The following is a 57227-nucleotide window of genomic DNA, read 5'->3' on the forward strand; positions in this document are numbered from 1 at the left end:
AGCCCGATCCGGTGATGTTCGGCTTCCCGATCCCGATCACGATCGGGGGTTACTGGTTCGGCGGCGAACATCCACCAGTGTGTTCGGCGAAGAACCCGCGCGCGATCTGCCATCCCGGCCAGGGCGGCTCCATCGGCTGGGCCGATCCTGATGCGCAGCTCGCCGTGGCGATCTGCCACAACCGTCTGTTCAACCCGGCAACACGCGACGAAGACGCGATCCTGACGATCGCCGAGGCCGTGCGTGGCGCATTGAAACTCTGAAGAGATCGCGCAGCGCGTGCCGCGACCTTCGTCAATCGCCTGTCGATGAATCGCCAGAGTCGGTAGGGGGGTGCCCCGGTAAAATGGCGATTCAGCATCCCTGAATGGGCGAAGGATTCGAATGACAAGACAGGCGAGATCGGCGCCGCTGCCCGCGGAAGACCCTGAACGCGACACCACCGGCCCGCGTTCCCTGACGCGCCTGTTGGGATTGTTCGACGTGTTGTCGCTGACGCAGAACGGGATGTCGCTCGCCGAGTTGAGCGCAACGCTGGCAGCGCCGAAAAGCAGCCTGCTGAATCTGCTGCGCCCCCTCGTGGCCGAAGGCTACCTGATCCACAGTGAGGGCAGCTATCGCATCGGCCCCTCGATCATCCGCCTCTCGGCGAGCGTGATGTCCGCATGGAACTTCCCGAAGATGATCCGGCCTTTCATGGAAGAACTCGTTGAACGCACCGGCGAGACCGTTTTGCTCGGCGTGCTCAACCGTGAGGCCGAGGCCGTGGCGTTTGTCGAACTTGTCAATAGCCCGCATCCGGTTCGCCTGCAAGTACCCGTCGGTACGGTTCGGCCGCTGTATGCGAGCCCGACCGGCTGGTTGCTGCTCGCATTTGCCGACAAGGGGTTCCGGGACGCGTACATGGCCTCGGTGCAGTTCAAGATCAAGATGCCGGCCGGGATCGCGAGGGCCTCGATCACGCGCGAGATGGCAAAGATCCGGACTGAAGGTGTGTGCAGTTCCATCGATACCCCTATCGCTGGGGTCGGGTCCGTGATTGCGCCCGTATTCGACGGCAATGGAGAGTGCATCGCATCGCTCACTGTCGCTGGCCCGGCAGATCGATTCCGGAAGGACATGGATCTGCTCAGAGCGACAGTCAAGGAATTGGCGGCGAGGGCTTCGGGCGTCGTCGGGGCTGTCCAGCCGAGCATGCCACCCATCTCAAGCCGAACAGGATGACGCCAGACGGGTGAAAGAGGCGCTGGATGCGGGAAAGACACTTGAGGGAGATAACTGCCTGAGACGCGGCTGACGCTGCGAGCAGGATGGCCGCAACGCAGTCTGAAGCAGTCCATACTCATACGCGCCGCTGCGCGCCCACCACGGCGGGGATAACCGGTCAGCCGTCCCGCTTCGGCATCACGATATAAGCCGATGCGCTCATGGTTCAGGTTGAGGTCTGCCCTCCTCTACTCTCAACATGTGACACGCAATGCCGGAAAACTGCGAAGTAACGACAAGAGATGCCAGAACTTGAGGCTAGCGTGCTCGAATTGCCGTCGAAGCCGTGACATCCTTTGCCGGAATCACCGCCAAGCATTATCGAAATTCACAATCAGTGTCGATTCCGGCATATCTTGTCGAGCAAGCGACCATGGAGGTCATCGCAAGCGGGGGAGAGGGCAGCGTGCGGATCGTCGCGAGTTTGGCCGCACTTTCCAGTTCACTTCCAGCTGATATGGTCAAGGTGCTGGAGAAACATCGCTCCATCAAGGTCAGCTTGAAAGAAGCCTCTTCGGCAGAGATGGTGAAACATATCGTGTCGCTGTTCAATTCCGGCATAGCATGTCGTTCGCATCCGCTCCAGGCTTGCCAGCACCTCCCTCGCTTGGCGTGCCAACGCCAAGCCAGCATCAGTCGGTTCCATTCCTCATGCACCACGCCGCAACAACGGCATGCCGGCGCGCTCCTCAAGCGCGGCCATCCGTTTGCTGACGGCGGACGGAACAGTCGATTCGCGTTCGGCGCAGCGAACGCGACTTCCAGGTGACAGACTGGATGCGCAGCGACGAAGGATTGGACTACGACTCGGAGATCGAGGTCGATTGCTCGGCCTTGGAACCGATGGTCGCGCGGCCGGGCGACCCTGGAAGAGGCGTAGCCGTATCTGATTTGTCGTCCGAGAGAGTGGCGATCGACATCGCCTATGGCGGGTCTTGCACCGGCGGCAAGCTCGAGGACATCGAGGCCTACCATGAAGTCATGAAATGGGGCGCCGATCGTGGCTTGCGACTGGCGCCAGGGGTGGAATTCTTTCTTCAGTTCGGCAGCCAGGACGTACGGGAACGCAGCGATCGCGCAGGGATGACAGCGGTCTTTCTGCAGATGGGCGTACAGCTCGTCGAACCTGGCTGCGGTGCTTGTATCAACGCCGGGCCTGGCGCATCGAGCCGCGCTGAACAGGTCACTGTCAGTGCCATCAACCGCAATTTCCCAGGCCGGTCGGGCCCAGGGTCGTTGTGGCTGGGCAGTCCTTCCACGGTGGCAGCAAGCGCCCTGGCTGGCTACATCGTTTCCTTTGCGAGTCTTAAAGACAAGGTGACTGTTGGCTCACTATGAGCCGATCCTCATCCGAACGCCTGCGCAGGCTTGAGCCGGCTCGCCAAAAAGTCCAGGAACGCACGCTGCACCGCCGTGCTGTGCCGACGTTGCAGATAGACAGCTGACAGCCACATGTCGCTGCGAACGAACTCCGAGAGGACGGGGACCAGCCTCCCGCTTTCCACGTAGGGCTCGAGCATCGCCGACGGCAGATAAACGACGCCTGCGCCGATCAGTGCCACCTGGAGTAGCGGGCCAGCTTCCGTTGCGTCCAGCCTCCCACGGACCTCCACCTCGATGGGCTGACTGTCGGCTTCGAAGCGCCACTTCGCCAGCGCATTCAATGGGGTGCTGATCAATGCGACGTGATGCGCAAGCTCGTTCGGATGGGTAGGTATACCGTGCTTGCGCCAGTACATGGGCGCGGCGCAGACGCTGAGTTCCATGGGCACCAGTTTTCGAACGATCAGGTTCTCGTTGGCCGAAGGGCCGAAGCGCAGCGCGATGTCGACGCCCTCCTCCGTCAGATCGATCCGGCGGTTCGAGAGCACGAGGCTGATGCTGACCTCGGGGTAGTGGCCGAGGAAGTCGTTGATCAGCGCCGGCAATTCCGTCAGTTCCATGCCGTGCGGTGCCGAAACGCGCAGGCGCCCGCTCGGGACCCGCGCGCGGTCCTGGAGCTCGGCGCGTGTCGCGTCGGCCAGTTCCAGGATCGGCCTGCTCCTGTCGAGCAGCAAGAGGCCCGCGTCCGTGAGGCTGACGGCGCGGCTGGTCCGGTTCAGCAGCCGGACGCCGAAGCGGCGCTCGAGGGCTGCGATGTACTTGCTGACAGTCCCCCTCGACAGCGCCAGATGTTTGGCGGTGCGGGAGAAGCTTCCGGAAGAGGCAACCTCGCTGAAGGCGCGCAGGAGATCCAGGCTGTCCACGGCGCCCGCCTTCGTTTGTGCGGCAGGGCAACTGCTCAGGAAGAGACGAGTCCGAGTTTTTTTCTCAGGCTCGCATCCACCGGTCCCGCTGGCAAGAAGCGGCGCAATTTCGTCAGGAGAGACGCCTCCCCTGGCGGCGTGCAACGCATGCGCCATGGGCCGAGCGCCGCCTCGACGATGGTGCCCGCCACGCCGTGCGGCTCGGGCGCACTGCTCACGCTGTCGGCCACGGAGAGCGCCACCAGGTCGCGTTCGCGGTCATAGCCCGATATCCGAGCCTTGACACGAGGCGCGCTGGTATCGAGGTTGGTCCGGGTGAAGGCTGGCTGCACCAGCGTTGCGCGAATGCCGAACTGGCGCACCTCGTGATCCAGCGACTCCGACAGCCCTTCCACCGCGTGCTTGGTGGCCGAATACAGGCCCATGTACGGGGCCGGAAGCACACCAAGCACAGAGCTGACGTTGACGATTCGCCCGCGGCGTTGCGCACGCATGTACGGGAGCACGGCGCGCGTGGTGCGAAGCATGCCGAAAACGTTGGTGTCGAACAGGGCCGCGGCCTCGGCCGTCGCGGTTTCCTCGACCGCGCCGATCATCATCATTCCCGCATTGTTGACCAGCACGTCGATGCGCGTGGCACGGTCGATGACGGATTCGATGCCCGTCTGAACCGAGCCTTCATCCCGGACGTCCATCTCGACGATCTCGACACCGGGCAGCTTGGGCGCGTTGCGCAGGTCGCGCACGGTGCCGAACACCCGGCAGCATCGCGCCACGAACATTTCCGCAACGACGCGTCCGATGCCCGAGGACACGCCCGTCACGACAACAACTGATGAAGACATGGCAGTTCCTTCGATCTCAATGAATGGTAGTGAGGCGCATCAGTGCGCGGGCTGGGTAGCATTGCCGGGTTTGATCCTGAACCAGATCGAATACATCGCCGGCAGGAACACCAGCGTCAGGATCGTCCCAGCAAACGTACCGCCGATCAGCGTGTACGCCAATGCGCCCCAGAACACCGAATGGGTCAGTGGAATGAACGCGAGGATCGCCGCAAGCGCGGTCAGGATCACAGGCCGGGCACGCTGCACGGTCGCCTCGACGACCGCATGAAACGGGTCGAGCCCCTCCTGCTGGTTGTGGTGGATCTGCCCGAGCAGGATCAGCGTGTTGCGCATCAGGATGCCCGATAGCGCGATGAGTCCCACAAGCGCGTTGATGCCGAAGGGCTGCTGGAACAGCAGCAAGGTCGGCACCACGCCGATCAGCCCGAGCGGGCTCGTGAGGAACACCATGACCATCGCGGAGATCGAGCGCACCTGGAAGATGATGATGAGGAGCGTGATCGCCAGCATGATCGGGAACAGCGGCAGCATCGCCTGCGTCGCCTTCTCCGATTCCTCGATGGAGCCGGCCTGAACGATGTGGTAGCCGGCGGGCAGCTTCTGCATCAGGGGCTGCAGCTTCGCGGTGATCGCGGTCGACACGTCGGGGGGCTGCAGCCCCTCGGCGATGTCGCCCTGCACCGTGATCGTGGGCATGCGGTCGCGCCGCCGAATGACCGGTTCTTCCATGCGCACCTCGACCTCGCCGACCTGCGACAGCGGAATGCGCTGGCCTCCGGCACCGGCGAGCGTGAAGTCCACGAGCTTCGCGGGATCGAGCCGGGTGCTGCCGGCCGAACGGGCCACCACCTGCACGGTGCGGATGTCCTCGCGCACGGTAGTCACCGGCACGCCGCTCAAGAGGAATTGCAGTTGCTGCGCCACGGCGCTGGAGGTCAGCCCGACGGCCTGCAGGCGGTCCTGTTTCAGGGTGAAGTGCAGCGTGGGCGTGCGGGTGCCCCAGTCGGTGTTGACGGTGCGCATCATCGGACTGGCATCCATCACCTGTCGCACCTCGGCCGCGATCTTGCGCAGCTCGTTCGCATCGGGTCCGGTGACACGGTAGGCAACAGGGAACGGCGAGTACGGCCCGAACACGAGCTGGGTCACGCGCACCCGCGCCTCGGGCGCGAGGCCATCGGCAATGGCATGGCGCAACCGGTGCTTCAGGGCCTCGCGCTCCTCCTGGCTGGCCGTGCGCACCACGATCTTGGCGAATGACGGATCGGGCAGTTCGGGCCCCATCGCGAAGTAGAAGCGGGGCGCGCCCTGTCCGATGTAGGACGTGACGATCTGGGCCTCCGACTGCGTGGAGAGCCAGGCCTCGACCTTCGCCGTAGCGTCGCTGGTCTGCGTGATCGAGGTGCCGTAGGGCATCTGCACTTCGACCAGGACTTCAGGGCGGTCGGAGATCGGAAAGAACTGCTTCTTGACCACGCCCATGCCGAGGATCGACACCACAAAGAGGCCAACGACCGCCCCCGCCACCAGCCACTTGCGCGCGATGACGCGCGCCAGCACGCCACGCAGCCGGTTGTAGCGCGGCGTGTCGTAGATCGCGGCATGGCCGCCTTCGATCTTCTTGAAGTTCGGCAGCAGCTTGACGCCCAGGTAGGGCGTGAACACCACGGCGACCACCCACGATGCGATCAGCGCGATGCCGACGATCCAGAACATGTTGCTGGTGTACTCGCCCGCTGTCGATGGCGCGAAGCCATTGGGCATGAAGCCCACCGCGGTGACCAGCGTGCCCGAGAGCATCGGCGCTGCCGTGTGGCTCCAGGCATAGGCGGATGCGGCCACATGGCTATAGCCTTCCTCGATCTTCACGACCATCATCTCGATGGCGATGATGGCGTCGTCCACCAGCAAGCCGAGCGCGAGGATCAGCGAGCCGAGCGTGATGCGGTCGAAGTTCTTGCCAGTCGCGGCCATCACCACGAAGACCACCGCCAGCGTCAGCGGTACTGCGGCTGCAACCACAAGCCCCGCGCGCCAGCCCATGCTCAGGAAGCTCACCAGCATGACGACCAGCAAGGCCGCAAAGAACTTGACCATGAACTCGTCGACCGACGCGCTGATGTTCACCGACTGGTCCGTGACCTTGGTCAGGCTCAGGCCCAGGGGCAGCTCGGCATTGATGGCACGGGCTTCCACGTCCAGGGCCTTGCCCAGGTCGAGCCCGTTCCAGCCTTCCCGCATGACCACGCCGATCAGCAAGGCAGGCTCGCCGCCGTTGCGGATCATGAAGGTGGCCGGATCTTCGTAGCCGCGCTTGACCGTGGCCACATCCGACAGCTTCAACGTGCGGCCCTGCGCAACCAAGGGCGTGTCGCGGATCTTCTGCAGGGTGTCGAATGCGCCGTCCAGCCGAATGAACACCTGCGGGCCCCTGGTTTCCACGGACCCGGCAGGACTCAGCGCGTTCTGGCTGTTGAGCGCGGCGAACACGTCTTGCGGCCCGATGCCCAAGGTTGCCAGCCGGTCGTGCGCGAACTCGACGTAGATGCGCTCCGACTGCTCGCCGGCGATGTTCACCTTCTTCACCCCCGGCACGTGCAGCAGCCGCTGGCGCAGCGTCTCGGCGTCGCGCACCAGCACGCGCTGCGGTTCTCCCTTGGCCTTCAGCGCGAACAAGGCGAAGGTGACGTCCGCGTACTCGTCGTTGATCATCGGCCCGATCACGCCGGCCGGCAGGTTGCCCGCTTCGTCGCCGAGCTTCTTGCGCGCCTGATAGAACTGTTCCTGCACCTGTGCCGGCGGCGTGCTGTCGAGCAGCGTCAGGGTCGTGAACGCCAGCCCGGGCCGCGTGTAGGTCTCCGTGCGGTCGTAGTAGCGCAATTCCTGCAGGCGCTTCTCGAGCTTTTCTGCGACCTGGTCCTGCATCTCCTGCGCCGTGGCGCCGGGCCAGGCGGTGATGACCGTCATCACCTTGACGGTGAAGGCGGGATCTTCCGCGCGGCCGAGCTTGAAGAACGCGACCAGCCCCGCCAGCGAGATCAGGCCAATGAGGAACAGCGTGATAGATCGCTCGCGTACGGCCAGCGCCGACAGATTGAAGCGGCCTTCGCTCATGGGCGGGCTCCACCCGCCGCGGGTGTCGCGGCCGAGGTCGCGACACGCACCTTCTCGCCTTCGCGCAGCAGGTGCGCGCCGAGCGCGACAACCTGGTCCCCCTGCTTGAGTTGACCGGCCACCAGGGCACGCTCGCCGTCCAGGCGCTCGACGGCCACCGGCTGCCAGCGCACGGTTGATGGGTCGCCACCGATGACCCAGACGCCCGTCGCCTTTCCTGTATCGAACAGGGCGCTGATGGGCACCTGGACGCCACCTGCCTGCGCTGGTTTGCCGTCCGCGATGTCAACTGTCACCGTCGCACCCAAGGGTGCGTTGGCGAGCGCGCCGTCAAGCACGTAGCGCGCCTCGAAGGTGCGCGTGAGCTTGTCGGCCGCATCGGAGAGTTGCCTGAGCTCGACGGGCACGGCAACACCTTCCCTGCCGAACAGCGTGGCCTGCCCGCCGGAGCCGACGACCGGGCGCAGCGTTTCGGGCAACTGGACCACGGCCTCCCTGCGCCCGGCCTGCGCCACGCGGACCACCGGCTGCCCGGCGTTGACGACCTGGCCAGGCTCGGCCAGCGTCTCGAGAACGGTGCCGTCCGCATCGGCAGTGAGTTCCGAATAGCGATTCGAATTGCGCGCGACCTCCGATTGCGCTTCGGCCGCACCGAGTTGGGCCTGGGCGGCATCCGCCGCCGCCTTGGCCTGGTCGTACGCCGAAGCGGAAATGGCGCCGGTGCCGCGCAGATCGCGGTAGCGCGCTTCTTCGTCGCCGGCCTGCTTCGCACGCGCCCGTGCGGCGCTGACGGCCTCCTGCTGCGCACGTGCCGCCAGCCTCAGGTCGACCGGGTCGATACGCATGAGCAATTGCCCGCGCTTGACCGTCTGGCCTGCGTCGACCAAGCGCTCCAGAACCTTTCCGGGGACGCGGAAGCCCAGGTCGCTCTGAACCCGCGCGGCGACGGTGCCGGTGAACGAGCGCGATGCCGCCGCGGCTGTCTGGACGGTGGCGGCGCGCACCAGCGGCGTCTGGGTGCGCGGATCGGGCGGCGTCTTGTCGTCGCAGGCGACCAGCGCGAACGGCAAGGCGCAGACGAAGGCGGAGGTGAGGAAGCGGCGCGAGTGCATGAGGGGCCCATTGACGAATCGATCAGGGCCCCGATTCTGATAATAGTGACCATTTTAGTCAATAGTCACATAGAAATTATTTGCCTATGGCGACAAACTGCGAAGCACCAGACCCGACAACTGGGCCGGCGCCTGCTCCGTGTGATCGGCGCTGAGCCGCAGGATCAGGGGGTTGATGTAGGGGTGCATGACCAGGTAGATTGCCGCCGCCGTCTCGTCGATCGGTGTTTTGCGCTCGAAGTCGCCGGACTCCCGCCCTTGCTTCAGCAGTTCGAGAAGCAGCTGCCGGATGCACTCTTCGTGAGCAATGGCCGACGGCCAGCGCTCGCTGGCCGCCGAGATGGCGATCTCATAGAGCTTGCGGTCCTGGAAGAACAGCCGAAGACCCGAATCGACGATGGCCTTGAACATGCGGCGCAGCTTCTCCGGCGGGCGGTCGACCCCGTCGACCGCCGCACGGATGCCCAACTGGATCTCGCGCAGGCAGTTCGAGCAGATCATTTCGCCGATCGCCTGCTTGGACTCGAAGAACTTGTAGATGTATGCCTTGGAGAAGCCGATGGCCTTGGCAAGGTCGGAAACCGTGGTCTTCTCGTACCCGTACTGGCTGAAGTGCTCGGTGGCTGCGACGACGATCTGCGCGCGCACGTCGTGATCGGCCGGCCCCCGCGCGACAGGCGGAGAAGAAGTTGCGTTGTTCATTGGTAGACGTTGGCTCTTATGGATGTTGAATCGAAGAGCCAACGCCCCCGTTCAAACCGTGCATGCGGATTTCCCGCACACGGCTTACCGGTGGACTGTCGGCTCGCAGCATTACGCGACCCCCTTGTTGTGCAAGAGGGAATGCGCCGGGTAGCGGATGGTTCCGCGCAGGCGATACAGACCGAGTGCTTCGAAGTATTCACGCGAGTAGCCGGGAGCTTCGCCAGGACGCAGGTTGCGCCCTTTGCGCGCGACGCGCAGCTTGCGCAGCCGGCGCACCACGAAGGAGTCCAGCGCGCCGAACTGCCGCGCGGCGTTGCCGCTTTGGAAGTACTGACCCCAACCGCGCAGCACCGGGTTGAGCTCAGCGATGACGCTTCGCACATCCTGATGACAGCGCCCCCGAGGCGTTATCTGCCGCACGCGTTCGCGGATGCGGTTCATGGCTCGCCCGCTGGGCCCGCGATGCAGGTAGTACCTGCGCAGGCCCTGGTTCTGCCAGATTCGCCCGCTCATGCGCTTGTGCAGATGGCAGCCCAGGAAGTCGAAGCCTTCCTTGCCCTGCGTCAGCTCCACCACGCGCGTCTTGCCCGGATGCAGTTCAAGCCCCAGCCGCTGCATGATGTGGCCAATGCGCTCGCGGGCTTCTTCGCAGTCCGCGCCATTGCGGCACATGATCACGAAGTCATCCGCATAGCGCACCAGCGTGCCCAGATGGGCACACCGTTTCGTCCACACCTGGTCCAGTACGTGCAGGTAGATGTTGGCCAGCAACGGCGAGATCACCCCGCCTTGCGGCGTTCCGGCCGCCGCGCTGCGCACGGCGCCTTCTTCCAACACCCCCGCCTGCAACCACTGGCGCAGCAGCTTGAGCATGCGCCCATCCGACACGCGCCGCTCCACCAGCTTCATCAGCTTGCCGTGATCGATGCTGCCGAAGTAGTCGCGGATGTCGGCCTCCAGCACCCACTGGCCGCCTCGGGCTCCGAGTTTCCTCAGCTCCTCCAGGGCCTGCGTGGCACTGCGCCTGGGCCTGAACCCGTATGAGCAGGACAGGAAGTCCGCCTCGTACACGGGTTCGAGCACCAGCTTGGCCGCCATTTGCACTACCCGATCTCGCACCGTGGGGATTCCCAACGGCCTCGCGCTTCCATCGGCTTTCGGTATGTATGTGCGCCGCACGGCTTGCGCACGATAGTCGCCCGCCCTCAGCGTCGCCGCAATTTCGCCCAGGAAGCGATCAACCCCGTACTGCTGGATTTGATCGATGCTCTGGCGGTCCACTCCGGCTGCGCCTCGGTTGGCCTTCACTCGCCTCCACGCCTCCTGCAGGATGTCATCCCTGCAAATCTGGCCGTACAACGCGTGGAAACGCCTACCCGGTGCCCGCTTGGCTGCGGCCCAGAGCTGTCTTTGCAGTTGTCGCACTTTGGCGTGGGGCTCTCGCCCCACGGGGTCTTTAGGTCCGGTCAGGCCGGCCATTCCCTCGCGCTTACCCGCATCCCCAGCATGTCCACCGCAGGGACCCTTCCCTCCAGCCGCGTTATGCCGCGCGGCCTTCGTCGGTGCAGCTTGCGCCCCACCGTGCAGTACTACGATCCCCTCGGACTGCCGCTGCGCACGTCTCGATTTCGCCTTGGGCTTATACGAGCGCGCTTGCCCCGACCCGGGCCGCGCAGACGGCTCTCTCGTGTTCCGCTCCTGTCCTTGCACACGTGCTGCTCCCCATACCCCGCCGCAGTCTTGCGCACCGTTCGGTTCAAGCGCGCCCGATGTTGCCTTCGCCGCGACATGATCGGCTCGGCCTGCGGGTTGTAACTCTGTCGAGGCTGCAGGCTTCACTTCATGTTGCGGCCCGCGTGCTTGCTCCCCGCTGAACAGCTCAAGCTGCTTCACGGGCTTTTGACACCCCGCTCGGGCGGCCGGGTCTCCCCGCTCCACCTGGGGTCTGCTACCCGGCGCACCGACGCTTACCGGGACGGGACTTGCACCCGTTGGACAGGCGCAGCAAGCAAAGTCGGTCCCTTCCCCCTTCGGAGTCAGTTCGTTCTTCGCGTCACGACGCACCATGCCGAGAGCTTACCGCCCGGACAAACAAACGACAACAAGTGACCAACTTGAATTATAGTCACACGCTTCTTTCTGCTTTTCCTGTCCGTCGTCCTGGAGCAATCCCATGTCCCAACGTACTCTTGCCTTGCCCCTGCTGTTCAGCCTTCTTGCAGGCTGCGCTGTCGGGCCTGACTATGTCCGGCCTGCCCCGACCTTGCCGGACCGATTTATCGGCGAGGCAGCCCTCGACCGGCGATCCGCCACCGCCAACGCCGAGCTGGTGGCGTGGTGGACCGGCTTCGGCGATGCGCAACTGGCCCGCTATGTCGAACACGCGCTGAAACAGAATCTTGATCTTGCGCAGGCATCCGCCCGCATGGCACAGGCACGGGCCGGACTCGGTGCAGCGAACGCTGCGTTGCTGCCCTCGGGCAATCTCGGCGGACAAGCCGCCAGGGCCTACCAGTCGGTGGAGACGCCGCTGGGCCAGGTCCTGAACTCGCAGCCAGGTTTCGATCGCTACGGCAACGCTTACGAAGCGAACCTCGGTGCAAGCTGGGAGCTGGACATCTTCGGCGGGCTGCGCCGGGGACGCGAGGCTGCTCTGGCCGACTACCAGGCATCGGAGGCTGGTGCGGCCGCCACGCGCCTGGCCGTGGCCGCGCAAACCGCCGACATCTACATCGCCCTGCGCGGCCTGCAAACCCGCCTCGACATTGCACGCCGGCAAGTCGGCACGCAGCAGGACCTGCTGTCGAAGATCGGCCTGCTCTACGGCAAGGGGCTGGCCACCGAGCTCCAGCTGCACCAGGCCGAGGGCACGCTGGCGCAGGTTCGTGCGTCCGTGCCGGCGCTCGAGGCGGGCGAGGCTGCGGCCATGAACGCGCTCGACGTGATGCTGGGTGCGGCGCCGGGCGCGCACCGCGCCGAACTGGCGACGGCCGTGGCCATTCCCGCCGCCCCGCGCATCAGCGCCGCCGGTTCGCCCGCCGAATTGCTGCGGCGTCGGCCCGACCTGATCGCCGCCGAGCGGCGCCTTGCGGCATCGAACGCCCGCATTGGCGTGGCTGTGGCCGAGTACTACCCGAAGCTGTCGCTTGGAGGAACGATCGGTAGCGCCACGTCGGTGGCCAGCGGCAACTTGTTCACGGGGGGCGCGAACCAGGCCGCGGCGCTGCTCGGCCTGCGCTGGCGGCTGTTCGACTTCGGGCGCATCGATGCGCAGATCGAACTGGCCAAGGGGCAGGACGCGGAGTTGCTCGCGGCCTACCGGCTTGCCGCGCTACGCGCGACTGAAGACGTGGAGAACGCGTTCTCCGCCCTGGTCAAGCGTGAAGAACAAGCCGCCCTGCTCGCGCAGGGAGAGGCCTCTCTCGGCCGTGCACGAGGGGCATCGTTTGCGGCTTATCAGCGAGGTGTCGTCAGCCTGATCGAAGTCCTGCAGGCCGACGAGAGCATGCTGCGCGTGGCCGATGCAAGAGCGCAAGCGCAAACGGAATCGGCGCGCGCGGCGGTCAGTGCATTCAAGGCACTGGGCGGCGGCTGGCAGGCCGAGGCCGTCAGAGCGGCGGCAATCGGGTCGCATTGAGATTCCGGATACGACCCAGCGCAGTTCTTCCCACCACGCGATCTATCGACTTCCCACTTCACGCGGGCGAAAGTCCACACCGTCAATGCGGCGCCGGCAATGGTGCGGCCAGCCACGACCAGGAAGGCAGACTCAAGACTGAGCCTCCCAGCGAACACGAGGGCCACCGCGGACAGCGCGCATACGCAACGGAAGCCACCCACAGCGAGCGGCCAGCCGACACGCCGCGCCCCCTGCCCCACGAAATAAAGCGACTACGCGATGGCAGTGAAGCCAAACGCCGCTCCCATCACCCTCAGGTAATGGCCGCCAACGGCCGATACGTTTTGACGTCATTCATTCCGCTGCTGACATGCTTATCAAGCATTCCCCTATGAGCGCATGCAATGCGCTGACATTTCGGCTCCCAATCAATTGATGCACTTTGGCCTGGGCAACGCTCCAGTGAGGCATGCCCTCGGCACACTTGCTACGGCCTGCAGTGGTGATGCGCACGCTGCGAGTGCGTCCGTCAACGCCCGGTCCAAGATCCACCCAACCTGTCGAGATGAGAGGCTTGAGAGTGCGTGTCAGCGTTGATGGAGAGAGCGACATTGTCTCGGCCAAGTCACAGGGGCGCACGGGCCCATGTGCCAGGACCTCCATCAACAGCCGGTACTGCGTAATTCTGAGGCCGACCTTGCTTAGTTCCGCGTCATAGTGCTGCCTGACCAGGCGAGCGAGCTGATGCGCCTTGGTGTCGGTGCAGGATGACCGCTGGAGCCTAGCGGCAGCAACCGCGCGTGCCTGCGGTGCAGAGAACGTTTGCATCAGCGCACGTGCAGGAGTGACGCGCCGGGGCAACATCAGCTTCGGCTGTCAGGATACCTTGGAGGGCTTCGCGGGAAGCTGGTCCAGTGCATGAGTCTGGTCGATGAAGCGGCGGCTGGAGGCTAGGATTTCCTTGCGGGTGCGCTCCGATTCAACCGCGCGAGACAGTACCAGTGCGCCCACGCACTGGGCAATCAGCGCCCATGCCGCATCCGGGTCGCCGATGCGCGAGCTCCAGCTCTTCTGCAAGCGCTTCAGCCCCTCCTCGACGGCCGCACGCACTTCGGGCCCCGCCCTTGCGATTTCCGGTCCCAGTGCCGGCAAGACGCACCCGGTTTCCGGGTGCAGGGCGTGATACGAACTCAGGTAGCTGCGCAACCGCTTCGCGACGTGGTCGGGCGGCGAGTCCCGGTCCCCGGCCAGCATCTCGGCGCTGTTCGAGATTTCGTGTTCGACGAGTTCGGCAAACAGCGCTTCCTTGGACGCGAAATGGCCGTAGAAAGCGCCGCCGGTCAGGCCGATTCCCGCCATCAGGTCATCGATTCCAGTGGTCTCGAAACCGCCCTTTTTGGCAATGGCACGGGCATTCGCGAGCAGCTTCTTGCGAGTTTCCTCTTTGTGGGTTGACGGATAGCGCATGCATGCACCTCGGCAGTTCGTAGAACCCGATCATAGCATTTCGACCGTTTGTTAAACGGATTCATTTTCATAAACAAAGTCTGGCGATACCCGAGGGTTTCCCCCTGCTGAGAACCCCAGCCGCCATGTTGACGCTGCCCTCGTTGCAAACCTATAGTTCACCACCGTTTAACAAACGATCGTTATTTAAAGCCAAGCGGATGATCCGATGACCCAACTGAACCAGCTGATCGTGCAAGGCATCTCCAGCGGTGCAATCTACGGACTCGTCGCACTCGGCCTCGTCCTCAGCTACAAAGCGACCGAGGTCCTCAACTTCGCGCAAGGCGACGTGGTGATGCTCTCCGCCTTCCTCGGTTGGGGTCTCGTCGTCGCGGCGGGCCTGCCGTTCTGGCTCAGCTTCGTCGCCGTGCTGTGCATCTCGGCCGCGCTTTGCTTCCTGCTGGAGGCGAAGATCATGCGCAGGATCGTCGGGCGCCCCCAGTTCTCGGGCGTCATGCTCACCATCGGGATCGGCTTTATGATCCGCGGCGGCGTCAGCATGTTCTTCGGGCCGCAGTCGCGCAGCTATCCCACGCCGTGGACAGGGCAATCCATGCAGATCGGCGGCAGCGTGGTGGCCGAGCTCAACCTGGTGATCGTCGGCGCCGCAATGGGCGTCACGGCGCTCCTCTATTACTTTCTGCGCCGCACCACGCTCGGCATTGCGATCCACGCGACTTCGCAGAACCAGCTGGCCGCATATCTCTGCGGGGTGCGCGTGAAGCGCCTGAATTCGCTGGTCTGGGCGATCTCCGGCGCGATCGCCGCGCTGTGCGGGCTGCTGCTCGCTCCCATCACGCTGGTCGACCTGGGCTTGTGGTTCGTCATGCTCAAGGCACTGGCGGCCTTGGTTCTCGGCGGCTTCGGCAGCGCGCCGGGCGCCATCATCGGCGGCCTCCTCATCGGCCTCATCGAACAGTTCGCCGGCGTCTACCTGCCCGACGGCGTCAAGGACGTGGCGCCTTACCTGGTGCTCATCGCGGTTCTCATCCTGTATCCGCGCGGGATCCTGGGCGAAAGCCACGGCCGGAGGGTCTGACACCATGGCACGCTACGAAACGGGATTCGACGAGGGGCGGCGGCTGCTGCGCGGCAAGCCCGAGCGGTTTGCGTACGGCCTGCTCGTGTTGGGCCTGGTCGCCGCACCATGGGTGCTGCCGGCCTATCACATCGGCGAGGCGACGTTTATCCTCATCATGTGCGTGGCCAGCCTCGGCCTCATGATGCTCACGGGCTTCACCGGGCAGGTTTCGCTCGGCCAGTCCGCGTTCGTCGGCATCGGCGCGTACATCCACACCATCCTGCTGACCCAGGGTGTGCCGTTGCCCCTGTCGCTCCTCCTGACCACCGCGGGCGCGGCGCTTGGCGGCTTGCTCGTCGGCATGCCGGCCATTCGCGTGTCGGGGCTGCACCTGGCCATGGTCACCATGGCGTTTGCCATCGTGTCCGAGCATGTCCTCGGCAGGTGGAAGAGCGTCACCGGGGGCCACAGCGGGATGGCGGTGCCGGACCCGACCCTTTTCGGGCTCAGCCTCGGCGGTCCGCGCGCCTTCTACTTCCTTTGCCTGGTGGTGCTGGCGGTGGTCTTGCTCCTGCTGGTCAACCTGATGCGGTCCGCCACCGGTCGCGCCTTCATCGGCATCCGCGACTCCGAGGCTGCGGCGCAGGGCCTGGGCATCGACGTCGCCCGCACCAAGGTGCTTGCCTTCAGCCTTTCGGCGGCGTGCTCGGGACTCGCCGGTTCATTGCTCGCGCACCAGATGCAACACATCACGCCAGAAGCGTTCGGCCTGGCGCTGTCGCTGCAGCTCGTGTTGATGGTGTTCATCGGCGGATTGGGCAGCCTGCGGGGGGCCATCCTCGGCGCGATCCTGATCGGCCTCTTGCCCTCGTTCATCTCCTCGCTGAAGGAGGCGCTGCCCGCCAGGCTGGGCGCGCAGTTCGGGCTGGAGCTTTTCGTCTACGGCGCCGTGCTGACCTTCTTCGTCCTGCTCGAGCCGGGCGGCCTCAACGCCCGCTGGGTTCGCATCCGCAAGGTCCTGGGCGAATTCCCGTGGGTGCGCAAGAGCCGCGTTCACCAGACCAAGGTCTACATGAAATCGGAGCGCTACCGATGAGCGCCGCATTCTTCGAGGTCGAGCGATTGAGCCTGTCCTTCGGCGGCGTCAAGGCCGTGCGCGACGTGAGCTTCTCGGTGCGCCCGGGAGAGATCCTCGCAGTGATCGGTCCGAACGGCGCGGGCAAGACATCGCTGCTGAACCTCATCACGCGCGTATTCGACGCCAGCAGCGGCAGGATCCGCTTCAACGGGAACGATATCGCGCGTCTGGCACGGCACGACGTGGTCCGGCAAGGCATCGCGCGCACCTTCCAGAACATCGAGCTGTTCGAGGGCGCGACGGTGCTGGAGAACCTGCTGCTCGGCCGCCATCGTGCGAACCACGGCAGCTTCTTTTCGCAGATGTTCAACCTGCCGTCCGTGCAGCGCGCAGAAGCCCTCTCGCGCGAACGCGTCGAAGACGTCGTGCGGCTGCTCGATCTCGCCGCGTTCCGGCATCGGCCGGTGGCGGAACTGCCCTACGGCGTGCGCAAGGTCGTCGAGCTCGGTCGCGCCCTTGCAGCGGAGCCTCGATTGCTGCTGCTCGACGAGCCGGCGTCCGGGTTGAACCCAGAGGAGACGCGAAGGCTCGCTTACTGGCTGGAAGACATCCAGGCCGAACTGGGCGTCACGGTGGTCATGGTGGAGCACGACATGTCGCTGGTCGCAGCGGTCGCCAATCGGGTGGTGGTGATGGACCAGGGACAGGTCCTGACCGATGGCACGCCTGCGCAGGTGCAAGCCGACCCGCGTGTGATCGCGGCCTACCTGGGGACTTGAATGAGCACGCTGCTGTCCGTCCGCAATCTCGAGACATGGTATGGCCCGGTGCGTGCGCTGCACGGCGTGAGCCTCGAAGTGCATGCCGCGCAGATCGTCACCGTCCTGGGCGCCAACGGCGCCGGCAAGACGACGCTGCTCAACACCATTGCCGGCGTGCTCGCGCCTTCCAACGGAACCGTCGAGTTCGAGGGCCGGCCCATCGACGGCAAGGATGCCGATGAAGTCGCTCGCGGCGGCGTGGTGCTGGTGCCCGAAGGCCGCCAGATATTCCCGTTCCTCACCATTGCGGAAAACCTGCGCATGGGTGCGTTCGCAAGACGGGATGCGGAGATCGCGCGCGACATGGAGCAGATGTACGACTGGTTTCCGCGCCTGCGCGAGCGCCAGCGCCAGCATGCGGGCCTGCTTTCCGGTGGCGAGCAGCAGATGCTGGCGATCAGCCGCGCGCTGATGGGACGGCCGCGCCTGCTCCTGCTCGACGAGCCTTCGCTGGGCCTCTCGCCGCTGTTCACCAAGGACATCTTCGCCATCATCAAGCGCATCCGCGAGAAGACCCGGACCGCCGTGCTGGTGGTCGAGCAGAACGCGGCAATCGCGCTGGCCACGGCCGACCACGGCTATGTCGTCGAACTGGGGCGCGTGGCTGCAGCTGGCAGTTGCGAGGCCCTCTCCCAGCGCGAAGACATCAAGGAGTTTTACCTGGGTGGCGCATCGCACCACCTGCCGCAAGGTGTCGCTGGCGGGATCCGGCCGGCGCGGCGACGCCCTTCCTGGAACTGAGAAAAGGACTGTCATGACACTCAATCGCCGAACCCTCCTGAAGACAAGCCTTGCAGCCGCGGCGCCGGGCGCCCTGTGGACCACATCCGCGCGCGCAGCAGGTGTCGGCGACAAGGAACTGGTCCTGGGCACCCATCTCGACCTTTCCGGACCGGTGGCAATCGGCATGCCCGTGATCCGCAACGGCATCCAGATGCGCATCGACGAGGCCAACGAGGCCGGCGGCATCAACGGCCGCAAGCTCCGGCTGGTCATCGAGGACAACGCAAGTCAGCCGTCGCAAGCGGTGCGGGCCGTGGACAAACTGATCCGCAAGGACGAGGTCTTCGCCCTGCTCTGCCCCTTCGGCTCCGGGCCGAACGTTGCCACGGTCAAAAAGGCGGTGGATGCCGGTGTGATCTGTTTCGCGCCGTATGCAGCTTCAGGCCTCGTGCGCCAGGCGGCCGGCCAGACGCCTCTGCTTTTCACGACCAACCTGAACTACGACAGCACGACTTCGTCCGCTGTGAAGTGGGCCACCGGCAACCTGGGCAGCAAGAAGGTCGGTTTCATCTACCAGGAAGGCCCCTTCGGCGACCTGGTTGGCAAGGGTGTGAAGGCGGCGCTTGCAGCCAAGGGCATGCCGCTCGCCGCCGAGGCCAGCTACAAGGTCGGCGATCTCGACTTCTCCTCGCACGTCGCGCGCATGCAGGCCGCGGGTGTGGACCTCATCGTCTGCGCAACCACCACGCGCGAAACCATCGCCGTGGCGGCCGAAGTGAAGAAGCTCGGCTTGACCGGCGTCAACGTGCTGACCGCCAGCCCGGGCCGCGCCGGCCTCACCGTCGCCCTCGGCAAGGACGCGATGGAAGGCGTGTACGGCGTCGGCACCTGGCGCATCGCGACACCCGACCAGGCCACCTCCGCAGAGAAGTCGTGGGCCGAGGCTTACCGGAAGCGTTTCAAGGCCGAGCCGGACGACGTGGCCGCTGCCTTCTACGACTACACCAGCTGGTTCCTGCAGGAAGTGCGCAATGCGGGCCGCGACTTGACGACCGACAAGCTGGTGAAGGCGCTGCAGGCGTCCAGCTTCAAGGGCGTGGCGTCGTACGACACGCAGCGCTTCGCCAACAACCACATCGACCCGGAATGGACCCGGGTCGAGCAGGTCGTGCAGGGCCGCTGGACGGCGCGGTCCAGCGTGGTCGACCCGGCCAAGAGCGCCCTGTGATCCACGTGTCGGCATCCCTGGCCGCGGACGAGACGCGCATCGCGACCCTGCCCCAGTTGTGGCGGCGCCGATGCGCCGAATGGGGCGATCGCCCCGCGCTGCGGCACAAGGAGCGCGGCATCTGGCAGGGCTTGAACTGGGCCGGCTATTTCAGCGAGGCGCGGGCCATCGGGCTCGCGATGGCCGATGCCGGGCTGCAGGCCGGCGAGGTGGTCTCGGTCCTCTCGGACAATCGGCCCCGGTGGTTCATCGTGGATATGGCGTCGCAGGCCATGGGCTACGTGTCCCACGGCATGTACCCTTGCAGCACGGCCGCGCAAGTCGGGCATGCGCTCGTCGAAGCCGGGTCGCGGGTGGTCTTCGTCGAGAACGCCGACCAGCTGGTGAAGGTGCTAGCGGTACGCGACACCTGTCCCGATCTGCGCCACATCGTGGTCCTCGATACACGCGGGCTCTCGCGCTTCACGGACCCCCAAGTCAGTTCCTACGACGAATGGCTTGCGCGCGGCGCGCAAGCCGCGGCCAGAGAACCGGCGCTGTTCGACAACCGCATCGACGCCGGCACCGGGGAACAGATTGCATTCCTCGCGGCCACGGCGGGCAGCACCGGCCCGGCGCGGCTGGTGGCGCGGCGACAGCACGACTTCCTGCGGGAAGTGCGCGCCATGAGTCATTGGCTGCAGCTGCGTCCGGGCGATCGGGCACTGTCGATCATGTCGCTGGCGCACTACGGCGAACGCATGCTGGCCCAGAAGGCCATGCTCATGCACGAAACCTTGCTCCACTTGCCGGAGAACGGGTCCACGGTGTTCAACGACATGGGCGAGGTCGAGCCGCACCTCCTGTTCGCAGCCCCGCGCTTCTTCGAGAAGCTGCAAGGAACGACCGAGCTGTTCATGCAGGAAGCCGTGCCTGTTGCCCGGACCGCATACGCCTCGTGCCTCGCGGCGCGCCGGCCCGGCTGGCTGCAGCGCAGGACGCGGGAGCGCATACGGTCCGCCCTGGGTTTGCGGAACGTGCGGGTCGCCCTGGCGAGCGGAGCCTCCAGTCCCGCGCATGTCGCCGACTGGTTCGACGCCATCGGCGTTCCCATGCTCGACTGCTACGGCATGGCCGAGGCCGGCTTCTGCAGGATAGTTCCTGCCGGCCGCTCGATGGAGACTGCATCCGCGCCATTCGAGACAGGCACCCAGCTGAAGCTGGCGCCCGATGGAGAAGTGCTGGTGCGCGGTGCGATCCCGCGCCCGGGCTACTGGGTACGCGGAACGCTGAGCGCGGCCGCGACTTTTGCGAACGGCTGGCTGCGCACCGGCGACCTCGGGCGTGTCGACGAACACGGCCGCGTTCACCTGCTCGGCCGCGTGCGCGCGCGGGCCATCGGAACACGGGGCGAAACCATCAGCCCGGAGATAGCGGAAGACGCATTCCGGCTCAGTGCCTACATCGCCGATGCGATCGTCGTCCCGGCGGAAGGCGGGCATTCGGCGGCGCTGCTCTCCCTCGACGAGGACCGGATCAGGAAGTATGCGCAGCAGCAGCGGCTGCCCTTCACCGACTACGCCAGCCTGCTCGGCCTGCCGGAAATCACCGCACTCATCGCGGCGCAAGTGGAGATCGCGAACGGCCGCCTGCCCGAGAACCATCGCGTGCGCACCATTCGCGTCATCCCGCGTTCGCTGCATCAAGGCGATGAAGAACTCACACCCGCGCTGCGCCTGAACCGCGGGGTGGTGGCGAGCCGCTACGCCAACCTTTTTACCGAACCACTTGGAGTCTGAACCATGAGAGAAGCCGTCATCGTTTCCACTGCACGCACCGGCATCGGCCGCGCATTCCGCGGCGCGTTGAACAACATCAAGTCGCCCACCCTGATGGGCCACGCGATTCATCACGCCGTCCAGCGGGCGGGCATCAATCCCGGAGAAGTGGAGGATGTCGCCATCGGCAGCGCGATGGCCGCCGGCACCGCGGGCATGAACATCGGGCGTCTCGCGGCGCTTGCGGCGGGATTGCCGCAGTCGGTGCCGGGACAGACCATGGACCGGCAATGCGCCTCCGGACTGATGGCCATCGCGACGGCGGCCAAGCAGATCATCGTCGACGGCATGGACGTGACCGTGGGCGGGGGCCAGGAGAACATTTCCGCAGTCCAAAACCCGTTCGTCAAGTGGGTGGGTGAAGATGCCGACCCCCAGCTCGTTGCGCGCGTGCAGCACGCCTACATCCCGATGCTGAACACGGCCGAGATCGTGGCGAAGAAGTACGGCATCTCGCGCGAGGCGCAGGATGCGTATTCGGCCGAAGCGCAACGCCGCACTGCCCTGGCGCAGGAGCGCCACCTGTTCGATGACGAGATCGTGCCGATCACGGCGAGCATGGCCGTGGCCGACAAGCAGACGGGCGCGATCAGCTACCGTGACGTCACCCTCGACCGCGACGAGGGCAACCGTCCCGATACCACGCTCGAGGGCCTTTCCCAGCTCAAGCCAGTCATCGAAGGCGGCGTCATCACCGCGGGCAATTCCAGCCAGCTGTCGGATGGCGCATCGGCCTGCGTGCTGGTGGAGCGGGCGGTCGCCGAGCGTCGCGGGCTCAAGGCGCTGGGCACGTACCGCGGCATCGCGGTCGCCGGCCTCGCGCCCGAGGAAATGGGCATCGGCCCGGTCCTGGCGGTGCCCAAGCTGCTGAAGACCCACGGGCTCAAGGTGAGCGACATCGGCCTGTGGGAATTGAACGAGGCCTTCGCCTGCCAGGTGCTGTACTCGCGCGACCGCCTGGGCATCGATCCCGAAAAGCTGAACGTCAACGGCGGCGGCATCACGATCGGACACCCCTACGGCATGACCGGCTCGCGGCTGGTGGGGCATGCGCTCATCGAGGGCAAGCGGCGCGGCGCGCGCTTCGTCGTCGTGACGATGTGCATCGGCGGCGGAATGGGTGCCGCGGGCCTTTTCGAAGTGGCCTGACGCAAGGAGCAGCACCATGACCTACCAGATCCCGCTGCGTGACATTCAATTCGTCTTGCACGAGCTGCTCCAGGTGCCTGCCATGCTGGAGGCCTGCGGCCAGCCGGAGCTCGATGGCGAGACCATCGACCAGGTGCTCACCGCCGCCGGCCAGTTCGCATCCGAGGTGATTGCGCCGCTCAACGCGCCGGGAGACGAGCACGGTTGCAGCATGCCTTCGGCCGGCGTGGTGCAGACGCCGCCGGGCTTCAAGAAAGCCTACGACGAGTTCACGAAGAACGGCTGGGCCGGACTGGCGTGCAGCCCCGAGTTCGGGGGCCAGGGCTTTCCTTCGGTCGTGGCCAACGCGGTCTATGAAGTCTTCGGCGGCGCGAACATGGCGTGGTCGTCCTATCCCGGCATGTCGCACGCGACGTACGTGAACGTGGCGGCCAATGGATCGGAGGAACAGAAGGCACTCTATCTGCCGAAGATCGCGTCGGGCGAGTGGGCCGGAACGATGTGCCTGACGGAGCCAAACGCGGGCACAGACCTGGGCCTGATGCGAACCCGCGCCGTGGCGCAGGCCGACGGCAGCTACAGCATCACCGGCAGCAAGATCTTCATCTCGGGCGGCGAGCAGGACCTGACCGACAACATCATGCACCTGGTGCTCGCGCGCATGCCGGACGCGCCGTCGGGCGTGAAGGGCATTTCTCTTTTCATCGTTCCGAAATTCATCCCCGATGCAAGCGGCGCGGCCGGAGCACGTAATGCGGTGGTCTGCGGCTCCATCGAGCACAAGCTGGGCATCCACGGCAACTCGACCTGCACCATCAATTTCGACGGTGCGACCGGCTGGCTGCTGGGCGCACCCAACAAGGGTCTGGCGGGCATGTTCGTGCAGATGAACCACATGCGCGTGCTCGTCGGCATGATCGCCATCGGCCTGATGGAAGCAGCCTATCAGAAGGCCTTGGCCTATGCGAAGGAGCGCCTGCAGGGCCGCGCCAGCGGTGCGAGATCGTCCGGCGAAGTCGCCGACCCGATCATCGGGCATGCCGACGTGCGCCGCATGCTGCTCACGCAGAAGGCGAACATCGAGGGCGCGCGCGCGCTGGCGCTGTGGACCTCGCAACTGAGCGATGTGCAGCGCCTTCATCCCGACCCCGCCAAACGCAACGAGACGGCCGAACTGCTCGGACTGCTGACCCCGCTCGTGAAGGCGCTGTCCAGTGACCTCGCCGTGGAATCCACGCTGCTGGCCATGCAGGTGTTCGGCGGGCACGGCTACATACGCGAGAACGGTGTCGAGCAGCATCTGCGAGATGTGCGCATCGTCGGGCTCTACGAGGGCACGAACGGCGTGCAGGCCATGGACTTGCTCGGGCGCAAAGTGCTGGGGGACGGAGGCCGGCAAATGGCCACCTTCCTGGACATGGCCGCCGCATTCACCGAAACCTGCGGCCCGCGCGAGGTGATGCGCGAGTTCGCGGAGCCGCTGGCGGCATTGGTCGCTGAAGTGAGGCAACTCACCAGCGAGCTCGTAGCCACGTCCGCGACTGACCCTGACGCGGCCGGGGCAGCCGCAGTGCCCTATCTGCGCCTGGTGGGGCATGTGGCCCTCGCATGGACCTGGGCACGCATGGCGGAAGTTGCGGCGAAGCAGTCCGAATCGACCGATCCTATCTACGCGTCGAAGATGGCCACTGCCCGCTTCTACTACCAGCGGCTGTTGCCGCAGACGGCGGCACTCTGCGGCGAAATCCGAGCGGGATCGTCCGCATTGATGGCGCCGACGCTCGACCTTTTCTAGTGGCGGCGCTACAGCATCGCTGCCATGACGCTGAATGCCGCAAGCCTCAAGACCGTTGCGCCCGGCGCCGCCATGCTGGGTTTTTCGGCGCTGGCAGCACAGCTGCGATGCGATGGGGTCGCCCTGTCCGACCTCTTCGCAGGCACGGGGCTGGAGCCCGACGACATCGACAACGCCTACGCCCCGATGTCGCCGGCCCAACGGATGGCGGTATTTGCCAATGCGCAAAGGCTGTCGTCCGAGTCCGACGTGGCCCTGCGTGCCGGGGCACGCCAGCGCATCGGCGACTTCGGCATCTACGGCTTCGCACTGGCCAGCAGCGCTACGTTCCGGGACGGGCTTGAATTCGGCATCGCGCACATGCAGCCTGCCATGCCGTTCCTGCAGCCCACGCTGCGCATCGTGGGTGACGTGGCCATCCTGACGTGTGCACCCGCCGAGCGTTTTGGCGCCGTCCTCCCCTTCGTGGCGGAGTTCTGGCGCAGCTCGCTCAATTCGCTGTTCCGGCGCGTGCTCGAGGTGCCCTTGCCCGCCCGGCGCCTCGTTTGCAATTACCCGGCTCCAGCGCACTGGCGGTCCTACGCGCCAATCTTCGGTTGCACGCCCGAGTTCGACGCCGATGTACTCGAATGGCACTTCGATGCCGCAATCCTGGAGGCGGCCTGCCCGGATGCCAATTCCATCACCCATGAGTTGTGCACGCGGCTGTGTGTGGCCGCCGCGTACGACGGCTACCAGGCCGGCGGTTGGGCGGGGCGCGTGCGCGGCGCCTGCCTGGACGATGCCCGCTGCATGGTGTCGGTCGCGCGGCTGGCGGAGCGGCTGGGCATGTCGGTGCGCACGCTGCACCGGCGTCTGGCGGACCAGGGCGTGACCTTCAAGGGCGTGGTCGACCACACCCGCAAGGAGCTGGCGATCGGCTATCTCAGCAATTCGAAGCTCCCCGTCGTCGACATCGCCGAACGGGTGGGCTTTAGCGAAGCCACCAACTTCCGCAAGGCCTTCAAGCGCTGGACCGGAAAAGTGCCGAGCGACTACCGGACCGGGGCCGCCTGAGCGCCTCGCCAGGCCACGACCGTGCAGCCCGGGGACACGGCCGCATGGCACAAACGAACCCCCCTCTGGCGCTACCAGACCTCGTCGGCCAGCGACGCCCGCCACAGAATTTGGCGACACAAGGCACACCGTCATGCTCGCATGGGCGCCTTGTCAACACCAAGGAGTGAGCAATGGATTTGGGGATCAGAGGAAAGCGCGCGATTGTCTGCGGCGCGAGCAAGGGGCTGGGCAAAGGCTGCGCCCTGGCGCTCGCGAGCGAAGGCGTGGAGCTGCTCATCACCGCTCGCGGCGTGGACGCTCTGGAGAGCACGGCGCACGAAATCCGCAGCAGCACCGGCGCGACGGTAAAGACCGTGGCTGCCGACATCGCAACGCCCGAGGGCCGCCAAGCTGTGCTTGCGGCGCTGTCGGCGCCCGACATTCTGGTCAACAACGCGGGCGGCCCCCCACCGGGCGACTTCAGGGAATGGGACCGCGACGCGTGGATCGCCGCCCTGGACGCCAACATGCTGGCGCCGATCGAACTGATCCGCGCCACGGTGGACGGCATGATCGGCCGCAAGTTCGGGCGCATCGTCAACATCACCTCGAGCGCCGTCAAGTCACCGATTGATTTTCTCGGGCTCAGCAACGGCGCGCGCCTGGGGCTGACCGGCTTTGTCGCCGGACTGTCACGGCAGATCGTGAAGCACAACGTGACGATCAACGCCCTGCTGCCCGGCTTCCACGCGACCGACCGCATCCTCATGGGCTTCGCCGTGCTGGGCAATCGCAGCGGCAAGACCCCGGACGAAGCACGTGACGCCATGCTGCAGCAGGTGCCGGCCGGGCGCTTTGGCACGATCGAGGAATTCGGCCAGACCTGCGCTTTCCTGTGCGGTGCCAACGCCGGTTTCATGACCGGGCAGAACCTGCTGCTCGACGGCGGCGCCTTCACGGGCACGTTGGGCTGAACGTGGTGGTTGCCATGCACCCTCTCCTCACCATCGAGTCCGTCGACGTGCGTGCCGTGCTGGTGCCACTCAAGCGCACTCCGGTGCTCAAGAGCATGTCCCCGCCGGCCTGGACCATCATCCTGATCGACCTGCACATGCAGGGAGGCGTGGTGGGACGCAGCTACCTGCAGCCCTACCTGCCCAACAGCGTGCGCTACATCGCCCCCCTCATCCGCGACTTGGTCGAACGCTTCAAGGGCAAGCCCGCCAACCCGGTCGACCTGTTCCGCCAAGCGCGCCAAAGCCTCTGGCCCATCGGGCTGGAAGGCGTCACGCTGGCCGCGATCTCCGGCCTCGATATGGCGTTGTGGGACGCGCTGTCCAAGGCGGCGCAGTTGCCGCTGGCCCGGTACCTCGGCGGCAGCGTGGGCCCGGTCAAGGCGTACAACAGCAACGGCCTGTGGCTGATCGATCCCTCGGAGGTGGCGCGCGAGACCGAGGAGCTCATCGCGCAGGCGGAGTTCACCTCCCTGAAGATCCGACTGGGACGCGACAGCCTGGCACAGGATCTTGCGTCCATCGCGGCCGCCCGGCGCGCCGGCGGCGCATCGCTGCAACTCATGGCCGATTTCAGCCAGGCCCACACCATGGACGAAGCCATTGCGCGCTGCCGCGCGCTGGACGGCGAAGGGCTCTACTGGATGGAGGAGCCGATCGCATGCGACAACCTCTCGGGATTGGCGCAGTTGCGCCGCCGGCTGTCGACGCCGATCCAGGTCGGCGAGAACTTCTGGGGTCCGCGCGCGCTGCAGATCGCACTCGAACTGGACGCCACGGACTTCGTCATGCCCGACCTGATGCGCATCGGCGGCGTAACCGGCTGGATGCGCGCCGCCGGGATCGCAGCGGCCAAGGGGGTTCCAGTGTCCACCCACCTATACCCCGAGTTCTCGGCTCACCTGATGCGGGTGACGGAAACCGCGCACTGGCTGGAGTGGTGCGATTGGGCCGATTCAATCCTGGCAGAGCCCTTCGAGGTCCGCAACGGCGCAGTCCACATTCCCGAACGGCCCGGCAGCGGGATCGAGTGGAACGAGAGCGCAATTGCCAAGTACGCCTACCGCTTCTGAACGGCGATGGCGGCAAGGTTGAGGAAACGGCGAAAGGACATTGAGAAATCGCGCTCCTTCGGGGGACGCGGAAGTGGCGCGTGGCAGAGCTACTGCAACGCGACCTGGGGACCGAAAAGAACGGAGACAATTTTCATGCACAGCATCAAACGATCGATCTTGCTGGGGGCGTTCGTCGCCGCCGCAGCCATCAGCTCGAATTCATGGGCGCAGGCTTATCCGACCAAACCGGTAACGATCCGGGTGGCCTTTCCTGCGGGCGGGACTGCCGACGTCTTCATCCGGCAAATCCTGCCCAGGATGCAGGCCGAGTTGGGCCAGCCATTGATGGTCGAGAACCTGTCCGGCGCCGGCGGAGCGATCGGTGCAGTCAATGTCCTCAAGGCACCGGCCGACGGCTATGTCGTGGCAGGGCACACCAACGACGTTATCCTGACCCCGCTGGCGATGGCATCGGCCCAGTACAGACCCAACCAGTTCCGGATGGCGGCGGCACTGGGATTGAGCGACATGCTGCTGGTGGCGCGGCCTTCGATGACGGCCCATACCCTGGCCGAGCTGGTGGACTACAGCAAGACGTTGCCAAACGGCCTGTCGCTGGCCCATCAGGGCCCGGGGTCGAGCTCGCAGCTCGCAGGCGACGACATGAAAGCGGCCAGCGGCCTCAAGGCGGCAGGCATACCGTACAAGGGAATGGCGCCGCTCGTCCAGGATTTGCTCGGTGGCCATGTGGACATCGGGTTCATCCCACTGGGCATGGCCACCGTGGCGATGGTTCAGCAAAAGAAGCTGATCGCTATCGGCATTGCCGCGGCCAAGCGCAACCCCATGCTGCCCGATGTGCCCACGCTATCCGAAGCCCACCCCGAGCGGCCAGTCCTCCACCGGCAATGGATCGGCCTGCTGGTGCCGCGAGCCACGCCGGATGCCATCGTGCAACGCCTGAACAAGGCGGTGACCGAAGCTGTGCTGAGCCCCGAATTTCAGAAGTTCGCCAGCGAAGGCGGGGTCATCACCTTGGCAATGTCCGCCAAGGAATCCGACGATTTCTACAACGCCGAGATTCTGAAATATGGCGATCTCGCGCGGCAGACCAATCTGCAGCCGCAGTAGCGCGCCCCATTCGGCCCATCAAAAAAGCAATGCGATGAAAAAAATCCTGTTGGCCGCGGCGGTCGCCGCTTCGTTTTTTCTTCCCGCCGCGTACGCACAATACGCGAGCGGCAAGCCCCTCACTATTCGAGTAGCCTGGCCTGCCGGTGGCGCAGTGGACGTGACTTTCCGGCAGATACAGCCGGCCTTGCAGGACGGCTTGGGGCAGACCGTCGTCGTCGAAAACCTGCCGGGCCTGGGCGGCGCGCTGGGCGCGATGAACGTGGCTTCGGCGGCACCCGACAACGCTGTGGTCCTGGGCACGAGCGGACCCGACCTGATCCTGGCACCGTTGAGCATCGCGACCGCGAAATACTCGCCGGAGTCGTTCAAGCTGGTCGCGCCCCTGGGCACGACGGACTTCATTTTGCTGAGCGCGTCCAAGCATTCGTTCAAGAACGTCGATGAGCTTGTGGCCTACGTGCGCAAGCCCGGCAACCAGGAACTCTCCATCGGCAACATCGGTTACGGCTCCTCATCCCACATAGCGGCTGCCGACTTCGAGGCGCGTATCGGCGCAAAGCTGATGGCGGTGCCCTACAAAGGCACTGCGTCGATGGTGCCCGACCTGGTGGGCGGCCAGATTGACCTGGCGTTCCTTCCCCTCGCCGGTCCTGTGGTCGGATTGCTGAAGTCCGGCAAGGTGAAGGCGATCGGCATTGCGAGCGAACAGCGCAACCCCGACCTGCCCGACGTTCCCACCTTGAGCGAGGGCAGTTCCCTCAAGTCGTTCAGCCACTCAGTCTGGAGCGGCCTGTTTGTCCCGACGCGGGTTCCGGATGCCGAAGTGGCGCGCCTGAACCGTGCCAGCGCCGAGGCGCTGGGAAAGCCTGAATTCCTGCGCTTCGTGCGCGAAAACAGCTCGCGGGTCTTGGGGCCGCTGGACACGGTACAGGCGGCCAACTTCTTCAGGGACGAGGCCGCCAAGATGCGCGCCGTGGCCAAGTCGATCAACTTGCAAGCGCAGTAAACAGAGGGACATCTCCATGCAAATTCTGGTGTTGGGAGCCGGTGCGACCGGCGGCTATTACGGGGCCCGCCTGCAACAGGCCGGCGCGCAAGTGCGTTTCCTGGTGCGCGAGCGGCGTCGTGCTCAACTGCGCGAGCATGGGCTGGTCGCGCGCAGCGCCTTGAGCGACATGAGCCTGCCCGTTGCGACGCTCAGCCGCGGCGAACTGGCGGAGGCTGCGGCGCAGGCAGATGTCGTGCTCTTGACCTGCAAGGCTTTCGAACTCGACGAGGCAATGGACACGATCGCCCCCGCAGTGGCAGCGGGCGCGCTGGTGCTGCCGGTCATCAACGGCATGGAAGCCTACAAGCGGCTGGACCAGCGCTTCGGCCGCGAAAAGGTGCTCGGCGGCATTGCTTACATCGCCACCATGCTGATGCCCGACGGCGCGATCCAGCACTTTGGGCCTAACGACGTGTTTGTCCTCGGCGCGCGTGCTGCGTCGCAAGAGCCCGTTGCACAGCGCTTTCACGAACTGATCGCACGCACGCCCGGCATGCGCAGGCTGTCTGCCGACATCGAGCAGGAGTTGTGGGAGAAGTGGGTGATGCTCGCGTCCGGGGCCACGGCGACCAGCCTGATGCGCGCGAGTGTCAGCGAGATACTGCGCGCCGCGGGCGGGGAGGCAGTGATCCGGCAGTCGATCGAGGAAGTGACGCGCGTCGCGACCCTGTCCGGCCACCCGCCGGGCCCGGCGTCGGTCGGCATGGTCGAGCGCGTCCTGCTGGACCCGGCCTCGCCCTGGGCTGCGTCGATGGCGCGCGACATGATGGCGGGCACGCCCCGCCTGGAGTCACAGGCCATCCTGGGGGACCTGATTGCGCAAGCCAAGCTCGTCGGCACAGCGGTGCCTCTGCTGCAGACCGCTTACTGCAATCTGCAGGTCTACGAGGCCCAGCGCGCGGCAGCTTACGCACGATGAGCCCTACGCCCGACATCATCGATCTCGCCCGACCCCCGGTCGAAGCCGGCGCGCTGCGCTCGCTCGCCAGCCTGGACGAGCGCTTCAATCTGGCGCAGGGCTCGGCATTCCTGACCGGCGCGCAGGCGTTGATCGCCGTGCTGCTGCTGCTGCGCGAACGCGACCGCCGCGCTGGCATGTCCACCGGCGGCTATATCAGCGGCTATCGCGGTTCGCCGCTGGGCACCTTCGACCAGGCACTGTGGGCGGCGGCGCGGCGCCTGGAGGAGGCGGGCATTGTTTTCGATCCGGGCGTCAACGAAGATCTGGCCGCGACAGCGGTGTGGGGTACGCAGCAGCTGGACGCGCTGGGTCCCGCCAACGTCGATGGTGTGTTCGCCATGTGGTACGGCAAGGGGCCCGGCGTCGATCGCTCGGGAGACCCCTTCAAGCACGCCAATTACACCGGCACGCATCCGCGCGGCGGCGTGTTGGCGGTGTTCGGCGACGATCACCCCGGCAAGTCATCAACGGTCGCGCATCAAAGCGAGCAGGCGATGGCCGCCAACTCGATCCCGGTGCTGTATCCATCCAACGTCGAGGACATCGTGCGGTTCGGTTTGCTGGGCTTCGCGCTGTCGCGCTACGCCGGCTGCTGGGCCAGCCTCAAGGTGGTCAACGAGACCATCGAGCAGACGGCCACGGTTGACATCGACCCGCAGGCGCAGCACATCGCCCTGCCCGACCCGGCCGATCTGTTGCCGCCCGAGGGCGTGCATTATCGTGGGGCGTTCGCGCCGGCGCGCGACGAAACCATCCTGATGCATCACCGGTTGCCGCTGGTGCTGCGCTTTGCGCGCGCCAACCGCATCGACCAATGCACGATGGGCGACGAGAGCGCGCGGTTCGGGCTGGTTTCAGCCGGCAAGGCCTACCAAGACACGCGCCAGGCGCTGTCCTATCTGGGCATCGACGACGCGCGGGCTCGCACGCTGGGCTTGGCGCTGTACAAGGTCGGCATGGTGTGGCCGCTGGAGCCGCTCGGGCTCAAGGAATTTGCTGCCGGCAAGGCCGAGCTGTTCTTCATCGAGGAAAAGGCCGCCTTCGTCGAGCGGCAGGCCGCCGCCGTGCTTTACAACGAGGCCGCGCGCCCGCGCATCGTCGGCAAATACAACGAGCACGGCACTGCGCTGGTGGCCCTCGAGAAGCAACTCGAACCACTGGACCTCGCTCTGGCGATCGCCGCCCGGCTTCGCGCGGCGGGCCTGGCCGATGAAGCGCTGGAGGCACGCGTGGCGCTGCTGGCCCCTCGCCGCAGCGGCGTCATCGCATTGGCCGCGGCCCAGGACAGCCGCCCTCCCTATTTCTGCTCGGGCTGCCCGCACAACACATCCACCAACGTGCCTGAAGGCAGCTTCGCCTTGGCGGGCATCGGCTGTCACAGCATGGCGATGTTCTACAAGGCGCGCACCCTGCTGTCCACGCAGATGGGCGGCGAAGGCATGAACTGGAGCGGACTGCACCATTTCACCAAGACACGCCATGTGTTCCAGAACCTCGGCGATGGCACCTACTACCACTCCGGCCTGCTGGCGCTGCGCGGCGCGGTCGCCAGCAAAGCCAACATCACCTACAAGATCCTCTACAACGACGCCGTGGCCATGACCGGAGGCCAGCCCGTGGATGGGCCTATTTCGGTCAGCCGGGTGGCCCGCCAAGTGCTGGGCGAGGGCGTGAAGCAGGTGGTGCTGGTGTCGGACAATCCGGATCTGCACCGGTCCGATGCCGCCATGCCCAAAGAGGTGACGATACGTCACCGCAACGATCTCGATGCGGTGCAGCGCGAACTGCGCGAAGTGGCGGGCTGCACCGTACTCATCTACGAACAGACCTGTGCCGCGGAGAAGCGCCGCCGGCGTAAGCGCAAGGTCATGGTCGATCCGCCCAAGCGGCTGTTCATCAATCAGGCCGTGTGCGAGGGCTGCGGGGACTGCTCGGCGCAATCCGGGTGCATCAGCATCGAACCCGTGGAAACCGCCCTGGGCCGCAAGCGCGCCATCAACCAGTCCTCGTGCAACAAGGACTATCGCTGCGCGGAGGGCTTTTGCCCGTCATTCGTCACGGTCAGCTCGGGCAGCCTGCGCCGGCCCGCGCAGGGCGACATACCCGAGGCGCTGCTGCAGAACATACCCGTACCGCCGGTGCGGCCCCTTGCCGATGGCTTTTCCGTCATGGTGGCCGGCATCGGCGGCACCGGGGTGATCACGGTCAGCGCGGTGCTGGCCATGGCGGCGCACCTGGAACACAAGGCCGCCTCGGTCTACGACATGACCGGCGTGGCGCAGAAGAACGGGACGGTCTTCAGCCACCTGCGCGTCGCAGCGGCGCCCTCGGGCATCGCCAGCCAACGCATCGGCCTGCGCGAAGCCGACCTGATGCTGGCCTTCGACATGCTCGCCGGCTTGGCGGACGAGGCGTCGCGCACACTGGATGCGGAACGCAGCCGTTTCCTCGGCAACGACCGCGTGCCGCCGAGCGCGGTTTTCACCAGGAACCCGGACCATCGGGTCGAAGTGTCCATGCTCCAGCGCAAGGTCGCGGGGGTGGTACGCCCCGAGCATGTGGACTATGTCGATGCGACCGGCCTCGCCACCGCGCTGTGTGGCGACGCGGTGGCGGCCAATACGTTCCTGCTGGGTGTGGCGGCGCAAAAGGGCTGGCTGCCGGTGGGTGTGGCGGCCATCGAGCGGGCCCTGGAGCTCAATGGCGTGCAGGTCGAGTCCAATCGTCGCGCGCTGCGCCTGGGCCGCCTGTGGGTCACCAACCGCGCTGCGGTCGAGGCGGCCTCGGCCGGTATTTCGCCGCCCGCGCCGAAGCTGCCGCAAGGGCTGCAGGAAGTGCTGGCGCACCGCACCGAACTGCTCACGCGCTACCAGAACGCCGACTACGCGCGGCGCTACCACGCGCTGGTCGAAAAAATCGCGCAAGCCGAGGCCGCGGTGGCGCCCGGCAGCCAGCGGCTGTCGCTGGCCGTCGCCGAAAACCTCGCCAAGCTGATGGCCTATAAGGACGAGTACGAGGTGGCGCGCCTGCACACGGCGCCGGAGTTCCAGGCCGCGCTCGCCGCGCAATTCGAGGGTCCGCAGCGCCTGCGCTTCAACCTGGCCCCACCCCTGCTGTCGCGCCGCGACCCGCTGACCGGGCAATTGAAGAAAAGCGAATACGGCCCCTGGATCCTGCCGGCGATGCGCGTGCTGGCCCGCCTTCGATTTGTGCGCGGCACGCGGTTCGACCTGTTCGGCTACACCGCCGAGCGCCGTGCCGAACGCGAGCTGATCGCCAACTACGAGGCGCTGCTGCAACGCCACACAAGTGAACTGCGCGCACACAACCTGGAGATCGCAATTCAGTTGGCCCAACTGCCGCAGCGCATCCGCGGCTATGGCCACGTAAAGGAGCGCAGCATGGCTGAAGCGGAGATCGCCAGGCAAGCGCTGCTGGCCGAATTCGAGGCCTCTTCAGCGCCACCGGCAACAACGGCGCGGGCGGCGGCCTGAACCAATTTTCGAGATCACCCAATGAAAATCACCTCGTTCCAGGTCCGCTGCGTCATCGTGCCAATGCCCGAGCCCCTGCGCACTGCCTCCGGCACGGTCGGGGTGTCGCCCCTCGTGCTCCTGACCATCAACACGGACGCCGGCGTACAAGGCCATAGCATCCTCTTCAGCTACGGGCTCTCCGCACAGAAGCCGTTGGCCGAGCTGATGCGCAATCTCGAATCGGTCGCCGTCGGCCAGCCTCTGGCGCCCGCCGATCTCTCGAGCAGGCTGCATGGGCACTTCCGGATGCTCGGCACCGAAGGCTTGGTCGGGATGGCCCTGGCCGGGATCGACATGGCGGTATGGGACGCTTTCGCTCGCGCACACGAGCTGCCCCTGTCCGCCATGCTCGGATCATCGCCGCGACCGGTCCAGGCCTATGCGGGCGTCAGCTACGAGGGCGTGCTGGGCAGCGGCCAGTCCGCCGAGAAGTGGGCGCGCAAAGGCTTCAAGGCGGTCAAGGCGAAGATCGGTTACCCGACCGTCGCGGAAGACTTGGCCGTCGTGCGCGCCATGCGTTCGGCGATGGGCCCGGACGCGGCCATCATGGTCGACTACAACCAGTCGCTTAACGCCAGCGACGCGGCGAGGCGCCTGCGCGTCCTGGAGGGCGAAGGCCTCGCCTGGATCGAAGAGCCGATCGTTGCCCACGACCACGCCGGGCTGGTGCAGTTGGCAGCGGCCACCACCACGCCGTTGCAAGCCGGTGAAAACTGGTTGGGGGCTCTCGGTTTCCGCCATGCCTTCGACGCGGGTGTGCGCGGCCTGGCCATGCCCGACGCCATGCGATGCGGCGGGGTCACCGGTTGGCAACAAATTGCCGCACTGGGCCAGCTTTATGGCGTGGCGCTTTCCAACCATTTCTGGCCGGAAGTCAGTGCCCATCTGCTTTGCGCTACGCCGACCGCGCATTGGCTCGAATACATGGATTGGTGGAATCCGATCCTGAAGGAGCCGCTCGACGTGCGCGATGGGATGGCCTACACCAGCGAACGGCCGGGGTCGGGAATGGAGTTCAACGAAGAAGCCGTGCAACGATACCTGGTGTGAACGCAACGGTCGGGCATCGCTCTGCGTCTCGATCACGCGGCACCGGTGTTCGAGCTACCCGTGAAATCGATGGGCGCCTTGTTCGCCCCGGGTCTCAGCCATCGGCAGACCGAGTCCACGCGAACCGGCAGGGATGTGGGCGGTCTTGCCGCCCAGATCGAATGGTTCCGAACAACCCTTGTTGCCTCAGGAGACCGATGTCATCTTCAAGAGTTCGGGTTTGCCATCGATGTACGGGCCCAGCTGCCGGCCCAGTGTGCGATAGTGATCCGTCTTGAGATGGGCGGCTGCGGCATCCGCGTCCTTGTACCGCTCGAGGAAGGCAAAGCGGTTTTCACCTTCCGCAAGCAACTCGTACGTGATCACTCCGGCTTCCTTGCAAGAGGCCTCGACCAGTTGTCCTGCTGTCTGCAGAAATTGCTCGGAAGTTCCGGGCACGATTTTGAGTCTGGCTAGTACAACGATCATTTGCATTTCCTAAGTTGAGGTGGTGGTGCCATGACTGGACGGGCTGCTGGCGCCGGCAAGCCGGTTGATCTGAAAAACCGTTTCGGGGGTCACCTGGACGTAGTCATTCAGCCCGCCGGAACGCATGATCGGATAGGCCTGGGCTGTCTGGTAGACGCCATCCTTGAGGAGCAACTTGTCGATGTAGACAGCCACCACCTCGCCCAGGACCAACCAGCCCCCCACCTTTTCGCCGGCCGCATTTCGAAACTGGACGATGTCGATGACCTTGCACTCCATGGCGGCCCGGCTTTCCGCCACACGCGGGACGTTGACCCGCCGGCCCGGCACCGCCGCTAGGCCGGCCAGCGGGAACTCGTCCACGCCATGCGGATGCGGGGCGGAAGTCTGGTTCATCTTGTCGCCGAGCTCCCGGGTCACCAGGTTCCAGACGAACTCGCGTGTTTCGGACGCGTTCTGCACGCTGTCTTTCCAGGCGATCGAAGAAAATCCGATGATCGGCGGGTCGTAGTTGAACGCGTTGAAGAAACTATAGGGCGCGAGATTGACGCGGCCCTGCGCGTCTCGTGAGGAGATCCAACCGATTGGCCGCGGCGCGATCAGCGCATTGAGCGGGTTGTGGCTCAGGCCGTGGCCCTTGGATGGCTCGTAGTAATGAAAGTCCGTGGCGACCATGGTGTTCGGTCTTTGGGCGCAGCGTGTGCTGTTACTCGGGCTGAAGCTTGATCAGCCGCGCGATGTCCGTCAGGCGTTTGGTTTCAGCTTTGAAATACTCGTCGGCCTGCGCAGGCGTCATCGGGTCGAAAGCACGGCCAGCCTGGTCCGCCGCGAACTTGGCGAACTCCGGCAACGTGGTGACCGCGGTGATCGCCTGAGCCAGCTTGGTCACTTCGGTGTTGCCCACTTTGCGATCGACAAAAACACCCGTCCAGATCTGGTGCTCGAAGCCCTTGATCACCTTGCCCTCGTTGAGGGTCGGCACGTTCGGCAAGCTTGCGACGCGCTTCGGGGCCGATACCCCGATGGGGATGACCTTGCCGCTGCTGATCAGGCCCATCGTCGGACCGGCAAGCGGCAGGAAACTCAGGTCCACCTGCCCGCCAACCAGATCGGGAACGATCGGCGCAACGCCCTTGTAAGGAACCTCAAGGAAGCGCACCTTTCCACGATTCTGGAAATCGGCGCCGGCGATGTGCGTCGTCGATCCACGTCCCCAGTGGGCGATCGAGAGTTCCTTGTTCCCCGGCTGCTGCACGTAGGCCAGAAGATCATCGACGCCTTTGAACGAGAAGCGCGGAGAGCTGACGAGCACGAAATCCGTGATCAGCAACGGCGCGACCAGCCGCAACTGGCCCGGGTCGTACTTCGCGGTGGCGAGGGCCAGGGGCGCCAGGATCATGTCCGACGCCGTGTGGCCCACGACGTTGTACCCGTCGGCAGGAAGGCTTAGCGCTTTCATCACGCCAATGGAACCACCTGCACCCGGCAGGTTGTCAATGACAACCGTTTGGCCCAGTTGTGCTTGAAGCCCTGGTTGCAATTGGCGGAACCCGGCATCCGCCGGCCCGCCAGCGGGGAACGGCACGCGAATGGTGACGAGCTTGTTTGGGTAGGTTTGACCCGATGCGCTCAATGCAGGCACAAGCAGTGCTACTGCGAAGGCCATCTGGGATAGAAATGTTTTCATGAGTTTGTCTCCTGCTTTAAGAATGTCAGCGTCCGATAGCGTCGAGAGGGGGATTTGAATCACTGTCTCCTGTCGTCATAGTTGCTCGTATCAAACTCCTCCATAAAGCAGTCACGGGAGATGATTCGCTTCACTGGGCCCACATGGCGACAGCGACTGCGGTGGTGCTCGCGGCCAGCAATGCCCACCACCATTTACTCGCCCAGACCCCGGTCTTGCTCTGAACTGCGGACCGATTCGCCGGCGCAGATCGCAACTGGGCCTCGAAAGCCGAAAAGAAAAGCTTGACGAGGTTCGCTGAGACGACCTCGATCAAGGTTGATCCGACCAAGCTCAGGGGGCCGCGGATCCGAGCCTCGAGCGCATAGCGCACGCGTGTCTTCCTGCCCTCTTCGATCAGCGAGATGTTGGCCGCACCCTTGGTTCCACCGGGCCCCTCGAACGCGAGCACATAGCTGCTTGGAATATCGAGGTCTCTCACTTGGAGCGTTCCTCTCATACGCGCCTTGAGAGGTCCGATGCCCAGAGCCAGCACGGTCGTCAGGTTGTCCACCCGCACCTGATCCAACGATTCGCATCCAAAAATGCAGGACTTGAGCGAATCGGCATTGTTCAGCGCATTGAAAGTCGCGAACAGCGGCGCGGGGATCAGTCTTTCTCCAAGCAGTTTCATCGGCGTGCCGGCAACGGTTGGACGCGAGTTCGCCGACGCGGCGACCTTGCCAAGGACCTTGGGCTGATCCAAGGTCGCTTCGACCTTTGCAGGCTGCAAGCGAGCCTCGGTGGTCTTCGGCGTGGCAGCACCGACCTGGCGCGATGTCGTCGAAGCGTGCGTCTTTCCGGGCACGGCATGCGGAGGCACGCCCGTCGCTTCCACCGCTACCAGCCGCAACCGGTCTTCGAACGCTGAAAAGAAATCCTCGGTAATCTTGGACGCGGCGGCATCGACAAGGCGCGACCCGACCTGCGCCAAGCGGCCACCCACCTGGGCTCGGGCCGAGTAGCGCAGAAGCGTCTGAGCGCCCTCTTCCGTGAGCGACACCTCTGCCGATCCCTTGCCAAAGCCGGCAATCCCGCCCTGGCCTTCGAAGGACACCACATAACTGTGCGGCGGCAGCATGTTGCTCAACTTCAACGTGCCTTTGAAGCGGGCGCTGATGGGTCCGATACGCGCGACCAGCAAGGCCGCCAGCGTGTCGGGCTGCGTCCAATCCAGCGACTCGCAGCCGGCAATGCAGGACTTGAGAAACTCAGCGTCGTTCAGCGACTGCCAGGTCGCCAAGACCGATGCCGGTATCAGTCTTTCGCCAACAAGTTCCATGCGTTCAAGCCCAAGGGCTCCAAAAAGATGATTGAGTGAAACGCTACTTGCCGACGTCCATCAGCAGTTCCTTCAGCGCGACGTCCAGCCGAGCAGCCACGCTGTCGATAGAGGCATTGCCTAACAGTCCAAACATCGAAGAAGGCCTGTCGTACTCGAACACAGCGGTACCGTCGGCGCCCTCGTACAGAATCACACGCACGGGCGCGTAGAGACCTGCGGCCACGTTGTGCTTGTTCATCGAGACGGCGGTCAGGACATTGCCAATGCCGTATCCAACGGCCTTGCGGGGGCCTCCGTCCATGGCCAGTGCGGCGCCGTGATTCAGCGAGTACAGGATCGACAATCCGGCAGGCGCTGCCAGCCGCTCCAGTTCGGCCCGCGCACCGGCCATGTCTCCTTTTTGCAAGTATGGAATCAGCAGATCGACCTGGACAAAACGGACCCGCGATTCAAGCGCAGTCTTCACTTCGTCAAACGACCTTTTTGAACTGATGCGAATGTGCTCCACCGTCAAAGGCCGCATGCTCACCCGATCCTCCTGGGTTGCGGCTGCCGCAGGACCTTGGGTCGTCAGCAGCGCGGCAGCGCCCAGTCCAATCAGGGCGTTCCACCCCGACGAGAGAAAATTGCTTCTGGTCATTGGTCTCGAAATCATCGTTGTCTCCTGGTTACCGTACTGATCAAGCGGCGGACATCACATCGGTGAGCGCGCGGCGAAGCATCGTGCGTCCCAGTTGAGTGCGATAGTCGGCGTCGGCGAAGCGGTCTTCCAGCGGTGACGCGCCCGTGAACGCCAGGTCGATCAGGCGCTCCGTTTGGTCGGGCTGGCCGGCATATCCGGCCAACGCGGTTTCGGCGGCTTTCGCGCGGAATGCATGGGCCGAAAAACCAGTCACCGCAATCCGTCCGCCACTGCAGCGATTGGCCTCGTACGCCAGAACCACCGCCACGCCGACGACGGCGTAACCCGAGGCTGGATGGCGGAACTTGCGGTAAACCCCGCGCCGGTTCGACACCACCGGGATGCGCATGCGCACGACAATTTCGTCGGGCCGCAAGTCGGTTTCGAACAGTCCCTTGAAGAACGAAGCGGCAGGAATCGAACGCTCGCCTTTGGGCCCGACGACTTCGATCGTCGCGTCAAGCGCCAACATCGCCGCCGGCCAATCGGCCGAAGGATCGGCGTTCGCCAGCGAGCCTCCGATGGTGCCGCGATTGCGCACGGTCGGGTCCGCAATCAGCCCGGCGATGCTCGCAAGAAGCGGCAATGCCACGGCCAACTCGGCGTGGTGTTCAAGCTGGGCGTGGGTTGTCGCCGCGCCGATGACAATCTCGCTTGCGCCGATCCTGATGCCTTGCAGTTCAGGCAGTTCGGCGATGTCGATCAGGGTCCCGGGCGCTGCCAGGCGCAGTTTCATCATTGGCAGCAGCGAGTGGCCGCCACTCATCAACTTCGCACCGTCGCCGCCGCGGGTAAGTTGGGCAAGCGCCTCGGACAAGCTGCGGGGTCGGGTGTACTCAAATGCACTCGGGATCATTGGGTCAGCTCCTCTTTCCCGGCGGTTTGTGCGGCACGAATGGCACGCCACACCTTGGGTGGCGTCAACGGCATGTCGATGTGGGTGATGCCGAAGCTCTGGAGCGCATCGCACACCGCACTGACGATGACCGGCGGTGCGCCGACACAGCCGGCTTCGCCGATGCCCTTGACACCCAGCGGATTCACCGGGGTTGGGGTCACCTGGAAGCTGGTTCGCATCGTCGGGACCTGATCGCTTTTAGGCACGGCGTAGTCGAGCAGTGAACCGGTCAGGAGTTGCCCGGTCTCGTCGTATTCGACGCCCTCGTACAAGGCCTGGCCGATGCCCTGGGCGATGCCGCCGTGCATCTGTCCATGGCACAGCATGGGATTGATGAGATTGCCCACATCGTCCACGGCGACATAGTCGAGAATCTTCACCTCGCCTGTCTCGATGTCGACCTCGACGACTGCCGCGTGGCTGCCGAATGGCGCCACCATTTTTTCGGACTGGTAGAACACGGTTTCTTCCAGGCCCGGCTCCATGCCCAGCGGAAGATTGGAGCTGACGTACGCCATGCGCGCGACCTGGCCGAAGCCGACGCTGCGCGCTTTTGTCTCGCCCGCGACGCTGAACATTCCCCCCGCATAGTTGACGTGTTCCGGCGTCGAGTCCAGCATGGTGGCGGCGATGAGCTTGGCCTTGGCAAGCACCTTTTGCGCCGCATTGTGAGCAGCGGTGCCGCCCACGACCATGGAGCGCGAGTTGAACGTGCCATGGCCGAAGGGCACACGGTCCGTATCGCCCTGGACGACGTCAATATCGTCCATTGGCAACTGCAGCACGCTGCCTACGATCTGCGCGTAGCTTGTCGCGTGCCCATGGCCTTGTGGCATTGACCCCGAGAACAGCGTGACCTTGCCGTCGGAGTGGACCCGCAGCAGTGCGCTTTCCCAACCGCCGCGGTTGAACCCAACCATCTTCATCGCGGCCGAACTGCCGACGCCGACCAGTTCCATGTAGCAGGTGACGGCAACGCCGACATAGCGCCCCTGCGCCCGCAGGGCGGCCTGCTTCGCGCGCCATCCGTTGTAGTCAATCTCCTTGACCGCGGCCTCGAGGGCACCCTCGTAGTTGCCGGTGTCCCACACGAAAAGCGGGTGTCCGTAGGGCCGGTAGGGAAACTGATGTTTGCGGATCAGGTTGATCCGACGCAGTTCGACCGGATCGATGGCGAGTTTGGCAGCGACCGCGTCCATGGTCCGCTCAATGAGGTAAGCGGCTTCGGGGCGGCCGGCGCCGCGGTAGGCGTCCACCGGCGTGGTGTTGGTCGTCACCAGCCGCATCTGCGCATCCAGTGCGGGGATGTCGTAGTTGCCGCAGGCGAATGACACCGTATTGACCGTCGGGATGCCGGTTGCCATGTTCGACAGGTAGGCACCCAGGTTGGCCAACGAGCGCATCTTGATGCCCAGCACACGACCGTCTTTCGTGACCGCGGCTTCCACGTTCTCGATGTGCGCGCGGCCGTGCGTGGTGGCCATGTGCGCTTCGCTGCGCGTCTCGGTCCAGCCGACCGGCCGCTCGAAATGTTTTGCGGCGAACGCGACCAGAATTTCCTCGGCGTAGAAGTGCATCTTCGCGCCGAAGCCCCCGCCGATGTCGGGCGCGATCAGGTGAATCCTGTGCTCGGGCCAGCCCAAGGTTTCGGCCAGCCAGCGCCTAGACATGTGAGGCACCTGCGTCGGCAGGTAGAAGGTCAGCTTCTCAGTGGTCGTGTCGTAGACGGCTCGCACGGCCCGGGGCTCGATCGGGCTGGGGATCAACCGGTTGTTGACCAGTCGCACCCGAACCAGATGGTCCGCTGCCGCTGCCGCTGCCGCGTAGTCGCCGCCGCCGCCCCTGAAAACAGTGATGAGGTTGCCCGGCACATTGTCATGCAACTGCGGCGCGCCTTCCTGCAGGGCCGCTTCTTCGTCCACCACCGCAGGCAGCACTTCATAGTCGACGAAGATGGCTTCCAGCGCATCGGCAGCTTGCTGGCGCGTATTGGCCACAACGAGCGCGACCGATTCGCCGACGTAGCGCACGCGACCGTCGGCCAGCGGGGGGTGGGCTGGGACGAGGGAGCCGCCCACAACCCAGTTGGGGCGGATGTCGCCGACCTTGCCACGCAGGTCTTCATAGGTCAGGATGCCCACCACACCGGGCATGGACGCGGCGGCAGAGATGTCGATCGACTTGATCAGCGCATGGCCGTGGGGCGAACGCAGCACCATGGCGCAGGTCAGGCCCTTGATCGCGATATCGTCGGTGAATCGGCCGCGGCCGGTCAGAAGAGGCGGGTCTTCGCGTCGGGTGACGGATTGTCCGATATGGTTGACATGTTCAATGTCATCGAGCCTGGTCATTGCGCGAGCTCCTTCTGCTTGCCTGAAGCGTGGCCTGTGTCACCTGCTCGGGTGGCAGCCAGCATGACTGCATTGACTATGTTTTGATAGCCGGTGCAGCGGCACAGATTGCCGTGCAAGGCTTCACGCACCTGCTCTTCGGTCGGATTGGGAACCCGGTCCAGCAGCGCCTGCCCCGCGAAGACCATGCCTGGCGTGCAAAAACCGCATTGGAGCCCGTGCATCTCGGTGAAGGCCTGTTGCAGCGGCGTCATCTTTTTCGGGGTGCCCAGCCCCTCGATGGTTGTGACGCGGTGGCCTTGCGCCTGAACCGCCAGCACCGTACAGGACTTGGCCGTGTTGCCGTCGATCTGCACAGTGCAAGCCCCGCATTGCGAGGTATCGCAGCCGATGTGCGTGCCCGTCATGCCCGCGTGGTCCCGCAGGAAATGCACCAGCAATTCGCGCGACTCGATCTCCGCACTCACCGGAACTCCGTTGACTTCGACGGTCATTTTTTGCGGCGTCATCTCGCATCCCCCACAATTTGAGCCTTGCACTCGCCGAACCCGATCGGCTTGTAGCCATCCCGCTCGCACACGCCGCGCAGCCACACAGTGTCGCCGTCCTCGAGGAAAAGACGCGTTTCACCCGAGGGCAACGACAGGGCCTGCTTACCCCCGGCATTGAACTCGATCAGGCATCCCGAGTCCTTGCGCTCCGGGCCCGAGACGGTTCCACTGGACAACAAGTCGCCCGTGCGCAGGCTGCATCCGTTGCTGGCGTGGTGGGTGAGCATCTGCGTGAGCGTCCAGTACTGGTCGCTGAATTGCGGCTGCGAAATCACGACCGGGGCCATGCCGCTTTTTTGCATCGCCGCGGTCTGCAGCAGAACCTGTAGCGAGATCGAGATGCCACCCTGGGCCGCATGCCTGGCCGACGTGAGCGCCGCCGGTACCGGCGTTTCGCCCGCGTCGCGCGTCGGCGCTGGCACGCGGTACGGCGCCAGCGCTTCCAGCGTCACCACCCACGGTGACGCCGTCGTCATGAAGCTCTTGGCGAGGAACGGCCCCAAGGGATAGCTCTCCCACATCTGGATGTCGCGCGCCGACCAGTCATTGACCAGGCAGAGTCCGAACATGTGGTCGTCGGCCTCGTCGATCGAAATGGGCTGACCCAGGGCGTTTTCCCGGCCAACGAAGCAACCCACCTCCAGTTCGAAGTCCATGCGTTGTGAGGGCGCGTAGACCTGAGCTGCTCCTTGTGGATCCCCAAGCTGTCCTCGCGGCCGGATACAAGGCACGCCGCTTTCGACCACGGTGGAGGCGCGGCCATGGTAGGCAATCGGCATGTGCCGAAAGTTGGGGGCCACGGGCATCTCGGGTCGCATGAGTTCGCCCGTACGCCGCACGTGGTGGATGGAGGTGAAGAAATCGGTGAAATTACCGATCTGTGCCGGCAGGTGCATCTGCGCGTCGCGCATCGGCATCAGGCAGGCACTGGCCGCTGCCGCGTGGCCGCTGTCGGCCCGCAGCAGCGTGAAAACCGCATCCCGCACCGCTTGTCTTGCAGCGCGTCCACTCGACATCAGCAAGTTGAGACTGTTGCCGCGCAGCGCGGCCTGCAAGCCATCCAGGCCGGGCAGCACCCCCCCATCCAAGGCGGCGCTCAGATCGAGGATCTGGTCGCCGATAGCGACACCGATCCTGCGCTCTTTCGCACCCGCCGTGCTGAATACGCCGAGCGGCAGGTTCTGGATGGGAAACTCGGTGCTGGGCGCGTTCGCGCTGGTGACCCAGCTTTGAACGCTCGCATCGTGCGTGTGATCGGTTTCGAAAGTCATGGCGATCAGGCATTCACGGGGTCGGCTGGTGCGTCGGTCGTTGCCGGGGCGACGAACACCGGGGTCTCTGGCACGTGCTCTATCAGCATGCCCGCCGCGGTCGCTGCCTTGATCGCTTCCTGGCTCATGCCCAAGCTCGCAAAAACCTCCGCGTTGTCCTCACCTCGAAACGAAGGCGCCGTGGGGGCGGGAAGCTTGTCCTCCGAGAAGCGCCAGGGCCGGCCGTGTAAACGGTAAGAGCCCCCCCGGCGGTCCGGCACGTCCTGCACGGCACCCCAGTACTCCGCCCATTCGGAATTCGCAATTTCCTCGGTCGTCCGTATCTGGCCCATTGCAATTTTGGCTTCGTCCAACTGTGCATCGAGCGTGGCCATGTCGCGGAACGTGAGCACCCATGCCTGCACGATCGCATGGAGCGCGTCGTAGTTCGCCGCTCGCGCTTGTGCCGTCGCGAAGCGGGGGTCACTCGCCAAGTCGATGCGGCGCATCGCGCCAAGGTACTGCGGGAACGTTCCGCTGCCCACGAGACTCTGCGGCGTCAGGAAGCGCTCGCCCCCCGGCCCGACGAAGAAGGCCCCTTCGGTGGCGCCCAAGATTCCTGGCTCAGCACCCGTGTCGATGCCCGCCATGTCGATGTGCGCACGCTCATTGACGGCCAACATGACCGCCGCCATGGCAACGTCGATGTATTGGCCGCGACCGGTGACTTCCCTGCCCCTGACGGCCGCCAGGACGGCAATGGTCGCTTGCAAGCCGGCGTAAACGTCGGCGTGCGACAGCGGGTCAGGCCGAAGGCGGCTCAGCGAGTCTCCGTAGTGGCGCAGCGTGTTGTGCGTGAACCCGGCTTCTGCTTGTACCGTCGGCGCATAGGCCATGCGCGACGCCCAAGGCCCACCTTGACCGTAGCCCGAGATCGACACGTAGATCAGACGTGGATTGCGCTTTACCAAAGATGCATAGTCAAGCCCAAAGAACTTGAGCGTTCCAGCCCGAAAATTCTCGACCACGATGTCTGCCTGGTCGATCATCTTCAAGACCAGCTCTACAGAACCGTGGACGTTGAGGTCGATGCTGACGTTGCGCTTGCCGACGTTCTGCTGGGCGTAATAGCCGGACATGCCGTCGACGAATGGAAAAGCGAGGCGAGACACGTCGGGACGAGGAGGCTCGATCTTGATCACCTCGGCGCCAAGGTCCGCCAGAGTCCGGGCGCACAGAGGCCCAGCCAGCACGCGCGAGAAGTCGACGACTTTGAGGCCTTGCAGGGGTCCGGACATGATCAGCGCCCCTCAAAATTTGCGAGGCCAGGGCCTTGCTTGAGGAAGGATTCGAGTCCGACCCTCACGTCGTTCGAAGCCCATATCGGCTTTTGCAACTCGGCCATCGCCAGGTCGGCTGCTTCAACACCTTGATTGGCGGCGATCCGGGCAATCTGCTTGGTCACTGCATGTGCAATCGTCGGCCCGTTGGCCAACTCCTGGGCCACCATCATGGTGGACTCTTCCAACTTCTCGTCCGCTACGACCAAGTTGATCAGCCCCCAACGCTCCAGCGTCTCGGCGTCGTACCGGCGCCCGAGCATCGACATTTCCTTTGCGCGGGCCACACCGATCCGCTGAACCTGGCGCTGGATGGCGCCCATCAGAGGGTGCAGGCCCAATGCGCTTTCCACTGAGCCAAACTTGGCCGATGAGGCGGCGATGATGTAATCACAGGCCAGGGCGAGCTCAACCCCACCGCCCAGGCAGGCGCCGTGAACGCTTGCCACGATGGGCACGGGCAAATTTTCGAACGCATTCAGTACGTCCACCGGATTCCACATCGGTGCGCTCGCAGCCTTACCGTCCTTCTTGCCCTGCTCCAAAAGCGCTTCGAACTGGGTGACGTCCGCACCCGCGCAGTAGTGCCGCAGGCCGCTGCGCAGAACGATGGCGCGGCTGCCTTGCGCAGCGGCGTCGCGCATCTTCGCGATCAGCGGATTGAACAGCGCAGGCCCCATCAAGTTGTAGGGACGGTAGTTCATGGTCAGCACAGTCACATCGCCATGCTTTGTCGCGACAATAATCTCTTCACTCATCGGGGTCTCCTGGTTAGTTCAAGAAAATCGGGCACCGCAACGCGCCTTTCTGGGTGCGATTTTCTGAGCGCAACATCAGAAGGAAAAGGTGATTTAATGCCAATATGCAGGTTGGCTGATGCCACACCTTCGACTAGCGGGGTTTCACGATGGCACTGCCCAAGCTGACTTTCATCCACCGCCCAGGGGATCGCAACACGCCGCAACTCAGCGTCTTCGGCTTGAAGGCACTCGTCGCAGAGATGGAGAGTCAGGGCGTGTCTTCGCGCGCCTTTCTGAGTCGAACGGGGGTGCTCAGCGAGCAGTTCGACGATCATTCAATGCTGATCTCCCGGGACCAGCGTTTGGCCATCTATCGCAACGCGCAGCGCCTCGCGAAGCGATCGGATGTGGCACTGCGGGCCGGGGCCCGGCAGCGCATCAGCGATTTCGGCGTCTGGGGCTATGCCTTGGCCAGCAGCAAGACACTCGGGGATGCGATGGACCTGTGTTTTCGACAGCTTCGGCAAGTCGGACCTGTGCTGCAGATCACCTCACGCGTTGAAGGGGGGACGATCAAGTTGCGCAGTCATGACCCGGCGTCGCTGGGCGAACTCCTGCCATTCGTTGCGGAGTTCTGGCGCAGCTCGAACCATGCCTTCCTCAGCCACATACTGGAGGCGCCGCTTCCTTCCGCGCGCATGCTGCTGCCTTACCCCGCGCCGCCTCATTGGCGAACTTACAGGCAGATGTTCAACTGCCCGGTCGAGTTCGCAGCCGAGACGATGGAGTGGCACTTTCCCGAATCGGCCTGGAGCTTGCCTTTGCCCAACGCGAACCCCGTGTTGGTCAAAGTTTGCCAGCGCTTCTGCGAACAGGTCTTGTCGGAGCAACCCCCGGGGTCGGAGCTCGCTGACTCCATCAGGGTCATTCTCGTGAACCAGCCGGGTCGCTTCCCGAATATCGATGAGATTGCTGCAGACCTTGGCACGTCGCTGCGCACGCTCAACCGCAGACTGGCTTCAGAGGGACTATCCTACCAATCGATCATCGACGATGTACGCCGCACGCTCGCCGTGGAGTATCTCGAGCGCACCGCGCTCTCGGTCGAAGAGATCTGTGAGCGCGTTGGCTTTTCGGATCCGTCCAACTTTCGGAAGGCGTTCAGAAAGTGGACGGGGAGACCGCCAAGTCATTTCCGGACCGAGACTGCGGCGGCGAGGACATAGGGCGGCGGTTTGGGCGGCAAAGCGTATTGCGCCACCGCGCGGGATTGACAATGCACGGTCGTTTGATTAACGTTCGTACAGCAATGTAACGGGCCTGCACTGCATCAAAGTGCGTCGGGTAACGGCCACTGCACGCTGTGAAATCATTGTCGCGTCTACCGAGGGATGCTCGTTGAAGCGCCGAGGTCGTGCTCGACGAGGTGGCGGCCTGCCCCACGTCGTCACCGAATCGTACGTCCGCTGCAAGTAAGTCCTGCCAATATTCCGATGGGGCCCCCGATGTCGCTATTTCAGATCACAGAGAACACGTTCCGAAGTGCACGCAACAGTACTTTCTATTTCGCAAGTGGCCCGACCCGGGGGACACCAATCATCTTCGTTCATGGCTGGCCTGAACTTGCCTTGAGCTGGCGCCATCAGCTTCCAGTCTTCGGTGCACTCGGCTTCAGGGCGATTGCTCCGGACTTGCGAGGCCACGGGAGGTCGTCGCTCTACAGCACGCATGACGCGTATGCCCAGCGCGAAATTGTTGCCGACATGATCGAGTTGCTTGATGCCCTCGGCAATGAAAAGGCGATCTGGGTGGGACACGACTGGGGCGCGTCGGTCGTCTGGAACATTGCCAGCCACCATCCGGACCGTTGCCTTGCGGCGGCCAACCTGTGCGTGCCCTATGCGACATTGGAGCGTGGACTTGATGTGTTGGTCGGGCTGGTCAACCGCGATCTGTACCCGCAAAGCGAGTACCCGTTCGGAAACTGGGAGTACCAGCGCTTCTACGAAGAGCACTTCGCAAAGGCCACGGGCGCGATGGAGGCAAACGTCGCAGGAACCTTCAAGGCACTCTTTCGCGCGGGCAACCCCGATGGGAAGGGCAAGCCGGCGCTTTTGTCTCAGACTCGCCGTGATGGAGGCTGGTTCGGTGGAAAGGGAACCGCTCCAAACGTCCCCCGTGATGAGCGAGTCATCACCGAGAACGATCTGCATGCCTATGCCTCCGCCTATGAGCGAACAAGCTTTTTTGGCACGGACTCCCTGTACATGAATCATGCAGCCAACGCTCGCTATGCTTCCGAGGCGTTGAATGACGGCTATCTCAACCTGCCCATTCTATTTCTGGAAGCGGCACACGACTACACGTGCGACTGTGTGAATTCGCCTTTGACCGAACCGATGAAAAAGCTTTGTCGCGATCTGACGATCGAACGGATCGAGTCAGGACACTGGATGGCACAGGAAAAGCCCGTAGAGGTGAATGCAAGACTCGCGCAATGGCTAGGTGCCAGGATTCCGCATGCCTGGGGTGGCTAGGCGTCAGGACGCGGGCCTGAATTGCGGGTTCTCCTGTGCCACGAACCACCCCTTGGGCGGTCGTCAAGAACATAGTCCTACAGCATCTCGCGCAACTTCGTCTTGAGCATGTTGCCGTGTTGCTCCGAGCGGAACTGCGTCGCGAGTACCACGCGGTCCGGACCCTGCCATTTCGCTGCCGCCTTTGCAACTAGCTTACGATTTGTTCGGCGGCAGCTTCTTTGAGCCCCGTTGCTGCTTGACTGGCAAGAGCACTGGCCGCTGCTTGTGAGTCTTGAAATTCCTCAAGCGCATGGACTCTACCCCAGCGTAGGGTGAACACATGGAGACCACGGTTGACATATGCATCCCCGTTAAGTAGCGTTGCAGTGCCGACCCACTCGACAAAAACATTCGTATTCCACGGCCAACCCGTTACCCAGACTTTGTTGACCTTGAGACGCAGATTGGGTTGAACACGGCCGAGGCGCTCAAACCAGCGGCGTAGTGCTGGTTTATCGTGGCGCTCACCGCCAAGCGCGTGTGTGCCAGAAACGCGATGATGGATATTTGTCGCGACTGCTTCCACCGCCTCATCCCAGCGATGATTGTTGACGTGGTCAAAAGTCTGGCGGATTCTTTTCTGAACGATGTAACCGTATAGCATACGAACTCCTATTAGCCGCGGTTTGAGTTTTTTCTATTGCCCGCCAAGGTAGTTGCCTCCTGGGTCAGCTAAGGCGGCGATGCCGACGCGCGCTGCTGCGCGAACGCCACGAACCAGTCCAGGCTGGAGGGGTTGGTCATTGCGTCCTTGTTCACTACCTTGTCCAGCGGCTGCCCCAGCAACAGCTTCTTGATCGGCAGCTCCTGCTTCTTGCCGGACAGGGTGCGCGGAATCTCGGCCACCTGGAACATCTCGTCGGGCACAAAGCGCGGCGAGAGCGCGATGCGCAGGCTGGCTGCGATGCGGGCGCGCATGGCCTCGTCGAGCACGGCGCCCGGACGCAACACCACGAACAGCGGCATGTAGCTGTCGCGGCCCAGGTATTCGAGGTCGACCACCATGGAATCGAGCACCTCGGGCAGCGCTTCCACCGCGCTGTACAGCTCGCTGGTGCCCATGCGCAATCCGCGGCGGTTGATGGTGGCGTCGCTGCGGCCGTAGATGATGCAGCCGCCATCGGAGGTGACCTTGAGCCAGTCGCCGTGGCGCCAGATGCCGGGGTAGGTATCGAAGTAGGAGGACAGGTAGCGTTTGTTCCCTTCGTCGCCCCAGAAGTACAGCGGCATCGAGGGCATAGGGCGCGTGCAGACCAATTCGCCGACCTGGTCGACGACCGGCTGGCCCTGTTCGTTCCAGGCTTCCACCGCGCAGCCGAGCAGCCGGCATTGCATCTGCCCCGGTATCTGCGGCAGCTCGCGGTTGCCGCCTATGAAAGCCCCTGCGAAATCGGTGCCGCCGGCCATGTTGCACCACCAGATATCCCCCGCAAGCTCCCCCACTGCGTGTGGGTCGCTGCCCCCCGAGGCGGCCCTCGCACCTGACGGCGGCCCGTCGGCGCTCATGCCACGTACCTTCCGCATCTGCTGCGTGCCCCAGCGCTGCACCTCCTCGCTCAAGGGCGAGCCGGTGGTACCCAGCGAACGCACGCGGCGCAGATCGCCACACTGCGCGACCTCCAGCCCCGCCTTCATGCAGTTGGCGAAGAAGGCCGCGCCGGCGCCGAAGAACGTGGTCCCGGTCTCTGCGGCAAAACGCCACAGCACGCCCCAATCGGGCTTGTCCTTGGTGCCGCCGGGGTTGCCATCGAAGATGCAGCACGTGGTGCCATTGAGCAGCCCCGCCACCTGGGCGTTCCACATCACCCATCCGGTGGAGCTGTACCAGTGATAGCGCTCGCCCAGGCTATTGGGCTGGTAGCTGCAACCCAAGTCGTTGTGCAGCACCATAAGGCCCAGGTGCACGATGACCGTGCCGCCATGGCCATGGACGATGGGCTTGGGCAGGCCAGTAGTGCCACTGGAATAGACGATCCACAACGGGTGATCGAAGGGCAGCCACAGCGGCTCGAAAGCCGCAGTCCTCGTATCGTCGCTGGCGCAGGCCTGGGCCAGCGACGTGAAGGGCTGTAGCCGCTGCGTGACCTGCGGTGCCACCCCGGGATCGGCCAGCAGCAGGAGGTGCTGCACGCTGGGCAGGCCGTCGCGAAGCTGCGCCACCACGTCGGTGCGAGTCACCTCCCGGCCCCCGTAGGTGATGCCGTCGCACGCAATCAGCACCTTGGGTGCGATCTGGCGGAAGCGGTCCAGCACCGCGTTGCTGCCCATGTCGGGCGCGCACAGGCTCCAGACGGCCCCGATGCTCGCGGTCGCGAGAAACGCGACGATGGCTTCGGGCACATTCGGCAGGTAGGCCGCCACCCGGTCGCCGGGCAGCACGCCCTGGGCCTGCAGGTGCAGCGCCAGCGATGCCACCTGTTGGCGCAGCTGCGGCCAGCCGAGTTCGCGCCGCAGCCCCTGTTCGTTGCAGCTGACGATGGCAGGAACACCGGCCGCTTGCGCTGCGTCCACATGGCGCAGCACCTGCCGGGCATAGTTGAACTGCGCGCCTTCGAACCACCGCGCGCCGGGCATGCAGGCATCGGAAAGAACCGCGCGGTGCGGAGTGAGAGACTGCAAGTCGAAGTAGTCCCACACGCTTTGCCAGAAGGCTGGCAGGTCGTCGGTGGACCAGCGCCACAGGCCGTCGTAGTCGCCGAAAGCGAGACCGCGCTGCGTGCGCAGCCAGTCCTGGTAAAGCCGGATTTGGGGAATGAAGGGTGCCGTAGTCATCACCCCTGAGATTGCGTTGAGCATGTGTTCTGTGTGGCCAAGCGACTGTGGTGATTCAACAAGGCGCGTTACCGCGGCCGGGCCAAGAACGCCGCGCGATCAATCGCCGCATTCGGGCTGGCCAACCACCGTGCGCGCGGGGACTGTATGCAGCGGCTACGGGACCAAACCGCTCGACGTCGAACACGCGCTGGCCGAGATCGATGTAGTGCCGGGACGAGCGCGCACAGCAGCGTTTGACAATGAGAAGGGCTATCCCGGCGAGCGAGCCGTGCCGGTGACGCGCCAGATCACGTTGCCTACGTCGTCGGCCACCAGCAGGGCGCCGCGCCGGTCCTGCACCACGCCAACCGGGCGGCCGCGCGCCTTGCCATCTTCGGAAAGGAAGCCGGTCAGCAAGTCCACCGGCGGACCGGCGGGCTGCCCGGCGCCGAAGGGCACGAAGATGACCTTGTAGCCGCTGAACGGACGCCGGTTCCACGAGCCGTGCTGTCCGATGAAGGCGCCGGCGCCGAAGGTGGCGGGAAGGCTCAGGCCCGGCTCGGCGAACGCCAGGCCGAGCGAGGCGGTGTGCGCCCCCAGCGCGTAGTCCGGCGCCAGCGCCTTGGACACCAGGTCGGGCCGCTGCGGCTTGACCCGCTCATCAACGTGCGAGCCGTAGTAGCTGTACGGCCAGCCATAGAAGCCGCCGTCGCGCACCGAGGTCAAATAGTCGGGCACCAGATCACTGCCGATCTCGTCGCGCTCGTTGGCGACGGTCCACAGCGTACCGGTCACCGGCTCGAGCGCCATTCCGTTCGGGTTGCGCAGGCCGGTTGCGAACAGGCGCTTGGTGCCGCTCTTCAGATCGATCTCCCAGATCGCGGCGCGGCCCTCCTCCTTGTCGATGCCGTTCTCGCCGACGTTGCTGTTGGAGCCGACCGTTGCATAGAGCTTGCTGCCGTCGCGGCTGGCGATGATGTTCTTCGTCCAGTGATGGTTCAGCGGCCCGGCGGGCAGGTCGGTCACCGGCGTGCCGGCCGCATCGATGTGCTGGGCACCGGGCGTGTAGGGGAAGCGCAGCACGCCGTCGGTGTTGGCGACGTACAGGTTGTTGCCGACCAGCGCGATGCCGAACGGCGAGTTGAGCTTGTCGGTGAAGACGCTGCGCGACTCGGCAACGCCGTCGCCGTCGGCATCGCGTAGCAAAGTGATGCGGTTGGCGCTCGGCACGCCGGCGCCGGCACGCGCCATGATCATTTTCGCCACCATGCCCCTGATGCCATCGCCGGCCCCCGACTTCGGAGGGGCATTGCTCTCGGCCACCAGCACATCACCGTTCGGCAGCACATGCAGCCAGCGCGGATGGTCGAGGCCGCTCGCGAAGGCGTTGACCCGCGTGCCCGGTGCGGGCGTGGGCTGGGCGCCGCCGGTCCAACCCTGGGGCAGTGCGATATTGACGGTAGGCAGCAAGGTTTGGTTCGGTGCGGGCAATTCCGGCTTTGCGCCAAAGCCTGCTTCGACCGGCAGCCTGGCGGAGTCCCCGCAGGCACCCAGCGCGGCTAGCGCGATGGCCGACAGCATCAAGGGAAGGAGTTTCATAACGTATCTCCCGGAGTGGGCAGGTCTAGTTCTTTGCCTGGGAGGGCATGTCGCCGAGCCACTGCATGAAACTGCCGACATGCTGAGCCCAAAGGGCGGGGATCGTCATCGTGAAATGGCCGGGTGACCTTGCCGTTCCGGGTTGAACCACGTAACGGCCCTGTTTGAGTTTTGGCACGGTGTTCTGAAGCACCTGCAGCTCGTCCGGATTGAACTCATCGTCTGAAAAATTCAGTGCGAAAACCTTCGTCCTGATCTCCGAAAGTCCAGGTTCAGGATCGTAGTTCAATGACGATTTCAGGGAGTAAAGCATATCGTTGGGGTCGACGTGCTCTGCCTGTATGCGGGTGGTCGCCAGAAATTTGTCCGCTGCCGCGCCATTGGGAATTTGTTGTTGAAGCGCTGGGGCGCTGTCGATCATCATTCGCAGCACCCTGAAGCCATTGGCCCAGCTGCGCGGCGTTTGCGTGTAGTCTCCGCCCTTCCAATCCGGATCGGAGCGGATCGCGTCGATCACCATGCGCCGCCACAAGAGGTTGCGGCCTGAGACCGAGATCGGCAGCGAGACCACCGGCATGACGCCGTCCATCATGTCGGGATAGGCTTGCGCCCACTGCCAGGCATTCATGCCGCCCATGGACATGCCAAGGATGGCGTGGAGATGCTTGACGCCCAGCGTCTCGGTCACCAGCTTGTGTTGGAGATCGACGATGTCGCCGTAGTCGTAGTCGGGAAATTTGGTCTTCAAGCCGTCGCTTGGCTTGCTCGATTGGCCATGGCCCACGCTGTCAGGAAAAATCAAATAGTAGCGCTTGGCGTCCAGCGGACGGCCTGGATCGAAGAATGCCTGGGTGAATGTCGGGCTCAGAAGGGCCCTGCTGTCTCCGCCGGTCCAATGCAGCACAAGGACGGCATTGTCAATCTCGCCTTTGGCGTTTCGATGGGGCGTACCCAGGGTCGCATAGTGAATCTTCACACGCTCCAGCGTCCCCCCGTTTCGGAACTTGTAATTCTGGAACCAGGCATCGGCCTGAATGGCATCGGCATTGACCCGCTGGTCCCAAGGTGATGCCGACCCACTGGCGGCGGCGGATGGCGGAGTCGACTGGGCAAATGCTGAACCTGCAAGCGTTGTTGCGGACAAGAGGACTCCGAGCAGCAGGCTGGCTGCCGTGCAAGCAATTTGAGACTTCATGACGATTTTCCTTGCTCCGTTTGGGACAGCGGGTCGAATCCGCGGGGACAGCCACCGCGGACTCCATTCTTGAGAAGCCGCCGACTTTGCACACGTATCAGTGAGACAGGACGCTAAGCCAGCGCAGGCTCCAGGAACCCTGCGAGCCGTCGAGCGATCAGCTGCTCGGCCTCCTCCATGATGCGGTCGATCAGTTCTTGCACCGTCGGGATGTCGTTGATCAGTCCGACCACCATGCCGCAGCTCCAGGCGCCCGCATCCATCTGGCCGTCCAACATCACGCGCGGGTAGACGCCCGCGACCTGGTCGATGATGTCGTCGAACTTGAGATCGGCGCCTTTTTCCCTCTCGATCCGGATCAATTGCTCGACCGATGAATTGGTCAGCACGCGCTCGGTGTTGCGCAGCCCGCGCATCACGAGCCGCGTGTCGAGCTCGGTGGCCGCCACGATGGCGTCCTTCACGTTCTGGTGAACCGGTGCCTCCTGCGTGGCCACGAAGCGCGTGCCCATGTTCATGCCCTCCGCGCCCAGCGCAAGCGCCGCCACCAGGCTTCGCGCGTCGGCCATGCCGCCGGAGGCCACGAACGGAATCTTCAACTCCTCGGCGGCCCGGGGCAGCAGGATCATGTTCGGCATGTCGTCCTCGCCCGGGTGGCCGCCGCACTCGAAGCCGTCCACGCTCACGGCGTCGCATCCGATCGCTTCGGCCTTGAGCGCGTGCCGCACGGATGTGCACTTGTGGATCACCTTGATGCCGGCCTTCTTGAGCGCGGGCATGTAGGCCTCGGGACTGCGCCCCGCTGTCTCGACGATGCGAACGCCGCCTTCGGCGATCGCCGCGATGTACTCGGGGTATGGCGGCGAAGACAACGTCGGCAGGAACGTGAGGTTGACGCCAAAGGGCTGGTCCGTCATCTCGCGACAGCGGCTGATTTCCTTGGCCAGGAGCTCGGGGGTCCTTTGCGTGAGGCCCGTGATGAGCCCGAGCCCACCGGCATTGGACACGGCCGCAGCCAGTTCGGCGAAGCCGACGTAGTGCATGCCGCCCTGGATGATCGGGTGGCGGATGCCGAAGAGTTCTGTGATGCGTGTTTTCATGTGTCTTTCACCAGGTTTCCATGTAGGGGCGCAGGTCCATCTCGAACGTCCATGCGTCTCGAGGCTGGGTGTGCAGGTACCAGTAGTTCTCCGCGATGTGCTCGGGGTTCAGGATGCCGTCCTGCTCCTTGAGCGCATAGCGTTCGGGGAAGTTGCTGCGGATGAACTCCGTGTCGATCGCGCCGTCGACCACGATATGGGCCACGTGAATGCCCCGCGGGCCGAGTTCGCGCGCCATGCTCTGAGCCAGGGCGCGCAGCGCATGCTTGGCGCCGGCGAAGGCCGCGAAGTTCGCTGAGCCGCGGATGCCGGCCGTCGCGCCGGTGAAAAGGATGGTGCCGCGCCCGCGCTGGACCATCCTGCGGGCAACCTCGCGCGCATTCAGGAATGCGCTGAAGGCGGCCATCTCCCAGATCTTCATGTACTTGCGCCCGGTCTCCTCCAGAATGCTGCTAGGCACGTTGGCACCGATGTTGAACACCATCACCTCGATGGGGCCGCGCTCCTTCTCGATCTGGTCGACGAGGGCGACGACGTCTTCCTCCTTCCGTGCATCGCTGCCGTACCCGAACGCCTGGCCGCCCGCCGCGCGAATGCGCTCGACGGCCGGCTCCAGCTTGTCGGCCGATCGCCGTGTCAGGCAGGCGACGTAGCCCTCGCGGGCAAAGCGCGCGCCGATGGCACTGCCAGTGGCGTCACCGGCGCCGACGACGAGAGCCACACCACGGTGGCTGGCTGATGGGTCCATACAGTCTCCTTTAGAAAACGTCCGTTGAGTCATTGCACGTTAATCAATGAACGATCGTTTGTCAATCAAAGGTAAAGCCCAAGGAAACCCCGTTGACGGAAGACCTGCAATCACATAGCGTTCGTTTATCAAACGTTCGTTAACTCAAAAGGAGCCCCTCAATGCGCAAGTCAGTCGACTTTTTCTTCGATGTCGGAAGCCCGTCGTCATACCTGGCGTGGACACAGGTGCCGGGCCTGTGCGCCAGCCTTGGCGCCGACCTCGTCTACCGGCCGATGCTGCTCGGCGGCGTCTACCAGGCCACCGGCAACGCCTCGCCGGCCACCATCCCCGTCAAGGGACGCTATACGCAAATGGACTACGAGCGCCACGCGCGCCGATATGGCGTCCCGTTCAGGGGCAATCCGCACTTTCCGGTCATCACGCTGTTCCTCATGCGCGCGGTCACCGGGATCCAGTTGCGCCGCCCCGAGCAGCTGCAGCAGCTGCTGGGCTGCGTGTTCAAGGCGCTCTGGATCGACGCGCTCAACCTGAACGATGCGCAACTCACGGCCCGCATCCTGACCGAAGGCGGATTCGATCCTGCAGAGATCGAGCGCCTGACGCAGGACGCCGAGACCAAGGCCGCGCTGAAGGCGACGACGCAGGAGGCGGTCGAGCGCGGCGTGTTCGGCGCACCCACGCTCTTCGTCGGCGACCAGATGTTCTTCGGCCAGGACCGGATGGACTTCGTTCGCGAAGCACTGTCCTGACCGAACAAAAAAAAAGGAGACAACGTGGATCAAAGAATTTGGCATGCTTCCTACCCGGCAGGACTGCCTCGTGACCTTGTGTACGGCGAGCACGACACCCTCGTCACCTTGCTCGAAGGCGCTTTCACGAGGCACGCCGCCAGGACGGCTGTGACCTGCGCCGGTGAATCGCTGACCTACGCCCAGGTCGAGCATGCATCGGCGCTGCTCGCGCGGTCCCTGCAAGCGGCCGGTCTCAAACGGGGCGACAGGGTCGCCCTGCTACTGCACAACAACCTCATCTACCCGGTAGCGTTAGCGGCGATCCTGCGCGCAGGCATGGT

50 protein-coding genes (2 of these 50 running past the window's edge) are annotated in these 57227 nt (G+C 64.7%); 25 read left to right on the forward strand and 25 right to left on the reverse strand.

Going from position 1 to position 57227, the window contains the following annotated elements; translation table 11 throughout:
• The 4 genes from ACSQ9I_RS17300 to ACSQ9I_RS17315 all read left to right on the forward strand — a co-directional run.
• On the forward strand, positions 1–263 hold the 3' end of the coding sequence (locus ACSQ9I_RS17300) for a serine hydrolase domain-containing protein (protein WP_436295634.1). The gene continues 892 nt to the left of window position 1, outside the view; the window shows 263 of its 1155 coding nt (coding positions 893–1155); the start codon falls outside the window, past its left edge; its stop codon occupies positions 261–263.
• A 121-nt stretch (positions 264–384) separates the two neighbouring features.
• On the forward strand, positions 385–1224 hold the full coding sequence (locus tag ACSQ9I_RS17305; RefSeq protein WP_093103566.1) for an IclR family transcriptional regulator: 840 nt from the start codon (positions 385–387) through the stop codon (positions 1222–1224).
• A gap of 328 nt (positions 1225–1552) precedes the next feature.
• Positions 1553–2035 (forward strand): hypothetical protein, encoded by a 483-nt coding sequence (locus ACSQ9I_RS17310; protein ID WP_436313879.1) that lies wholly within the window; start codon positions 1553–1555, stop codon positions 2033–2035.
• 8 nt (positions 2036–2043) lie between these two features.
• Positions 2044–2604 carry an aconitase family protein gene (locus ACSQ9I_RS17315; RefSeq protein WP_436313880.1) on the forward strand — a complete coding sequence of 187 codons (561 nt, stop codon included), beginning with the start codon at positions 2044–2046 and terminating at the stop codon, positions 2602–2604.
• An 8-nt stretch (positions 2605–2612) separates the two neighbouring features.
• Here the strand turns inward: ACSQ9I_RS17315 and ACSQ9I_RS17320 are convergent, their stop codons facing one another.
• The 6 genes from ACSQ9I_RS17320 to ltrA all read right to left on the reverse strand — a co-directional run bounded on the left by ACSQ9I_RS17320 (position 2613) and on the right by ltrA (position 10770).
• The gene (locus ACSQ9I_RS17320) at positions 2613–3512 is read right to left on the reverse strand and encodes a LysR substrate-binding domain-containing protein (protein ID WP_436313881.1); all 900 of its coding nucleotides are present in this window, start codon (positions 3510–3512) and stop codon (positions 2613–2615) included.
• A 35-nt stretch (positions 3513–3547) separates the two neighbouring features.
• Positions 3548–4357 carry an oxidoreductase gene (locus tag ACSQ9I_RS17325; RefSeq protein WP_436295629.1) on the reverse strand — a complete coding sequence of 270 codons (810 nt, stop codon included), beginning with the start codon at positions 4355–4357 and terminating at the stop codon, positions 3548–3550.
• Between the two features lie 39 nt (positions 4358–4396).
• Positions 4397–7474 carry an efflux RND transporter permease subunit gene (locus tag ACSQ9I_RS17330; RefSeq protein ID WP_436295628.1) on the reverse strand — a complete coding sequence of 1026 codons (3078 nt, stop codon included), beginning with the start codon at positions 7472–7474 and terminating at the stop codon, positions 4397–4399.
• Positions 7471–8586: an efflux RND transporter periplasmic adaptor subunit gene (locus ACSQ9I_RS17335; protein ID WP_436313882.1), complete on the reverse strand. Its 1116-nt coding sequence runs from the start codon at positions 8584–8586 to the stop codon at positions 7471–7473. Before ACSQ9I_RS17335 ends, ACSQ9I_RS17330 begins: the two co-directional genes overlap by 4 nt.
• A gap of 84 nt (positions 8587–8670) precedes the next feature.
• Positions 8671–9288 (reverse strand): TetR/AcrR family transcriptional regulator, encoded by a 618-nt coding sequence (locus tag ACSQ9I_RS17340; protein WP_436313883.1) that lies wholly within the window; start codon positions 9286–9288, stop codon positions 8671–8673.
• Between the two features lie 111 nt (positions 9289–9399).
• A complete protein-coding gene (ltrA, locus tag ACSQ9I_RS17345) occupies positions 9400–10770 on the reverse strand; it encodes a group II intron reverse transcriptase/maturase (RefSeq protein ID WP_436313884.1) in 1371 nt (456 codons plus the stop codon).
• Positions 10771–11464: 694 nt separating this feature from the next.
• On the opposite strand from ltrA, the gene ACSQ9I_RS17350 reads away from it, so the two are divergent.
• Complete coding sequence (locus ACSQ9I_RS17350; RefSeq protein ID WP_436296293.1) at positions 11465–12928, forward strand: efflux transporter outer membrane subunit; 1464 nt, start codon at positions 11465–11467, stop codon at positions 12926–12928.
• A gap of 336 nt (positions 12929–13264) precedes the next feature.
• Here ACSQ9I_RS17350 and ACSQ9I_RS17355 read toward each other — a convergent pair whose 3' ends face one another.
• The gene (locus ACSQ9I_RS17355) at positions 13265–13774 is read right to left on the reverse strand and encodes a MarR family winged helix-turn-helix transcriptional regulator (RefSeq protein WP_436296294.1); all 510 of its coding nucleotides are present in this window, start codon (positions 13772–13774) and stop codon (positions 13265–13267) included.
• Positions 13775–13786: 12 nt separating this feature from the next.
• Positions 13787–14377: a TetR/AcrR family transcriptional regulator gene (locus ACSQ9I_RS17360; protein ID WP_436295623.1), complete on the reverse strand. Its 591-nt coding sequence runs from the start codon at positions 14375–14377 to the stop codon at positions 13787–13789.
• A 208-nt stretch (positions 14378–14585) separates the two neighbouring features.
• Between ACSQ9I_RS17360 and ACSQ9I_RS17365 the strand changes: the two genes are divergently transcribed.
• The 16 genes from ACSQ9I_RS17365 (at position 14586) to ACSQ9I_RS17440 (ending at position 34886) form a co-directional block, all read left to right on the forward strand.
• Positions 14586–15458 (forward strand): branched-chain amino acid ABC transporter permease, encoded by an 873-nt coding sequence (locus ACSQ9I_RS17365; protein WP_436295622.1) that lies wholly within the window; start codon positions 14586–14588, stop codon positions 15456–15458.
• A gap of 4 nt (positions 15459–15462) precedes the next feature.
• Positions 15463–16536 carry a branched-chain amino acid ABC transporter permease gene (locus tag ACSQ9I_RS17370; RefSeq protein ID WP_436313885.1) on the forward strand — a complete coding sequence of 358 codons (1074 nt, stop codon included), beginning with the start codon at positions 15463–15465 and terminating at the stop codon, positions 16534–16536.
• The gene (locus ACSQ9I_RS17375; RefSeq protein ID WP_436296295.1) at positions 16533–17297 is read left to right on the forward strand and encodes an ABC transporter ATP-binding protein; all 765 of its coding nucleotides are present in this window, start codon (positions 16533–16535) and stop codon (positions 17295–17297) included. Before ACSQ9I_RS17370 ends, ACSQ9I_RS17375 begins: the two co-directional genes overlap by 4 nt.
• Positions 17298–18080: an ABC transporter ATP-binding protein gene (locus ACSQ9I_RS17380; protein WP_436295997.1), complete on the forward strand. Its 783-nt coding sequence runs from the start codon at positions 17298–17300 to the stop codon at positions 18078–18080.
• 13 nt (positions 18081–18093) lie between these two features.
• Positions 18094–19290 (forward strand): ABC transporter substrate-binding protein, encoded by a 1197-nt coding sequence (locus tag ACSQ9I_RS17385; RefSeq protein WP_436295998.1) that lies wholly within the window; start codon positions 18094–18096, stop codon positions 19288–19290.
• A gap of 5 nt (positions 19291–19295) precedes the next feature.
• A complete protein-coding gene (locus ACSQ9I_RS17390) occupies positions 19296–21068 on the forward strand; it encodes an AMP-dependent synthetase/ligase (protein ID WP_436313886.1) in 1773 nt (590 codons plus the stop codon).
• 3 nt (positions 21069–21071) lie between these two features.
• Complete coding sequence (locus ACSQ9I_RS17395) at positions 21072–22256, forward strand: acetyl-CoA C-acyltransferase (RefSeq protein ID WP_436292843.1); 1185 nt, start codon at positions 21072–21074, stop codon at positions 22254–22256.
• 16 nt (positions 22257–22272) lie between these two features.
• The gene (locus tag ACSQ9I_RS17400) at positions 22273–24051 is read left to right on the forward strand and encodes an acyl-CoA dehydrogenase C-terminal domain-containing protein (protein WP_436313887.1); all 1779 of its coding nucleotides are present in this window, start codon (positions 22273–22275) and stop codon (positions 24049–24051) included.
• Between the two features lie 24 nt (positions 24052–24075).
• Positions 24076–25107 (forward strand): AraC family transcriptional regulator, encoded by a 1032-nt coding sequence (locus ACSQ9I_RS17405; RefSeq protein WP_436313888.1) that lies wholly within the window; start codon positions 24076–24078, stop codon positions 25105–25107.
• Between the two features lie 173 nt (positions 25108–25280).
• Entirely contained in the window at positions 25281–26063 is a 783-nt protein-coding gene (locus ACSQ9I_RS17410) for an SDR family oxidoreductase (protein WP_436313889.1), read from the forward strand.
• Positions 26064–26077: 14 nt separating this feature from the next.
• Positions 26078–27175 (forward strand): enolase C-terminal domain-like protein, encoded by a 1098-nt coding sequence (locus tag ACSQ9I_RS17415; protein ID WP_436313890.1) that lies wholly within the window; start codon positions 26078–26080, stop codon positions 27173–27175.
• A 135-nt stretch (positions 27176–27310) separates the two neighbouring features.
• Complete coding sequence (locus ACSQ9I_RS17420; RefSeq protein ID WP_436292838.1) at positions 27311–28288, forward strand: Bug family tripartite tricarboxylate transporter substrate binding protein; 978 nt, start codon at positions 27311–27313, stop codon at positions 28286–28288.
• Between the two features lie 34 nt (positions 28289–28322).
• Entirely contained in the window at positions 28323–29297 is a 975-nt protein-coding gene (locus ACSQ9I_RS17425; RefSeq protein WP_436313891.1) for a Bug family tripartite tricarboxylate transporter substrate binding protein, read from the forward strand.
• 16 nt (positions 29298–29313) lie between these two features.
• Positions 29314–30258 carry a 2-dehydropantoate 2-reductase gene (locus ACSQ9I_RS17430; protein WP_436313892.1) on the forward strand — a complete coding sequence of 315 codons (945 nt, stop codon included), beginning with the start codon at positions 29314–29316 and terminating at the stop codon, positions 30256–30258.
• Positions 30255–33794, forward strand: a complete 3540-nt coding sequence (locus ACSQ9I_RS17435; RefSeq protein WP_436313893.1) for an indolepyruvate ferredoxin oxidoreductase family protein — start codon at positions 30255–30257, stop codon at positions 33792–33794. Before ACSQ9I_RS17430 ends, ACSQ9I_RS17435 begins: the two co-directional genes overlap by 4 nt.
• Positions 33795–33815: 21 nt before the next feature.
• A complete protein-coding gene (locus tag ACSQ9I_RS17440) occupies positions 33816–34886 on the forward strand; it encodes an enolase C-terminal domain-like protein (protein ID WP_436313894.1) in 1071 nt (356 codons plus the stop codon).
• Between the two features lie 186 nt (positions 34887–35072).
• On the opposite strand, the gene ACSQ9I_RS17445 is transcribed toward ACSQ9I_RS17440, so the two are convergent.
• The 11 genes from ACSQ9I_RS17445 to ACSQ9I_RS17495 form a co-directional block, all read right to left on the reverse strand.
• Positions 35073–35354, reverse strand: a complete 282-nt coding sequence (locus tag ACSQ9I_RS17445) for a putative quinol monooxygenase (RefSeq protein ID WP_436313895.1) — start codon at positions 35352–35354, stop codon at positions 35073–35075.
• 9 nt (positions 35355–35363) lie between these two features.
• Entirely contained in the window at positions 35364–36029 is a 666-nt protein-coding gene (locus ACSQ9I_RS17450) for a flavin reductase family protein (protein WP_436313896.1), read from the reverse strand.
• Between the two features lie 31 nt (positions 36030–36060).
• A complete protein-coding gene (locus tag ACSQ9I_RS17455) occupies positions 36061–37041 on the reverse strand; it encodes a Bug family tripartite tricarboxylate transporter substrate binding protein (protein WP_436313897.1) in 981 nt (326 codons plus the stop codon).
• A gap of 130 nt (positions 37042–37171) precedes the next feature.
• Entirely contained in the window at positions 37172–38362 is a 1191-nt protein-coding gene (locus ACSQ9I_RS17460) for a CoxG family protein (RefSeq protein ID WP_436313898.1), read from the reverse strand.
• 43 nt (positions 38363–38405) lie between these two features.
• On the reverse strand, positions 38406–39005 hold the full coding sequence (locus ACSQ9I_RS17465; protein ID WP_436313899.1) for a DUF302 domain-containing protein: 600 nt from the start codon (positions 39003–39005) through the stop codon (positions 38406–38408).
• Between the two features lie 40 nt (positions 39006–39045).
• Positions 39046–39903: an FAD binding domain-containing protein gene (locus ACSQ9I_RS17470; protein WP_436313900.1), complete on the reverse strand. Its 858-nt coding sequence runs from the start codon at positions 39901–39903 to the stop codon at positions 39046–39048.
• Positions 39900–42296 (reverse strand): xanthine dehydrogenase family protein molybdopterin-binding subunit, encoded by a 2397-nt coding sequence (locus tag ACSQ9I_RS17475; protein ID WP_436313901.1) that lies wholly within the window; start codon positions 42294–42296, stop codon positions 39900–39902. The genes ACSQ9I_RS17470 and ACSQ9I_RS17475 overlap by 4 nt, the downstream gene beginning before the upstream one ends.
• The gene (locus ACSQ9I_RS17480) at positions 42293–42805 is read right to left on the reverse strand and encodes a (2Fe-2S)-binding protein (RefSeq protein ID WP_436313902.1); all 513 of its coding nucleotides are present in this window, start codon (positions 42803–42805) and stop codon (positions 42293–42295) included. Before ACSQ9I_RS17480 ends, ACSQ9I_RS17475 begins: the two co-directional genes overlap by 4 nt.
• A complete protein-coding gene (gene fahA / locus ACSQ9I_RS17485) occupies positions 42802–44118 on the reverse strand; it encodes a fumarylacetoacetase (protein WP_436313903.1) in 1317 nt (438 codons plus the stop codon). The genes ACSQ9I_RS17480 and fahA overlap by 4 nt, the downstream gene beginning before the upstream one ends.
• Positions 44119–44123: 5 nt before the next feature.
• Positions 44124–45395: a CaiB/BaiF CoA transferase family protein gene (locus tag ACSQ9I_RS17490; RefSeq protein WP_436313904.1), complete on the reverse strand. Its 1272-nt coding sequence runs from the start codon at positions 45393–45395 to the stop codon at positions 44124–44126.
• 2 nt (positions 45396–45397) lie between these two features.
• Complete coding sequence (locus ACSQ9I_RS17495; protein WP_436304328.1) at positions 45398–46195, reverse strand: enoyl-CoA hydratase/isomerase family protein; 798 nt, start codon at positions 46193–46195, stop codon at positions 45398–45400.
• A 149-nt stretch (positions 46196–46344) separates the two neighbouring features.
• Between ACSQ9I_RS17495 and ACSQ9I_RS17500 the strand changes: the two genes are divergently transcribed.
• Together ACSQ9I_RS17500 and ACSQ9I_RS17505 are read left to right on the forward strand one after the other, a co-directional pair.
• A complete protein-coding gene (locus ACSQ9I_RS17500) occupies positions 46345–47403 on the forward strand; it encodes an AraC family transcriptional regulator (protein WP_436313905.1) in 1059 nt (352 codons plus the stop codon).
• A 279-nt stretch (positions 47404–47682) separates the two neighbouring features.
• Positions 47683–48714 carry an alpha/beta fold hydrolase gene (locus ACSQ9I_RS17505; protein WP_436313906.1) on the forward strand — a complete coding sequence of 344 codons (1032 nt, stop codon included), beginning with the start codon at positions 47683–47685 and terminating at the stop codon, positions 48712–48714.
• A gap of 190 nt (positions 48715–48904) precedes the next feature.
• Here the strand turns inward: ACSQ9I_RS17505 and ACSQ9I_RS17510 are convergent, their stop codons facing one another.
• The 6 genes from ACSQ9I_RS17510 to ACSQ9I_RS17535 all read right to left on the reverse strand — a co-directional run bounded on the left by ACSQ9I_RS17510 (position 48905) and on the right by ACSQ9I_RS17535 (position 56152).
• Positions 48905–49360: a nuclear transport factor 2 family protein gene (locus ACSQ9I_RS17510; protein ID WP_436313907.1), complete on the reverse strand. Its 456-nt coding sequence runs from the start codon at positions 49358–49360 to the stop codon at positions 48905–48907.
• A 68-nt stretch (positions 49361–49428) separates the two neighbouring features.
• Positions 49429–51528, reverse strand: a complete 2100-nt coding sequence (locus ACSQ9I_RS17515; protein WP_436313908.1) for an acetoacetate--CoA ligase — start codon at positions 51526–51528, stop codon at positions 49429–49431.
• 252 nt (positions 51529–51780) lie between these two features.
• A complete protein-coding gene (locus tag ACSQ9I_RS17520; RefSeq protein WP_436313909.1) occupies positions 51781–53109 on the reverse strand; it encodes a PQQ-dependent sugar dehydrogenase in 1329 nt (442 codons plus the stop codon).
• A 25-nt stretch (positions 53110–53134) separates the two neighbouring features.
• The gene (locus ACSQ9I_RS17525; RefSeq protein ID WP_436313910.1) at positions 53135–54304 is read right to left on the reverse strand and encodes an alpha/beta fold hydrolase; all 1170 of its coding nucleotides are present in this window, start codon (positions 54302–54304) and stop codon (positions 53135–53137) included.
• Between the two features lie 113 nt (positions 54305–54417).
• Positions 54418–55404: an NAD(P)H-dependent flavin oxidoreductase gene (locus ACSQ9I_RS17530; protein WP_436313911.1), complete on the reverse strand. Its 987-nt coding sequence runs from the start codon at positions 55402–55404 to the stop codon at positions 54418–54420.
• A 7-nt stretch (positions 55405–55411) separates the two neighbouring features.
• Complete coding sequence (locus ACSQ9I_RS17535) at positions 55412–56152, reverse strand: SDR family oxidoreductase (protein ID WP_436292831.1); 741 nt, start codon at positions 56150–56152, stop codon at positions 55412–55414.
• A gap of 161 nt (positions 56153–56313) precedes the next feature.
• On the opposite strand from ACSQ9I_RS17535, the gene ACSQ9I_RS17540 reads away from it, so the two are divergent.
• Together ACSQ9I_RS17540 and ACSQ9I_RS17545 are read left to right on the forward strand one after the other, a co-directional pair.
• Positions 56314–56904 carry a 2-hydroxychromene-2-carboxylate isomerase gene (locus ACSQ9I_RS17540; protein ID WP_436292830.1) on the forward strand — a complete coding sequence of 197 codons (591 nt, stop codon included), beginning with the start codon at positions 56314–56316 and terminating at the stop codon, positions 56902–56904.
• A 24-nt stretch (positions 56905–56928) separates the two neighbouring features.
• Positions 56929–57227, forward strand: partial view of an AMP-binding protein gene (locus tag ACSQ9I_RS17545; RefSeq protein ID WP_436292829.1) — the beginning only. It continues 1342 nt past the right edge of the window; 299 of the gene's 1641 nt are visible here — the first part of the coding sequence; the start codon lies at positions 56929–56931; the stop codon falls past the right edge of the window.

Source organism: Variovorax sp. LjRoot84 (assembly GCF_964254305.1).
Taxonomy (GTDB): domain Bacteria; phylum Pseudomonadota; class Gammaproteobacteria; order Burkholderiales; family Burkholderiaceae_C; genus Variovorax.

Bases quoted from the DNA above. Each gene is read 5' to 3' on its own strand.
- ACSQ9I_RS17375 (WP_436296295.1), top strand. From the start codon at position 16,533: ATGAGCGCCGCATTCTTCGAGGTCGAGCGATTGAGCCTGTCCTTCGGC.
- ltrA (WP_436313884.1), bottom strand. From the start codon at position 10,770: ATGGCCGGCCTGACCGGACCTAAAGACCCCGTGGGGCGAGAGCCCCAC.
- ACSQ9I_RS17315 (WP_436313880.1), top strand. From the start codon at position 2,044: ATGCGCAGCGACGAAGGATTGGACTACGACTCGGAGATCGAGGTCGAT.
- ACSQ9I_RS17510 (WP_436313907.1), bottom strand. From the start codon at position 49,360: ATGCTATACGGTTACATCGTTCAGAAAAGAATCCGCCAGACTTTTGAC.
- ACSQ9I_RS17410 (WP_436313889.1), top strand. From the start codon at position 25,281: ATGGATTTGGGGATCAGAGGAAAGCGCGCGATTGTCTGCGGCGCGAGC.
- ACSQ9I_RS17350 (WP_436296293.1), top strand. From the start codon at position 11,465: ATGTCCCAACGTACTCTTGCCTTGCCCCTGCTGTTCAGCCTTCTTGCA.
- ACSQ9I_RS17325 (WP_436295629.1), bottom strand. From the start codon at position 4,357: ATGTCTTCATCAGTTGTTGTCGTGACGGGCGTGTCCTCGGGCATCGGA.
- ACSQ9I_RS17370 (WP_436313885.1), top strand. From the start codon at position 15,463: ATGGCACGCTACGAAACGGGATTCGACGAGGGGCGGCGGCTGCTGCGC.
- ACSQ9I_RS17540 (WP_436292830.1), top strand. From the start codon at position 56,314: ATGCGCAAGTCAGTCGACTTTTTCTTCGATGTCGGAAGCCCGTCGTCA.
- ACSQ9I_RS17455 (WP_436313897.1), bottom strand. From the start codon at position 37,041: ATGAAAACATTTCTATCCCAGATGGCCTTCGCAGTAGCACTGCTTGTG.
- ACSQ9I_RS17490 (WP_436313904.1), bottom strand. From the start codon at position 45,395: ATGTCCGGACCCCTGCAAGGCCTCAAAGTCGTCGACTTCTCGCGCGTG.
- ACSQ9I_RS17515 (WP_436313908.1), bottom strand. From the start codon at position 51,528: ATGACTACGGCACCCTTCATTCCCCAAATCCGGCTTTACCAGGACTGG.
- ACSQ9I_RS17355 (WP_436296294.1), bottom strand. From the start codon at position 13,774: ATGTTGCCCCGGCGCGTCACTCCTGCACGTGCGCTGATGCAAACGTTC.
- ACSQ9I_RS17525 (WP_436313910.1), bottom strand. From the start codon at position 54,304: ATGAAGTCTCAAATTGCTTGCACGGCAGCCAGCCTGCTGCTCGGAGTC.
- ACSQ9I_RS17535 (WP_436292831.1), bottom strand. From the start codon at position 56,152: ATGGACCCATCAGCCAGCCACCGTGGTGTGGCTCTCGTCGTCGGCGCC.
- ACSQ9I_RS17500 (WP_436313905.1), top strand. From the start codon at position 46,345: ATGGCACTGCCCAAGCTGACTTTCATCCACCGCCCAGGGGATCGCAAC.
- ACSQ9I_RS17435 (WP_436313893.1), top strand. From the start codon at position 30,255: ATGAGCCCTACGCCCGACATCATCGATCTCGCCCGACCCCCGGTCGAA.
- ACSQ9I_RS17385 (WP_436295998.1), top strand. From the start codon at position 18,094: ATGACACTCAATCGCCGAACCCTCCTGAAGACAAGCCTTGCAGCCGCG.
- ACSQ9I_RS17430 (WP_436313892.1), top strand. From the start codon at position 29,314: ATGCAAATTCTGGTGTTGGGAGCCGGTGCGACCGGCGGCTATTACGGG.
- ACSQ9I_RS17465 (WP_436313899.1), bottom strand. From the start codon at position 39,005: ATGACCAGAAGCAATTTTCTCTCGTCGGGGTGGAACGCCCTGATTGGA.
- ACSQ9I_RS17530 (WP_436313911.1), bottom strand. From the start codon at position 55,404: ATGAAAACACGCATCACAGAACTCTTCGGCATCCGCCACCCGATCATC.
- ACSQ9I_RS17340 (WP_436313883.1), bottom strand. From the start codon at position 9,288: ATGAACAACGCAACTTCTTCTCCGCCTGTCGCGCGGGGGCCGGCCGAT.
- ACSQ9I_RS17505 (WP_436313906.1), top strand. From the start codon at position 47,683: ATGTCGCTATTTCAGATCACAGAGAACACGTTCCGAAGTGCACGCAAC.
- ACSQ9I_RS17405 (WP_436313888.1), top strand. From the start codon at position 24,076: ATGACGCTGAATGCCGCAAGCCTCAAGACCGTTGCGCCCGGCGCCGCC.
- ACSQ9I_RS17305 (WP_093103566.1), top strand. From the start codon at position 385: ATGACAAGACAGGCGAGATCGGCGCCGCTGCCCGCGGAAGACCCTGAA.
- ACSQ9I_RS17440 (WP_436313894.1), top strand. From the start codon at position 33,816: ATGAAAATCACCTCGTTCCAGGTCCGCTGCGTCATCGTGCCAATGCCC.
- ACSQ9I_RS17495 (WP_436304328.1), bottom strand. From the start codon at position 46,195: ATGAGTGAAGAGATTATTGTCGCGACAAAGCATGGCGATGTGACTGTG.
- ACSQ9I_RS17395 (WP_436292843.1), top strand. From the start codon at position 21,072: ATGAGAGAAGCCGTCATCGTTTCCACTGCACGCACCGGCATCGGCCGC.
- fahA (WP_436313903.1), bottom strand. From the start codon at position 44,118: ATGACTTTCGAAACCGATCACACGCACGATGCGAGCGTTCAAAGCTGG.
- ACSQ9I_RS17425 (WP_436313891.1), top strand. From the start codon at position 28,323: ATGAAAAAAATCCTGTTGGCCGCGGCGGTCGCCGCTTCGTTTTTTCTT.
- ACSQ9I_RS17480 (WP_436313902.1), bottom strand. From the start codon at position 42,805: ATGACGCCGCAAAAAATGACCGTCGAAGTCAACGGAGTTCCGGTGAGT.
- ACSQ9I_RS17450 (WP_436313896.1), bottom strand. From the start codon at position 36,029: ATGGTCGCCACGGACTTTCATTACTACGAGCCATCCAAGGGCCACGGC.
- ACSQ9I_RS17400 (WP_436313887.1), top strand. From the start codon at position 22,273: ATGACCTACCAGATCCCGCTGCGTGACATTCAATTCGTCTTGCACGAG.
- ACSQ9I_RS17460 (WP_436313898.1), bottom strand. From the start codon at position 38,362: ATGGAACTTGTTGGCGAAAGACTGATACCGGCATCGGTCTTGGCGACC.
- ACSQ9I_RS17360 (WP_436295623.1), bottom strand. From the start codon at position 14,377: ATGCGCTATCCGTCAACCCACAAAGAGGAAACTCGCAAGAAGCTGCTC.
- ACSQ9I_RS17380 (WP_436295997.1), top strand. From the start codon at position 17,298: ATGAGCACGCTGCTGTCCGTCCGCAATCTCGAGACATGGTATGGCCCG.
- ACSQ9I_RS17475 (WP_436313901.1), bottom strand. From the start codon at position 42,296: ATGACCAGGCTCGATGACATTGAACATGTCAACCATATCGGACAATCC.
- ACSQ9I_RS17420 (WP_436292838.1), top strand. From the start codon at position 27,311: ATGCACAGCATCAAACGATCGATCTTGCTGGGGGCGTTCGTCGCCGCC.
- ACSQ9I_RS17445 (WP_436313895.1), bottom strand. From the start codon at position 35,354: ATGATCGTTGTACTAGCCAGACTCAAAATCGTGCCCGGAACTTCCGAG.
- ACSQ9I_RS17415 (WP_436313890.1), top strand. From the start codon at position 26,078: ATGCACCCTCTCCTCACCATCGAGTCCGTCGACGTGCGTGCCGTGCTG.
- ACSQ9I_RS17335 (WP_436313882.1), bottom strand. From the start codon at position 8,586: ATGCACTCGCGCCGCTTCCTCACCTCCGCCTTCGTCTGCGCCTTGCCG.
- ACSQ9I_RS17520 (WP_436313909.1), bottom strand. From the start codon at position 53,109: ATGAAACTCCTTCCCTTGATGCTGTCGGCCATCGCGCTAGCCGCGCTG.
- ACSQ9I_RS17365 (WP_436295622.1), top strand. From the start codon at position 14,586: ATGACCCAACTGAACCAGCTGATCGTGCAAGGCATCTCCAGCGGTGCA.
- ACSQ9I_RS17470 (WP_436313900.1), bottom strand. From the start codon at position 39,903: ATGATCCCGAGTGCATTTGAGTACACCCGACCCCGCAGCTTGTCCGAG.
- ACSQ9I_RS17330 (WP_436295628.1), bottom strand. From the start codon at position 7,474: ATGAGCGAAGGCCGCTTCAATCTGTCGGCGCTGGCCGTACGCGAGCGA.